We start from the raw sequence: 55337 nt of genomic DNA, 5'->3' as shown, positions 1-55337 counted from the left end.
CGGCAACCTTCTCTTCGCGAATCGGCTCGCCTTCGAACATCGGCAAACGGACGACAGCGCCTTTCAGGTCCTTCAGGGCATCGGGACGGTCGCTCTGGGTGATGAGGCCCTTGACCACACCGCTTTCCGGCCAGGCCAGCCAATGGGCCGACTTCTCGCTCAAGCGCGAGCCGACAGGCAGATTGGCGCTCGCAACGAGCACATTGATCGTCGCTTCCTTCTCCACCACCGCTGCAATCTGCTGCGGTACGATATCGCGCTTGCCGGCAAGACGCATCGCCAGCAGGCCGGCCATTCCGGCCGCGACGGCTGCCACTGCGAGTATCATTAAGCGAGCGGGTTTCATGGACATTCCTTGGGGAACAGGATTCTTCGCCCCGCAGAATGACCGGCAATTGGTGTAATTATGGTTAATGGTACGTTACATTTATTGTTACTTAACCATGATTACTTGATGAATATTAGACAATATTCACGTAGAAATACATTGCTCTGCCAGATTTCAACCTAAATCGCCCGTTGCGTGGCTGCGATAAAGAGAGACGAGCCTGGGAAGGCGAGAATTCCCCCGATGGCGATGGCAATTCCGTAGGGGATCTTCTTGGCCGTGACCAATGAATTCGGCAAAGGAAGGCCGATGGCCATGATGATGCTCGATTGCGACCGCAGCAATATGATCAGAAATGTGACCACGCCGCCGATAAACGCGACATAGATGAGGAATTCTACAAGGGACGAATCGAAACCGAACCAAAGCGCGGCCGCGGCAAGCAGTTTCGCGTCGCCGCCGCCCATGACATTCAGTGCGAATAATGCGAAGCAGACAAAGAACACGGCACTTGCACCGGCCAAGTGCATGCCGACTTCCGCAAAGGGCAGCCCGAAAATCGGCGCAAAGACAAGAAACGATACCGCGAGCGCCAGGGATACGCGATTTGGGATCGTCATCGTTAGTAGATCGGAGATCGCGGCGATCGACATGCAGAGCGGGAAGATAAATAGTACCGCGGCTTCGAGCATGACATTGATCCAGCCTGATATGTTAAAAAGGTAAAACCGCTCATTTTTACTGAGCGGTTTCTGCATCAAACATTCCGTTGCACTACCAAGACGCTATTAGTGCGCGGCGGAAGCAGTGTTCATCTTGTTCGAGATATTCTGGAAGGTGTTGCTGAGCGTATTGCCCAGGGTGGTTGCGCCGGTGATGATGGCAACCGAGATCAGAGCTGCGATCAGGCCGTATTCGATAGCGGTCGCACCCGATTCATCCTTCAGGAAACGCGAAAAAAGCTTGGACATGAATTTACTCCACTCAATTTGTTGACAGCACGTCCGCCAACTGTTGCCGTTGATCGGATGAGCTGCACGGTAGCTGTTCGCCGTTTCCATCGCTTTAAGGAAGTGGGTTAATCAGTTGTAAATACGGAAGCCAAAAAAGAATAGTTAATGTTGAATACCTGTCTTCGTTTGCATTTTTAAAGAAAATCTTCAACGAAATGGAAATTATTAGACGTATGAATATTAGTACAACATGCAATTTGTCTTAAACCAACCCATATCGAGAGCAAAAGCGTGAGGGCAGAGGCCACATATGGGACATTTGCACCATAGTCGCACCGACTGAAGCTGCCTTAATCCTTCATTCACCATTCTTTCTCATTCTATCGAACGATTATTTCGCCCTACGCATTCCAAGAGGCCAAGCCATGCCCATCGGCGGCAGAACCGCATTCCTCGCCGGCATCGTTGCCGTGGCCGGCATGATACCGCAGCTCTGCCATGCTGCCGGAGAGAATCTGCTGCGCGTTTATATGGATCACGCGCGCGTATTGAAGCTTGATCGCCCTGTCAGCAAGGTCATCGTCGGCAATGCCCAGGTTGCTGACGCGACCGTCGCCGATCCGAAGACCATCGTGCTGACCGGTCGCGCCTTCGGAACGACGAATATCATCCTGCTCGATGCCGACGGCAACGCCATCGTCGACGAACAGATTCTCGTCTCGATCGATGAAGGCAATACGGTTCGCGTCTTTCGCCAGACGGATCGCGCAGTATTGTCATGCACGCCCAATTGCGAGCAGCATGCACAGCAGAACAATACTTCGGCAGCTGCGCCAACCAGTCAGTAGCCCCATTTATTTTCGCAAATATTCTAAAGTACTACATAAGAATTACCTTCATCTTGATAATCGTATTTTCCTCTAAATATGGAGAGGGAAGAGAAACGGATTATCAAGAAAACGTCTTTAGTTTCATCCGCGTGTAAATCGCTGCGGATGTTCAATGATACCGGACAACGATCTTTTCGCGAACAAGGCCCCGACGCAACGGCGTATCCCGGGTAGCTTGCGCGAATTCGTAAGGTCGCGGGACGGAACGGCGGCCATTGAATTCGCGCTGCTTGCCATTCCCTATTTCCTGATCATCTTCGCGGTCATTGAAACCTTCGTCGCCTTTACCGCAGAACAGGTCATTTCGAACGCCGTCGACACCCTGTCACGCCAGATCAGGACCGGACAGATTACAGGCGATTCCACCAAGCCTTCCTATATGACGCAGCAGCAGTTCCGGCAGGCATTCTGCAACCAGATTGCGGTGCTGATCACCTGCTCGTCAACGGAAGTCGCAACGCCATCCAGCCTTTATCTGGACGTCGAGAGCTATACGAGCTTCGCCTCCATGCCGACGACGATCCCGCGCCAATCATCGACCGACCCTTATTCCGACCTCAGCACGACAGGCTTTGCCTTCGCACCGGGCGGCGCGAAGACCCTGAATATGGTTCGCGCCTATTACCGCTGGCAGATCATTACCGATCTGATGCGTCCCTATCTGTCCAACATCCACCCATCCGACGGATCGATGCCGACGACCTATCTTATCGTCGCGACCGCCGCCTTCCAGAATGAGAACTATCCGTGAGCGGGCGACGGGACATGATCCGGAAGTACGCCAGCTTCACCGGCACCTTGCGGCGTTTTGCTCGCGACCGGCGCGGCGTCGGGGCAATCGAATTCGCCATTCTCTTCCCCGTGTTGCTGCTGCTCTATCTTGGTGCGTTCCAGCTTACCGTCGGCCTCAATGTCTCCAAGCGCGCCAGCCGCTCCGCCGGGTCGATCGCGGATATCGTCTCGCAGCAAACAAGCGTTAGCAAGTCGATACTAGCGACCATGCCTTCGGTCGCCGGCGCGATTTTCGCACCCTATGTCACGACAAGCCTGACATTGAAGATTACCGGCATCGCCGTCGATGCCAGCGGTAAAGCCACCGTGGCGTGGTCCTGGGCCCAGGACGGGACGACCCCCTATGCATCAGGCACCGTCGTTACCGTGCCGAGCAATATGAACCAGGCTAGCACCTTTCTTGTGCGCAGCGAGCTTGCCATCCCGTATCAGCTCATGAATTTCGGGACCAACTTCCTGCCGAACGGCACCAGTCAGATTACGATCGGCCGGCAATTTTACTACCGCCAGCGCGCAGGCACCTCGATCACCTGCAGCGACTGCTGACGATCAGCACCAAGGCGAGGTCCTGCAAAACGGAAAATTGCCAAGTCGATGCCTCCGTTATATGGGTGACAGCTTGAGCATGCGGCCGAACCTGCTGCCGCGTGCGACGATCTTTATCGGGTGATCCATGGCGCGCGCCTTTCTCTTCGTTCTGGACTCTTTCGGCGTCGGCGGCGCCCCGGACGCCAAAAGCTATGGCGACGAAGGTGCCGATACGCTCGGCCATATCGCCGAATTCTGCGCCGCCGGCGCTGCCGACCGCGAAGGCTTGCGCCAAGGACCGTTGACATTGCCAAACATGTCCGGCCTCGGCCTGCTCGAAATCGCCAAGGCGGCATCGGGCGGCTATCCTGCCGGCATGCCGCAGCCGGAGAGGCTTTATGGCCTTTACGGCTGTGCCAGCGAAGTCTCCCACGGCAAGGACACGCCGTCAGGCCATTGGGAAATTGCCGGAACGCCCGTAATGTTCGATTGGGGTTACTTTCCGACCGAGGGCGATGCCTTTCCGCCGGATCTGGTGAAAGCCATTTGCGAAGCGGCAGATCTGCCCGGCATTCTCGGCAATTGCCACGCCTCGGGAACCGATATCATCGCTAGGTTCGGAGAAGAGCATATCCGCAGCGGCAAGCCGATCTGCTACACCTCATCCGATTCCGTCTTCCAGATTGCGGCGCATGAGCAGCATTTCGGGCTCGACCGGCTGATCGCCCTCTGCAAGATCGTGCGCACACTGCTTGACCCCTACAATATCGGCCGCGTCATCGCCCGCCCCTTCATTGGGGAGACCGTGGCGACATTCGAGCGCACCGGCAACCGCCGCGACTTTTCCGTGCTGCCGCCTGAGCCGACCCTACTCGACCGTCTGGTCAAGGCCGAGCGGACGGTGCATGCCGTCGGCAAGATCGGCGATATCTTCGCTCATCAGGGCGTTTCCAGGGTCATCAAGGCCAATGGCAACATGGCGCTGATGGATGCGACGCTGAAGGCGATGGACGAGGCTGCCGACGGCGATCTGGTCTTCACCAATTTCGTTGACTTCGACATGGTCTACGGTCATCGCCGCGATGTGCCCGGCTATGCGGCAGCGCTTGAGGCCTTCGACGCCAGGTTGCCGGACGTGCACAAGAAGCTGAAGGCGGGCGATCTCGTCATTCTGACGGCCGATCATGGGTGCGACCCGACCTGGCGCGGCACGGATCACACGCGCGAGCGCGTGCCGGTCATGGCTTACGGACCGGGCATCCGCTCGCGCTCCATCGGCGTCCGCCAGACCTATGCCGACATCGGCGAAACGGTCGCTCGACATCTGGGCATTGCGGCCGGGCCGCACGGGAGGAGTTTCCTTTGACATCGCATTTGAAGAAAGTGGAGCTGCATTGCCATCTGGAGGGCGCAGCCCCGCCGGCGCTGACGCTGGCACAGGCGGAGAAATATGGCGTCGACACCAGCGCCTTTCTTAAGGACGGCGTTTACCTCTGGAAGGACTTTGCCGAATTCCTCGTCTGCTACGACAAGGTTTCCGAGGTCTATCGCACCGAGGAAGATTATGCACTGCTGACGGAAACCTATCTGGAAGAGCTTGCCGGCATCGGCACGATCTACAGCGAACTCATCGTCTCGCCCGATCATGGCGACCGCATCGGCCTCGGCGCCGACGCCTATATGGCGGGTGTGTCGGCGGGCATCCGTGCTGCCAAGGTAAACACCGGCATCGAGGCGCGGCTGATCGTAACCGGCGAGCGCCACTTCGGCCCCGAGCGAGTGGTGAAGGCGGCGGAGTATGCCGCCAAAAGCGACAATCCGCTGATATCAGGCTTCAACATGGCCGGCGAAGAGCGCATGGGCCGTGTGGCCGATTACGCCCGGGCTTTCGATATCGCCCGAGAGGCCGGTCTCGGTATCACCATTCATGCCGGCGAGGTCTGCGGCGCCTTTTCCGTTGCCGATGCCGTCGAGCTGGTGCGCCCCGACCGTATCGGCCATGGCGTACGCGCCATCGAGGATATGGATCTCGTCAGGCGTCTCGCCGATCTCGGCACGGTGCTGGAGGTCTGCCCCGGTTCGAACGTCGCGCTCAGCGTCTTTCCGGATTTCCGGTCGCATCCGCTGCGCAAGCTGCGCGATGCCGGGGTGCGCGTGACGATCAATTCCGATGATCCGCCCTTCTTCCACACCTCGCTGAAGCGCGAATACGAGCTGGCTTCCACTGCCTTTGGCTTCCGCGACGACGAGATCGATGCGATGACACGCACGGCGATCGACGCGGCCTTCGTGGACGAGGCGACACGGGCGGCATTGCTCGCAAGGCTGTAAAGCCAAGGTTTAGGCCGCAGATTGGGGATGAAATCTCCAAAATCGGCCTATTTTCTTGCACCGAAGACGATTTCCGTGAAAGAACCATCTCATGTCACGGAGTTACTGGAAGGCTGAAACCATGGACGGCGTCACTGTCATCGATCACCCGCTTGTACAACACAAGCTCACAATCATGCGCAAGAAGGAGACGTCGACGGGGAGTTTCCGCCGGTTGCTGCGCGAGATTTCGACGCTGCTTTGTTACGAAGTGACGCGCGACCTGGAATTGACGATAGAGACCATCGAGACGCCGCTGCAGCCGATGGATGCGCCGATCCTCGAAGGCAAGAAGCTGGTCTTCGCCTCGATCCTGCGTGCCGGCAACGGCCTGCTCGAAGGCATGCTCGATCTCGTGCCCTCGGCCCGCGTCTCGCATATCGGCGTCTATCGCGATCACGAGACGCTGCAGCCGGTCGAATATTACTTCAAGGCGCCGGAGGACATCTCCGAGCGCCTGATCATCGTCGTCGATCCGATGCTGGCGACCGGCAATTCCTCGATTGCCGCCATCGACAAGCTGAAGGAGCGCGGCGCACACAACATCCGCTTCCTATGCCTGCTGGCGGCTCCTGAAGGCATCGCCAATTTCCGCGGCGCGCATCCGGACGTGCCTGTTTTCACCGCCGCGATCGATAGCCATCTGAACGAGAAGGGCTATATCGTGCCCGGCCTCGGCGATGCCGGCGACCGCATGTACGGCACGAAGTAAATTCCATCGCTATACTCCTGCTGAAGCCCGGCAATATTCAACTGCCGGGCTTTTTATTGATTGCCTTAGCATCATTTCAGCACACTGGGCTTATACATGGCATGGCCCGCAGGAGGGGTCTTGCCGATGCTCGTTCGCGTTCTCGTTTTTGCCGGTATCATTGCCGCTGCGGCGACCCAAGTGCCTATCCTCGTGAACGAATACGGCAAAGCCGCTCAGAAGCCGGCTCCGGTACAAGTCGTTTCGCTTGCGCCGTCAAAGGTGGAGCCCCCGGTTTCCTACGGCAGCGTCTTGTTGCGCGCCGATGCGGGTGGGCACTATCAAAGTGATTTTACGATCAATGGCCGGCCGGTGCATGGCATGATCGATACCGGCGCGACCTATGTCACGATCAATGAAAGTACCGCGCGCAGCCTCGGCTTCAGCAGCGTCGATCTGGATTATCGCTATTCATTACAAACGGCAAACGGTACGTCTAAAGTCGCCTATGTCAAACTCGACCGCCTGGAAATCGGCACGATCCGGGTCCGCGATCTCGACGCCATGGTGGCAAAGGATAGCGCGCTGAGTACGACGCTAATCGGCATGAGCTTCATGAAGAAGTTGAACTCCTACGGAGTCCAGAACGGCGCGCTGCTCCTGAAGCAGTAGAACGCCCAGGAACTCACGAGGCCACCGCGCCGCCTTATGCCGCTGTTTCACGTCAAATCCGGCTGACAATGACAGGCGGCAAAACGGGTGCCGTATCGACGATACGATAATTAGCCGACAAATCAGCCGCAACCGTCTCCGCGCTCGCCTGATCTGCCGCATGAACGGTGGCAATGCGATCGCCCTTGCCGACCCTCGTGCCGAGCGGCAGGATATCGCTGAAGCCGACGCGGTGATCGATCTTGTCCTGCGGACGGCGACGGCCGCCACCGAGATCGATGACGCTCATGCCGACCCCTCGCGCATCGCAGGCACCGAGCCAGCCATCGGCAGCCGCAAGAACCGGCTTCTGCACCGGTGCGGCCACCAGATAACGATCCGGATGTTCAAGCAGATCCACAGGCCCGCCGAGATTATGCACCATGCGGCCGAAGACTTCCGCCGCCTTGCCGGATGCCAGCGCCTCGCGCGCCCTGCCCTCGGCCTCTGCCGAGCCGGCGGCAATGCCGGCCTGAACCAGCATTTCCGATGCGAAGGCGAGGACGACCGTCTCGAGCCGCGTGCCTGCCTTGTTCCCTCGCAGGAAATCCAGGCAGTTGCGAAGCTCGACCACATTGCCCGCCGCATCGGCCAAAGGCTGGTTCATGTCGGTGATCAGGGCAGAGGTCTTGACCCCTGCGCCGTTCGCCACCTCCACCAGCGAGCGCGCCAGCGTCTCGGCTTCTTCAAGCGAGGTCATGAAGGCGCCGCTGCCGATCTTGACGTCGAGCACCAAGGTTTCCAGCCCGGCCGCCAGCTTCTTCGACAGGATAGACGCGGTGATCAACGGCACGGAATCGACCGTCGCGGTGACGTCACGCACCGCATAGAGCTTGCCGTCGGCGGGCGCCAGAGCGCCGGTCTGGCCGATGATGGCGCAGCCCACCTCGTCGACCACCTTGCGGAAGCGGGCGGCATCCGGCGTGATGCCGTAGCCGGGAATGGATTCGAGCTTGTCGAGCGTTCCGCCAGTGTGACCGAGGCCACGGCCAGAAATCATCGGCACGGCGAGACCGCAGGCGGCGGCGATGGGAGCGAGCATCAGCGAGACATTGTCGCCGACGCCGCCCGTCGAGTGCTTGTCAGCAATCGGCCTTCCGATCCCTTCCCAGGAGAGCGTATCGCCGGAGCGGGCCATGGCCAGCGTCAGGGCCACCGTTTCCTCGCGCGTCATGCCGCGAAACCAGACGGCCATGGCAAAGGCGCCGATCTGGCTTTCGGCCAGTTCGCCGCGCCCCAATCCACCGATAAACGCATCAATATCGGCGGCTGAAAGCACAGCACCGTTACGCTTCTGCCGGATGATCTCCTGCGGGATCATGGATCAATAACCCGAAGACGCCGTCTTGGACTCTCCGCCGGCCAATACGTTGATGATGTCATCGAGCAGGCTCGACGCACCGAAGCGGAAGGTCGATGGCATGGCCCAGTCGGGCGCCATGATGGTCTCGGCAAGGCTCAGATAAAGAGCCGCGTCGGCAACCGAGCCGATGCCGCCAGCCGGCTTGAAGCCGACCTTGCGGCCGCTGGCACGGATTGCCCGCAGCATGATGTCAGCAGCTTCGAGCGTCGCATTGACGGCGACCTTGCCGGTGGAGGTCTTGATGAAATCGGAGCCGGCGTCGATGGCCAATTCCGAAGCGCGCCGGATCAGCGCGGCATCCTTGAGCTCGCCGGTTTCGAGGATGGTCTTCAGGATAACTGGCCCCGTGCACTCGGCCTTGACGGCAGTGACCATATCCGTGACGGCCTTTTCGTTGCCGGCCAACAATGCACGATAGGGAACGACCAGATCGATCTCGTCGGCGCCGTCGGCGATGGCTTCACGGGCTTCGGCTGCTACGTCGGCCACTTCCATGCCGCCGCCCGGAAAATTCACCACCGTCGCGATCTTCACCGCATGATCGGTGCCGAGAATGCCGCGTGCCTGCGCGACGAAGCGCGGCCAGATGCAGATGGCGGCGGTATTGCCATAGGGCGATTGCGCGCGGGCGCACAGCGCCTCGATCTGGGCAGGCGTGCAATCGTCCTTGAGATTGGTCAGATCGAGAAGGGAAAGCGCAACGGCCGCCGTTTCTCTCACGGAATGGCTTGTCATTGTGGATCTCCTTCGTCCGCAATCATCTCTTTCAGAATGGCGGCGAGACGTGCGCCACCGACCGGAGCCATGTCTTTTGTCTCGTCATGCGAGAGCTCGCCACCGGTCATGCCAGCACCATAGTTAGTGATGACGGAGGCAGCGGCAACCCTCAGACCGAAAAGACGCGCCAGAATGACTTCCGGCACGGTCGACATGCCGACGGCATCGGCGCCCAGGATACGCGCCATGCGGATCTCCGCCGGCGTTTCGAAACTCGGTCCCGAAAACCACATATAGACGCCGTGCGACAGCTTGATCTCAGCCTTGTCCGCCGCTTTGCGCATACGCATGATCAGGTCGGTGTCATAGGCGCTGGTCATGCCGACGAAGCGCTTGTCGCTCTCCTCGCCGATCAGCGGGTTCATGCCGGAATAGTTGATGTGGTCGGTAATCTGCATCACCGATCCCGGCGGCATCTCCTCGCGCAGCGACCCAGCCGAGTTCGTCAGGATCAGCGTATCGACGCCGAGGGCCTTCAAGGTCTCGATCGGCGTGCGCATGGCATTGGCATCGCCCTTTTCGTAATAGTGCACCCGGCCCGACATCATGATGACCGGGATATCGCCGAGCTTGCCGGCAACCAGCGTACCGGCATGGCCGGAGACGGCACTGACTGGGAAGCCGGGCAGATCCGCATAGGGAATGCGCAGGGCGTCAGCGACTTGATCGACCAGCGAGCCGAGGCCGGAGCCGAGGATGACGCTGTAGCGCGGCTTCAGCTCGCCGAGCTTTTCCTTGAGGATGTCGACGGCCTCACTCATCCGAGTATCTCGGTTTCGAAGCTGAAGGGGAGCATCTCGTCCATGGTCATGGCCTTCTTCACGCCGGTTTCGTCGCAAAGATAGATCCGTGTCTCCTTGCTGGCAAATTCGGCGATCTTCTGCCTGCAGCCGCCGCAAGGCGGGCAGAGCGGCAGCTTCTCGGCGATGACGGCCATTTCGACGATCTTCTTGGCGCCGGCCATGATCATATGGCTGATCGCAGTCGGCTCGGCGCACCAGCCCTGCGGAAAGGACAGGTTCTCGATGTTGGCGCCGGTATAGATCTTGCCGTCTTCGGCGCGGATGGCCGCGCCGACGGGAAATTTCGAATAGGGGGCATGGGCGAAGGCCATCGCTCCGCGAGCGGCCTCGAACAGATCATGCGACATGGTCAGCGCTCCTTGGTATAGGGCACGCCACCGGCCTTCGGGGGCTTGGCGACGCCGATAAAGCCTGCAAGCAGGATGCAGGTGAGGATATAGGGCAGCGCCTGGAAAATCTGTACCGGAACTTCACCAATGCCCGGGACCGCCTTGCCCTGCATGAAGTTCGCAAAGGCATCGAGGAAGCCGAATAGGAGGCAGGTAAACATGACCGGCACCGGCTTCCACTTGGCGAAGATCAGCGCGGCGAGCGCGATATAGCCCTTGCCCGCCGACATGTTGTTGATGAAGGCGGCCGACTGGGCAATGGCAAGATAGGTGCCGGAGAAGCCGCAGAGAATGCCGGCGACGATCAGCGAGCGATAGCGCAGCCACTCGACCGAGATGCCGGCAGTATCGACGGCGCCTGGATTTTCACCGACGGCACGCAATCGCAGACCGAAGCGGGTGCGATAGAGGATCCACCAGGAAATCGGCACGGCAATGAAAGCAAGGTAGGTCAGGACATTGTTGCCGGAGATGACATTGGCGTAGAGCGGCCCGATGATGGGCACGCCGCGGATCGCATCGGCGCCCGGCAGGGTGATGGCGGAAAAGCGCGCGGTGCCGGGCAGCGTCGGCGTGCGGCCGCCCTGCCCGAACCAGGCCTGGCCCAAAACGATGGTCAACCCGGCGGTCAGGAAATTGATCGCGACGCCTGAGACGATCTGGTTGCCGCGATTGGTGATCGAGGCAAAACCATGCAGCAGACCGAGGATGACCGAAACGACGATCCCGGCGCCGAGACCGGCCCAGGGCGAGCCGCTGATCGAGGCGACGCAGGCCGCAGCGAAGGCCGAGGCCAGCATCTTGCCTTCAAGGCCGATGTCGAAGATGCCGGCGCGCTCGGAAAACAGGCCGGCCAGCGCGGTAAAGATCAGCGGAATCGACAGGCGGATCGTCGAGCCAAATATGCTGATGAGGAGCTCATAATATTCCATCGTTTGGTCCTCACGCCCTGGCGAATGACTGGTAGATACGCGCAAACGCGGGTCGGAACATATATTCCAGCGCCCCGGCGAACAGGATGACGAGACCCTGGATCACCACGATCATATCGCGCGTGATGTTCGGCATATCGAAGGAGAGCGCATCACCGCCCTGATAGAGGATGCCGAACAGGACCGCCGCCAGGATGATGCCGAATGGATGGTTGCGACCCATCAGCGACACGGCGATGCCGACGAAACCGGCACCGAGCACGAATTCAACCTGCAGGCGCGCGGAGGCGCCCATGACCGGATTGAGTGACATCATGCCGGCGAGACCGCCTGAGATCAGCATGGCGATGACGACCGTGCGGGCATAGGGAATGCCGGCATAGACCGCAGCCGTCGGGCTGAGGCCGAGGGTGCGCATTTCATAGCCGAGCTTGGTGCGCCAGACGAGCACCCAAACGAGGAAGCACATGACCAGCGCGATCAGGAAGGACACGTTAAGCGGCGCTGCACCGATGGTCGAGCCGAAAATGTTCATCAGCCAATCGAGCTTGGGCAGCTGGCCGCCCGCCAGGAAGGTGCGGGTTTCAGGCGCCATCTTGCCCGGCACGATCAGCACATGCACCAGCAGGAAGTTCATCATCGCCGACGCGATGAAGTTGAACATGATTGTCGTGATGACGACATGGCTGCCGCGCTTGGCCTGCAGCCAGGCCGGAATGAAGGCCCAGAGTGCGCCGAAGAACGCAGCGCCGATCACCGCGAAGGGCATCGTCACGTACCAGGGCACATACTTGTCCAGCGTCAGTGCCACCAGCGCACAGCCGAGACCGCCGACATAGGCCTGGCCTTCCGAGCCGATGTTGAACAGGCCGGCATGGATGGCGACGGCGACCGAAAGGCCGGTGAAGATGAAGCTCGTGGCATAATAGAGGGTGAAGCCGATGCCCTCGCCGCTGCCGAGAGCGCCCTGCAGCAGCAGGACAAGCGCGTCGAGCGGGCTCTCGCCGATGAACCAGACGACAAGACCCGATATCAGGAAAGCAACGATCAGGTTGAGAAAGGGGATCAGACCGTAGTTGATCCAATTGGGGAGCGGTACGGAAGCCGTGCTCATATACGCCTCACGCGGCAATGCCGGCCATCATCAGGCCGAGTGTTTGTTCACCGGCCTCAGCCGACTTTTCACCGACGATGTGGCCGGCGAACATGACGAGGATACGGTCCGAAAGCGCACGGATCTCATCCAGCTCCACTGAAACCAGCAGGATAGCCTTGCCGGCGTCGCGCATCTCGATGATGCGGCGATGGATGAACTCGATGGCGCCGATATCGACGCCGCGCGTCGGCTGACCGATCAGCAGAGCCTGCGGATCGCGCTCGATTTCGCGGGCGACGACGATCTTCTGCTGGTTGCCGCCGGAGAAATTGGCGGTCTTCAGCCGCGCATTCGGCGGGCGGATATCGTATTTCTCGATCTTCTCGATGGCATCCTTGCGCATGGCATCGAGATCGAGCATGGCGCCGCGCCCATATTTGCGGTCGCGGTGATAGCCGAGCATGGAATTCTCATATTCCTCGAACTTGAGGACGAGGCCCATATGGTGGCGATCTTCCGGAATGTGGGCAAGGCCGAGTTCGCGCAGCGCTGCGGGATCGGCATTGCCGATCGGTTTGCCATGCAGAAGGATTTCGCCGGACGCCGGCTTGCGGATGCCGGCGATGGCCTCCAGCAGCTCGGACTGGCCGTTGCCGGCAACGCCGGCAATGCCGACGATCTCGCCGGCGCGGACATCGAAGGAGACGTTGTCGACCATGGTGACGCCGCGGCCGTCCTTGACGGTAAGGTTGCGCACCGACAGGAGGATTTCGCCCGGATTGGCAGCGCCCTTTTCCACGCGCAGGAGCACGCGGCGGCCGACCATCAACTCGGCGAGCTCCTCGACGGTGGTTTCCGCCGTTTTGCGGGTCGCGACCATCTCGCCGCGGCGCATGACGGATACCGTATCGGTGATCGCCATGATTTCGCGCAGCTTGTGAGTGATGAGGATGATCGTCTTGCCCTGATCACGCAGCACGCGGAGAATGCGGAAGAGATTGTCGGCTTCGGCCGGCGTCAGAACGCCGGTGGGCTCATCGAGAATGAGGATCTCGGCGCCGCGATACATGGCCTTCAGAATTTCGACGCGCTGCTGCTGGCCGACGGGAAGCTCTTCGATCAACGCGTCCGGATCGACATCCAGGCCGTAATCCTTCTCCAGCCGGGTAAGTTCGGCGCGCGCTGCGACGACGCCCTTGGCGAGAAGCGCGCCGCCTTCGGCGCCCAGCATCACATTTTCAAGGACGGTGAAATTGTCGACCAGCATGAAGTGCTGGTGCACCATGCCGATGCCGGCTGATATCGCCGTCTGGCTGTCACGGATGGCGATCGGGTTGCCGTTGATGCGGATCTCGCCGCTGTCGGCATGATAGAAGCCGTAGATGATCGACATCAGGGTCGATTTCCCGGCACCGTTTTCGCCGATGATCCCGTGGATCGAGCCTTTGGCGACGGTCAGGTTGATATCTTTATTGGCGTGGACGGCACCGAACTTCTTGTCGATGCCCACGAGCTCGATGGCAGGGATTTGGCTCACTATGAGAGGCTCCAGAAACCGGATTCCGGATAAGAAAAGGGCGTATGACGGTTTGCTTCGTCATACGCCCTTGTTTCATTATCAGCTCTTCGGGCAGGCGTTGTCGGCCGTATAATCGTGGACCTTGACGGTGCCAGCGACGATATCAGCCTTTGCCTTGTCGACCGCAGCCTTGATTTCCGGCGTGACGAGCGGCTTGTTGTTGTCATCCATGGCAACGCCGACGCCGTCTTCCTTCAGGCCAAGCTCCTGGGTGCCGGGCGTGAACTTGCCGTTCTTGGCATCGCTGAAGGCGTTGTAGACGGCGAGGTCGACACGCTTGACGACGGAGGTGAGAACGGAACCCGGATGCAGGTAGTTCTGGTTGCTATCGACGCCGATCGACAGCTTCTTGTTGTCGGCAGCCGTCTGCAGCACGCCGAGACCGGTAGCACCGGCAGCTGCGTAAACGACGTCGGCACCCTGGTCGATCTGGTTCTTGGTGAGTTCGCCGCCGCGAACCGGGTCGTTCCAGGCGGCACCGGTCGTGCCGGTCATGTTCTGGAAGACTTCGATCTTCGGATTTGCGGCGCGTGCACCCAGCTCGTAGCCACATTCGAACTTGCGGATCAGCGGGATGTCCATGCCGCCGACGAAGCCGACCTTGCCGGTCTTCGATGCGAGGGCAGCCATGACGCCAGCGAGATAGGAGCCTTCATTTTCCTTGAACTTGACCGAGCGAACGTTCGGCAGATCGAGGCTGTCGTCGATCAGCACGAATTCAGTCTTCGGATATTCGGCAGCAACCTTCTGGAGAGCCGAGGTCCAGGCGAACGAGACGGCGATGACCGGATTGAAGCCCTTGCTGGCGAAGTTGCGCAGCGCCTGCTCGCCCTGGGTGTCGCCCGTCGGCTCGAAGTCGCGGTAAGCGATGCCGGTTTCCTTCTTGAACTTTTCAGCGCCGTTATAGGCGGCTTCGTTGAAGGACTTGTCGAACTTGCCACCGGTTCCGTAGACGATTGCCGGCTTGATGTCGGCCGCAAGCGCCGTCGCCGACATGGCAGCCAAGGCAAAAAGGGTCAGAAGGGATTTTTTCATGTGTCGCAGCCCTGTTGTTGCTATCTTGTTGGGTCCTCCCGCAAGCCCGTTGACCGGGCATGTCTGCGGAACCGCTGACCTCCCCCGAGGCCAAGCTGGCGTGCATCCTTGCATGGCTGCACGAAAAATTCACGAGAAATTTTTCAGTTGGTAAAGATTTGTGGGAACTGGTGAAAACCTGTCCAAATGACCCATTTTTTAAACAATTTCGGCCTCAAACTGCAATTTAATCAGCCAATCGGATGGGCATTTGTCGGTCTGCAACCGGTATTTAGACCCCCGGTATCGCTCCAGCAAACCTATTCGGCATGCCGCTTCGTCTGGAGCCAAATCCTCCGAATGGCACAGGATGAAAGGGTGGTCTCAGGCCACTCACGCGCCTAGCCGGCCCGCAAGCGGCGGCCGCTTGTAGGCGACCATCCACAGCAGCAGCGAGATGATCAGGAACACGGCAAAAGCCGGCTGAAACAACAGCCACTGCATCGCCATGTCATAAAAACGCGGATGAACATAATAGGAGATCGCCGAGCGAACCGTCGCCAGCGATGACGGGCTGACGTCGTTCCAGGCATCGCCCATCGGGGTCAACACCACGGCAGAGGCAGCAACAGACTGGATGGAATCGATGGTTCCGGCAATGACCGCAACCACCAGCGCGACGAGGCTGGCAAAACGTAACAGGAAACGCATGACTTCCTCCGGATACTCATTACAGCCGGCCCAAAAGAGCCGATCCGTCCAACGCCGCCGCATCTATTTTCTTAAATAAGTTGGGTGCGAAACAAGCGCAATGGGGATGAGAAACAGAGTTTTGCGCCGACAAGTCAAAAATCTGTCAGATTCGGGTTGATTGCCGGAAATTCATCGGTATATATCGCGGCCGTTCCGACGATTTGCTTCCTGACCGGGTGCGAAACGCCAAAGGACAGGTGGCCGAGTGGTTTAAGGCGCACGCCTGGAACGCGTGTGTACGTGAAAGCGTACCGAGGGTTCGAATCCCTCCCTGTCCGCCACTTCAGTCCCTGTGTGGGCACGGCGTTTACGCCGCCGCCCGCGACCAGCGTCTGGAGCAGCCGAGACTTCGATCCCATGATACGAACCTCGCCGTCTGCAACTTCGACGCGCTGGGCGAGCGCGCGCAGATGATCGCGGCGATAGCCGCCGCCTTCGAGGCGGATGCGCTGGCGTGCGGTCTTGGCCAGGGTCCGGACCATCTGAGGCGTCACGGCCTTGGCACCTGAGTTTTCGAGCATGGCCTGTGCCCGTTCCGCATCGACTTTGGCCTGATCGCGAATGGCCTTGAGGCCGTCGATGCGGTCTTTCAGCGCCGGGTCGTCCAGATCGGCCACGCCCGCCTCGATGGCGTCGTAGAGGCGTTTCAGGCGCAATTCCGATTCGGTGGAGCGCTTGGTCAGTTCGGCGATATGCTCACGGCGACGGTCGGATTGCTCCTGCCTGCGGTCGAGAACGCTGGCGAGGATCGTTTCCAGCCTCTCAGGTTGGAGCAGCTGGCTTTCCAGATGGCCGGCGACCAGATCGTCCAGCTTCTCCATCGGCACGGCCATGCCCGCGCAGGCGGTCGGCCCCTGCCGGGCTTTCATCGAACAGGCATAGTAGCGGTAGCGGCCACCCTTGCCGGTGCGGATGGTCATGGCTCCGCCGCACTTGGCGCAGTGAATCAGGCCGGTGAGCAGGGTCGGGCCGCTGATGACGGCGGAGGGCGTCACTCTGGGATGCCGCGCCTTGAGCAACGCCTGCACGGTGTCGAACGTTTCGCGGTCGATGATCGGCGGCACTGGAACCATCACGATCTCGCTGACCGGCTTCAGTTCCTTGGACTTGCTGCGCTTGTTGAACTCGTGCTCGCCCATATAGGTGCGGCGGGTCAGGATACGGTGAATCTGCCCGATGCCCCAACGCCCGCCGTCGCGGGTGAAGATGCGGTTGCGGTTCAGGTAGCTAACGATGTTCTTCACGCCCATCTGGCCGGTTTTGCCGTCACCTTCCAGGGCGAGCCGATAGATCAGCCGCACGGTGTCAGCGTGGAGCGGGTCGATCTCGAGCTTCTTCTTGGTCTTGGCTCCGCGCTGCTCGGCCGCGACCACGCGATAGCCGATCGGGGGAAGCGAGCCGTTCCAGAAGCCTTGCCGAGCGTTCTCCTTCAAGGCGCGGATGACGTGCTTGGCGTTCTCCTTGGACTGGTACTCGTCGAACAGCGCCATGATCTGGCGCATCATCAAGTGCATGGGGTCATCGCCCATTTCCTGCGTGATGGAGACGAGCTTGACCCCGTTCTTCGCCAGCTTGCGGACGTAGAACTCAAGCTCGAAATGGTCGCGGAAGAAACGCGAGAACGAGTGGACCACGACGATATCGAAGGGCGCGGGCTTGGACGTGCCCGCCTCGATCATGCGCTGGAATTCGGGGCGGCGGTCGTTGATGGCCGATGCACCCGGCTCCACGAAGGTCTCGACAAGCTGATAGCCGCGCGAGACGCAATAGGCTTCGCCCTGCCGCTTCTGGTCGGGAATGGAGACATCATGCTCAGCCTGTCTCGCAGTCGAGACACGCAGATAGAGCGCGGCGCGCAAGGGGACTGTGGAAGCGGAAGCGGTCATGCTCGGTCTCCTTTTCAAGCAAGGTCAGGAACCGAACGACTCGGCCTCGCGTGAGTGCGCCCGAGGCGCGGCGTTCTCGTTATTCAGCGGCTTCCCTGATCGCGCCCACAATCCATTCATTCAGGCTCTTACCCGCCGCCGCAGCCGCAATGACCGCCGCCGCATGGTCGTCAGGATCAAGGCGGACATTGAACTTGCCGGAGAATTTCCGGCGCGGCTCGATCCCCTTTTCCCGGCACATCTCAAGATAAACGGCCAGTGACTTTCGGCCTTCCTCGACCAGGGCGTGGACGCTTTCAGCATAGAAGTCGGCACCGCCATTCAGGCCGACAAACTCGCCGCGCAGCATCTGAATCTCGGGGTCAAAGGCGATAACTGCCTTTTCGCCGTTGATGTCGATTACGTTGTTCATGGCCTTACTCCGTGTTCGTCCAGCCATTTGCGAATGCTGGCGACCGCGCCTTTGTCCGTATCCGGCGAAGGATGCGGGCGGTGGAAGACGCGCACTTCGCCAAACAGGAAGACGCCTATTCGCGACCCCTCCCGCTCGCTGATCTCTGCTCCGAGAGCGCCAAACAGCGCCTCGATATCCGCCCAGCGGATGGACCCGCTGACTGGCCGGGCAAAGATGGATTCGAGCGTGGCCCGGTGACGCTTCTTCATGAGAATTCCAGTATCATTAATTAGTACCATTTTCAAGGTCAAAGTCTGGCTTTCCATGGGGCCGCTCAGGAATTTGATCCGAACAACTCATCGAACAGGTCGCCGAACCATTGCTCGAACACCTCGATCTCGGCCTCGGTGACCGGAACGGGATCGGGCCAGTCGTCGGTCACGGTCCAGGTGGACAGGTCGTGCTTGGGCGGCCTGCCGGGAAAGGGCCACGGATAGCCCAACAGTTGCTCAATCTGCTCCGATGCGGTCGGCGGCCGGATGCGCCGGGAACGACGCGCGGCGCGATCAGAGGTCATCGAAGTTGAACTCGTTCCTCGGACGCCACCTGACCGGATCGGCGACCCATCGGTCGATGTCGGATTCCCGCCACCCCGCGCCGTTGGTGCTGATCTTCAGCTGGGCCGGGAACGTGCCCTCGGCGATCTTGCGGTAGATGGTGGATCGGGAAAGACCCGTCCGGTCGCGGACGGTATCGAGGCGGATGATACGGTCTGGTTGGCGCATGGTCGCGCTGCCTCCTGCTGGCTGCTTCTGGATGCGGATGAGCCAGACAGGACAGGCGTTTGCGCGCGCGCAAGAGGGTTCAAAGCACCGGCGTAGCGTGGCGTTGCAAAGGTAAGAAATCGGATGGTCTACAGGCCCAGCCCTCGGCCGAGCGAGTAGTCGATGCCGTGGCTGGAGGCCAATTCCCGCCCAAGACTGCGGCCCGAGTCGAACGAGATGCCGAGTTCGCGTTTGCGGTTCGCGAGGATCGATTCAAGCTGGGGATCGCGTTCGAGGCTGCGCGCCATGTCGCCCATGGCGCGGCGGGAGGCGTGATAGCCGTTGTAGTTGCCGCCCTGATATTGCGCCAGGCTGTCGCGGTCGAGTTTCTGCCAGCGCTCCACGAAGCGGTCAGCCCGCAGATTCAACTCGCGGGCGGGATCGGTGCGCAGTTCGGTTTCGAGCTGAAGGGCGCGAACGGTGCGGTTGATCTGGCCGCGCGCCGCCTCGCTGACTAGTCCGGGGTTCTTGGCGTACGCTTCTTCGGCGTCGCGCCAGCCGTAGGGCCGAACCGCCTCGAAGGCTTTGCGGGCGTCGTTCAATTCGCGCGTCTGCGCCGGGGCAATCATGCCATCGGGGCTCGGGGTGGTGGCGATCGCGTCCACGGCGCGGGCATGACGAATGAGCGCATCGGTTCTCGCCTTGCGCGCCACGGCTTCGGGGTCCGCCGGTACGTCCCTTTGCGCCACCTTCCTTTCCGGGGTTTCCCGTTCCGGCCCCTGTCCGCCATCGACAGGCAGGCGCAAGCCGTCGAACATGCCGCGCACCTTCTCGGGCACTTGCCTGACGATCTCGACAACGAGCTCGATACGCTCGCGGAAAGTGATGCCACGCCGCTCTGCATAGGCGCGGGCGGGTTCGTAATCGGTGGTCATGTCCTTGGCGCGGTCGCGGCCAAGCGTGCGGACAAGCCGGTTCTCGTCGGCGAAGTCGTCACGGCCATAATGCAGGTCCATACCGTCGCGATGCCGTGACAGGGCGACATAGCTGCCATGGGCGTCCATGCCCGGCGTCGCCAGCACATGGGCGCGGTCCACCGTCATCCCCTGCGCCTTGTGGATGGTGGCGGCATAGCCGTGGTCGATGCGGTTATAATCCTTGAGGTCGAACGCGACGTTGCGCCCGTCGTCGGTGCGCACCGACATGCTTTGCGGGCTGACCTGCTCGATGGTGCCGAGCGTGCCGTTCTTCACGCCAAGGCCGCGCTCGTTTTGCAGGAACATCACGCGGTCGCCGCTGGCAAAGTCGCGCGCGCCGCGTTCGGCGGTGACAAGCACGTCCGCGCCAAGATCGCCGGCCTCCCGCATCCGTCCGCGCGCCGCCTCATTGAGTTCGCGCACCTCGTCATTGGTGTGGGTGAGGATGATGCGGGAGGCGTCCGGCTTCGCTTGCCGGTCGCGGTCCCAGCGGTCGATCAGTTCGCCGCGCGCCTGCTCGCGCGTCTCGGCGGCGTGCACCATGTCATGGGCGTCATAGGCATGATCGCAGCGCCGGTTCGGCCCGTCGCCAGATCGCGCGTGGCGTCACGCTGCCAGTCCTCATGCTGGCGGCGGACGGCGGCGATTTCGACGCCGCCGTGACGTTCATGGATCGAGCGGAAGGCCGCGCCGGCTTCGATGGATTGCAGCTGCTGGGGATCGCCGACCAGCACCACCTTTGCGCCGACATCCGCTGCGTGGGACAGCACGCGCTCCAACTGCCGCGTGCCAACCATGCCCGCCTCTTCGATCACCAGAACATCGCGCGTGGTGAGCAGGTCGCAGCCCTGTTGCCAGCCATGTTCCATGCTGGCGATAGTGCGTGACGCGATACCGGAACCGTTCTCCAGTCCCTCGGCGGCGATGCCCGAAAGGGCCGCGCCGCGCACGGCGTAACCGGCTTCCTCCCAAGCCTCGCGCGCGACGCCGAGCATGGCGCTTTTCCCCGTACCGGCATAGCCGATGACCACGCCCAGATCGCGTCCATCGGTGGCATGACGGAACGCATCGGCCTGCTCGCCGGAGAGGACCAGGCCGCGACCCGCCGCACGGGCTAAAGCGCGGTCCCGGTCGCTGTCCGATACCCGGTGCAAGTCGCGCTCGGCCATCATCCGCGCGGCGTGGCTCAGGCGCTGCTCGACCGCGATCATCTCGCGTCAGGTGAAGCGATCCTGGCCGCGTCCGTCCTGACCGAGTTCGACCAGATCGGGCGAGGATTTGACCGCGCTCATCACTTCATTGAACTGATCCAGCCCGTCGCTGTGGCGGTGGACGAACTTCGCCAGATCGCGCGTCGTAAACGTCGCTTGGCTGTGAGTGATCGCGTCGAGCACGACGGACGGATCGGCGATGATCCGCTGGCCATTCTCGCGGGCGATGCGGCGATGATCCTCGGCGCGGTCGGCCTCAAGCCCTGCGGCCTCCATGCGCTGCGCGGGCGCGCCGATCTTGGTCTGCGGCTCAAGATCGATGCCCTGCGCCTCAAGGCTGCGATGGTCGATCCGTGCGTCGATATCGAGTTCGGCCAACCGCTCGTTGACATGCCCGGCCCAGCGTTCGCGCCAGCGCTCCACCAGTTCCGTGCGGTTCCACTCCCGCACCTTCTGGCCAAAGCCGTTCTCGTCCACCGAGCGCATCGTCAGCATGACATGCGCGTGGGGCTTCGCGCTGCCGTCCGCGTCCACGTCCCAATGGACATTGAGGTCGGCGATCATGCCCTGATCGACAAACTCGCTGGCCATGAAGTCGCGGGCGAGTTCGATGCCCTGCGTCTGTGACATCTCGCGCGGGATGGCGAATTCCACCTCGCGGCAAAGCTGGGCGTCCTTCCGCTTTTCGAACGCCTCGACATCGTTCCACAGCCGCTCGCGGTCGGACCATTGCTCCGGCACGTTCTCCGGCAGCATGACCTCGGAATGGACGACGCCGGGCTTGTTCGTGAAGTCGTGGTCGCGCCCAAGGCGTTCGTCGGCCAGCCGCGAGCCGGAGCGATAGGCGGCGGCAGCGACAGCGGAACGGCCAGTCGAGCGCGAGATGACTTGGACGGAGAAGTGGTAGATCGCCATGGCGACCGACCAGATACTGCTCTTAAGCGCACGTCGGAACGACGTATAAGCGCGCCCTCAAAATGAAATTCTCGGGACTGCTCGCGCGGTGCCAGACCGTCCCGGTGACATTACTGCATTTGGCGCATCGCTCCACTACGCTTTCTCCATCGACACAACGATAGAGGACATGATGCGTAAACCGCGAGACTTTGACGCCGAACTGAAAGCGCTTGAGGACAAGGCCAAAGACCTGAAGACGCGCAAGGTGCAGCAACTCGGCGAACTGGTCATCGCTACGGGAGCCGACGATCTCAGCGCCGACGAACTGGCGGGCGCGCTCGTCGCCATCGCCGAGACGAAGGACGCCGGCAAGAGGGAGGCGTGGGCAAAGCGCGGCGCGGCGTTCTTTCAAGGGCGGACGCAGCGATCTGCTCGGGCAAATGATCGCGACGATAGCCGCAATCCGACGCAACGGGTCAGCGCGCAACCGGCATCAGGCGGCACGGGCGCGCAATGACATGCGGACATGGCAGGTCGAGCGCCGCAAGCGCACCCGGCACCTGATCGAACTTGGCGGCCTCGTCGCCAAAGCCAGGATCGTGGACCTGACCGGTGACGACCGGGCCGTGATCTACGGCGTGATGCTCTGGATGGCTGACAAGCTTAAAAGCGAGGATGGCGAACGGGCGCGGCAGCTATGGGCCGGAAAGGGGAAAGAGGCGTTCGCGGCGCAGCGGCCAGCAAGCGCGCATGACGGCATTTGATCGCAGCAGAACCGGGCGTGACCGGTGGCGGGCGGCGCGGAGACCGCACATATCGCAGCGCCGCCCGCCAACGCTGCGCAATCAGAACCGTGGGCTATCCTGCGTCGGACCTCTGGTCGATGCTCCGCCTGTCGAGGCCCAGATACCTCTTGAGCGCCCGCCAGCCTTTTGGCGTCACTTCAATGGCGCGCGTGGAAGGCGGGCGCTGAAACCATCCGAGCGTGCAAGCCTGCGCCATGAACTGAGTTCCGAGCGGGCCGGCAAGGTGGTGTTCGCGCGCTGTCCAGTCGAGGCACTTGCGAGCGATGCCATGGCGGCCCGGAGTGATCCGGGCAATATCCAATCCCAAGTGAGCGAACCATTCCGCACCGTCCGGCGTGACGGCGAAGGCTTTTCCGTCCCCATGTTCGAGGTAGCCGCGGCCAAGCATCGCCTTGGTCATTTCAACGCCTAGGCGCCCCGCAAGGTGGTCGTAGCAGCAGCGCGCGAAGTGAAGATGCTCGACCTCCCGATTGGGCGCTTTGCGACGCACGGGCTCGCCGGGGCCGAACAAGGCCAGATGCTTGAGTAGGGAAACGACATCCGGGCCAGCGAGCCGGTAATAGCGGTGACGGCCCTCTTTTTCGACGCACAGCAAACCGCCCTCCAGAAGCTTGGTCAGATGCGAACTCGCGGTCTGTGGCGATACCCCTGCGGTATATGCCAGTTCTCCGGCCGGGCGGGCGCGGCCGTCCACCAGCATCATCAGCATGGCCGCGCGCGCGGGATCGGAAATCAGCGCGGCGGTGCTCGTGATGGCAGGTTGTGGGTTCATGGCGTGCGCTCCTGTCGCGAACGCATCGTAGCACAGGCGTCAGACGCATGTTTCGATGAAGATCGAAGCATCTGATGCCTGCCTGAAATTATGCTCGGCTCCATTATCACCGAAGGAGCCGATCATGACAGAGGAAAGCGAAGATGCCATCCGGCACATTTACGAGCAATGGCATGAAACCGTTGTTCGCCGCGACATCGAAGGACTGATGGCGCTCTATGCCGATGACGCCATTCTGGAAAGCCCGCTGGTTTGGGCCGTTCAACCGGACCTTGGCTCCGGCATTCTCCGGGGCAAAATGGCCATCGGTGACTTTTTCGCGGCTGGCTTTCGCAGCCCGTCGAACGGCCTCGGCCGCTGGTACAGGACCGGGATCTTCTTTGCTAACGGACGCCAACTGATATGGGAGTATCCACGCGCGACCCCGGATGGCGACCAGATCGATCTGATCGAAGTCATGGACGTATCGGGCGGAGTCATCACGCATCATCGCGTCTATTGGGGCTGGGTCGGCTTTAGAACCCTGTCCAGTTTGCCGGCAGGAGCGAAGTAGCTCCGATGGATGTGGCAGAACCAGAACGCCGGCGCATCCTCGCCGCCACCAGCGTTAGCTACGTTGTCGTCATCCTCGACACGTCGATTGTGAACGTGGCGCTTGAACGCTTGTCCGCGGCATTTTCAGCGCCCATCGAGGGCCTGCAATGGGTGGTGAATGGGTACACCGTCAGCTTCGCGGCACTGCTGCTGACCGGCGGTCGGCTCGGAGATCGCTATGGTGCGCGTAACGCCTATCTGGCGGGCCTTGGCCTGTTCACGCTGGCGTCGCTGCTCTGCGCGTGTGCGACCGGCTTGTTCTCTCTCGTGGCGGCGCGGGTTCTGCAAGGGATCGGAGCCGCCTTGCTGGTGCCAGGCTCGCTTAAGCTCATCGACCATGCCAGCCCAAACGCCGAGAAACGCGCACGTGCGATCGGGCTTTGGGCCGGGTGCGGTGCTATTGCGATGGCGGCTGGACCTGTGGTCGGAGGCATCCTGATCGATAGCCTTGGTTGGCGCAGCATCTTTTTCGTCAACGTCCCGATTGGTGCAGCCGGCATGGCGATGACCTGGCGTATCGCTCACGATGGACCTCGTGTAAAAGCACAGCCTCTCGATATTCTGGGCCAGGTCGCGGCAATTATCGGTCTTGTTGGCTTGATCGGTGTGCTGATTGAGGCGCCCGCGTTCGGCTGGACCTCACCGGCCATCCTGATCGGCGCGACCGTGACGTTGTTCGCCTGCACCCTGTTTGTCGCCATTGAGCGTCGGGGAGATCATCCGATGCTGCCCGTGCGGCTGTTTCGCAGCGCAGTCTTTACCGGCTCGGTCTACGTCTCCTGCGCTTCAGCCTTCGTGTTCTATGGCCTCCTGTTTGTCCTGAGCCTCACATTCCAGCAGGTCCGGGGATGGACAGCGTTTGAGACCGGGTTGGCGCTGCTTCCCATGACAACGATGGTCGCGGCTGGCAGCATGTTGTCCGCCGCTATCGTGAAGGCGATCGGCTCCCGCCGTTCTCTCAGCGCGGCTTTCCTCGTCTATCCAGGTGGCGCATTCGGGCTGATCCTGGCTGGAACGACGACGAGCTACGCGTACGCGCTGCCCGCCCTTCTGGCGATCGGTTTCGCGTCCGGTTTCATTTCGCCGGCCGCTACCGCGCCCGCCTTGGGCACTGTTGAAAAAGAGCGGGTTGGTATCGCCGCGGGCGTCTTGAACGCCGCCCGTCAGGCGGGGGCCGCGGCTGGCGTGGCAATATTAGGGTCGCAAGTCACGGAGACGATCACTCAAACGTCGGGGACTAACCCTGCGCTCTGGCTGCTCGCGGTGGTCTCCGTGGTGACTGCGTGCATCTGGTGGCGAATGAGTGGCTAATCGCTTCAAACGGCGAGCCGGCATCCTGATCGGCAACCGCCGCATAGAACACAAGGCGCACTGGTCGCCTCGCCGGCCGTCAGAGCTATGGAGCGCGTCAGGTGGCTATAGCGCAAACGTAGTGATCATCGCAATCGGTCGTGGCCCGCCATTTCTCCAAACAAAACTGGGTATTCCCAGGGTATCCGATTTTACACGAATGCCGGAGATCGCCGTCAAGCTTCGGAGCAGGTCGCTCTTGGACTGAACCGTCCCAGGTTTGCCGGAGGCTCAAGGGTTTTTAAGTGCAGTTCGCAGCACCAGGCTCGCTTCGCGGATAGTAACCTGCAACGTCAGAAGGTCGGCCGAGTTGACCGGAAAGACATTGATGGCGACTGGGACATCATCCGGAGCCGTGGCAACCGGCTCCGGAACGTCAACGCAAGTTACGACATCAGCCGGAACGCCTGGGTGGTGGAATTGGACCTGCTTCATAGGCCGGCTTTCTCGTTTCAGTCGCTCTTGAGCTTTTGTGGATGGCGCCTAAAGCAGCCTGGTAAGCGTCGGCCACCCAATCCCGAAGCTGTTCGTTATCGTCAAAAATATCGTCAGGGGCCGCGTAGTAGCTGGTTACAGTTACTGTCTTTCCCTTGCCGGGATAGGTGAACGGAGTCATTCCCAACGCTTCGAACCTAGTCCGGCTCGCGTCATCGACCCGAAGATAGAATGCTCCCTTCATGACGAATCCAAACTGAATGCCATCCGCGACCAGGGCCGTACCGCCGAAGAAGCGCCTGACACTGATCGCGCCCAAGCCTTCAATGCGTGTGGCGAGATCCAGAGCCAAATCGGAAGTTCCCATCTTGCTCATGCTGTGGCGGTGCTACTTGCTGGATGGAAGAAACCGCTGATCGCGAGCAGCCTTCCATTGTCGCTGATCGCGCCAAAGCTGGTTCCCATCTGGAGAACGGACCCGTCAGCACCGGTCAGGAACCATTGGGCGAGAGAACGGTCGTGGTGATGAAGTACGGAACTGATATGAAACCGTCCGCCAGGCACGCTCGCCTGGAACTGCGCCATATAGCTTGATATGGCGTCGTGACCGACCAGCAAACCGTTCCGATCGCAATAGGTGGCTTCGTCAGCGAGACAAACAGAAAGCTCATTGCCTCGCCCGGCAGTGTCGGAGATCGACCAGATTGCGGAATAGCGATTCCAAAGGTCGTCAGGGGTCATGTCAGGCCTCCAGGCTGTTGAACTCGTTTTGTATGAGAGCCGCGAGTGCCTGCTTGTCGTGACCGGCTCGGATCAGGACGAGGATGCCCTGATAAAGAGCCAGCAGCCTCAGAGCCGCGGATTCGGAGCTCATATCGGCGCGAAGCCTTCCCCGCTGTTGTGCTGACGAAAGCCGCTCCGTGAACGTCTCCGTCAGCACACGAAGTCCCTCAACGGTGCAGCGATGCGGAGGCGCTTCGCCGCCGAGTTCGACGGCCGAATTGGTGATGAGGCAGCCGAGGCTTTCATCATCCGGCTCGTGAAGCAGCGAGACGAAGAGCGCCAAAAGCCCGCTCATCCCCGCCTCGGCGGGGGCAAAACGCTCAATTCGCCCGCGCAGGACGACACGATTGTAGTGAGCGAAGGCAGCGTCGAAGAGTCCTGCCTTGTCGCCGAAGCTGTGGTAGATGCTGCCAACCTTGAGTCCGGTCGCATCTTCCAGATCGCGAACGGACGCGGCCTGATAGCCCTTGCGGCGAAAGGCATGCATCGCGCCGCTCAATACAGCATCCTCATCGTAAGATCGGGTTCGGCCCATAGGCGCTCCTTTTTGAACGATCATTCTAGAGTAATCGCTCAAAAACGCATGTCAAGCTATTCTCTGCTGCCGGGTTGAGGTCGGCACCCAGTTATTTATCCAATTCCATGCATTTTGAGCGGACGCGCTTATGGCAAAGGAGAGCCGTGACGCACCTTAGGTGGCTATGACATAGGCATAGTGGCCACCTTCACTGTTCTCGGCCCGCCATTTATGCCCTGCCCCGATCACGGCTCTCTTCGAATTCCAATAGCTGGTGGCTGCCCGTCCTTCATTTGCGGGGGAATACCTGCGCTCGACCTGAAACTGTCAAAGACCCGGCCGACGAAGCCGGCCAGGCCTGGAACTAGGCGCGTCAACAAACTCCAATCCGACGGCGGATCAGATCTTCAAGGTCGGCATCACGCCCCTTAAACCCGAAGCTCTGCGAGATCGTCGAGCAGCTTCGGGCCGGTCGGTTCCCAGCCAAGCTTCTGGCGCGTCTTGGCGCTGGAGGCCGGCATGTCGCGCGTGGCGAACATGGAGAGCCAACCGAAATATTCCTGAGCCTCATCCTTGCCGACCGATTTTACCGGCAGGTTCAGGCGGCGGCCGATGACTTCGGCGATATCGCGCATCGGCACGCCTTCCTCGGCAACAGCGTGATATCTGGCATTCGGCTCGGCCCGTTCGACAACGAGGCGATAGAGGCGCGCGACATCGGAAAAATGTGCGGCCGGCCAGCGATTGAGCCCATCCTCGATATAGGCGCAGACGCCCTTTTGCCTGAATATCTCGATCAAGGGAGTGATAAGCCCCTGGCTGACCGGATCATGCACCTGCGGCAGCCGCACGACCGAGACGTTGACGCCGATCTCGCTGGCCAGGATCGCCGCCTCCTCGGAGGCCGCGCGCGGATGCGTGTCGGAGCCGGCGATCGGATTGTCTTCCCTGGCAGGCTCGCCCGGAACCGTGTTGGCGATCGGCGTTCCTGACGTGATGACCAGCGGGCGGGCCGAGCCGGCGAGAGCCGAGGCGAGCGTTGCGATGACGCGGCGGTCATCCTCGCAATTTTCAACGAATCTCGAGAAGTCGTGGTTGAAGGCAAGATGGATGACGCCGTCGGATTGAGAAGCGCCGCTTTTCAGGATTCCGATATCCTCAATCGTGCCATGCAGGACCTCAGCGCCAGCGGCGGCGAGCGCTGCCTCCTTTTCCTTCGAGCGAGAAAGGCCGAGCACCTGATGGCCGGCCGCGATCAATTCCCTCACGACGTTCGAGCCGATGTTTCCGGTCGCGCCGGTGACAAAAATACGCATAGGCATAGTCTCCTTATTTCGTCGGAGACAAATCTGTGCCCATCGGTTATTCTGGTAAAGTAGTGACCTTATCCTAGTAAAAGAACTAACAGGATGACCGATCTTATCGAAACGGAAAACCTGCTCGGGACCTATTTGCGAGACCGGCGCGCCAAGCTCGACCCATCGGCTCTGGGCTTTGGCTCTGAACGGCGCCGAACGCCGGGGCTGCGGCGCGAGGAAGTGGCGCAGCGCGCCAATATCAGCCCGACATGGTACACATGGCTGGAACAGGGGCGCGGCGGCGCGCCGTCTGCCGACGTGCTCGACCGGATCGCCCGCGCGCTGATGCTGACGGAAGTGGAGCGCGAGCATCTGTTCCTGCTCGGCCTCGGGCGCCCGCCCGAAGCTCGTTATCGCAGGAATGACGGCGTGACACCGCGGCTGCAGCGCGTGCTCGATGCCCTGGAGCCATGCCCCGCCCTCATCAGGACCGCCACCTGGGACGTCATCGCCTGGAACCGGGCGGCCCCCGTGATGCTGATAGATTACGGGTCGCTGCCGCCGGAAGAGCGCAATATCCTGCGCTACATCTTCCTCGATCCGCGCGCCCGTGCCGTGCAATATGACTGGGAAAGCGTGGCTCGTTTCGCGCTGGGTGCCTTCCGTGTCGACGCGGCCCGCGCAGGCGCGGCAACCGAGATCGAGCCTTTCGTGGCGGAACTTTGCCGCATCAGTCCGGAATTCAGGGCCATGTGGCGCGACAACGACGTTCCCGGCACGCATACCGAAGCCATCAAGCACATACGCCATCCGGTTCTCGGCCCGCTCGCCTTCGAATATTCGGCCTTTTCGGTCGACGGCCGCACGGATCTCAGCATGGTGGTCTACAATCCGGCAACGCAAGACGATGCGGAGCGGATCAAATCGCTGCTGCCTGCCTCATCCTCGGACAGCGTCGCTTCCGACGGACCTCTTCACGAGCGATCGACGCGGTGACGAAATAAAGTGTCGGCAAGCGTTAATTGGGGGAGAGCAAGCTTCATGAGCACAGCGAGCGACGCCCGCTTCCGGGACCGAGCTTCCCGCAAATATGCCCGGGGCGCGATCGGCAGGGCACCCTATGCCGGTGCCTTTCGGGTATCGGAGCTGCGCCGGCAAATATCTGCCACAGGCTTCGACATCCTTGCGACGGAAAATCACGCAACGAAGGGCAACGACAATCGCCCCTATGTCGTGGCCCGCAAGAAATAGGCGAACGGGCCGGCATCGCATCTTTCGATTGACGCCGGCGATGAGTCCGACCTACATTCCGCTCGTCGAAAATGGCTGGCTTGGTCTCGGTAGGCCCAAGCCCTTCTCCTTCAAGGAGAAGCTCTGTTCCACGCTTTGCGTGAGATTCCCCGACAGTCCCAGCGCCTTGCGCGCGTTCTGGGTCTGCCCGGCAGCCATCCGACGATGCTCCTTCGGCAGACCGTATTCGAAGGAGTCGATTCATGTTCGTCATCGATAAATCCCAGCCTATCCTTGTTTATCTCGCCAGTGGCGTACAGGGCGGCTCTGTCGTTCGCGCTGCGCTTCGACGCGGCTTCAAGGTCAAGGCACTTGTCCGCGACCGAAGACGTGTTCCGGAACTGGCGACGCTCGGCATCGAGCTTGCGGAAGGGGATCTTCGCGATCCGGCATCGCTTCGCGCCGCCAGCAGCGGCATTGCCCATGCTGTGCTGCAAATCCCGATCGGGCCGCAAGAGGATATGCGCATTCAGGCCGAGAATGCCGTATCGGCATCCCTCGCCTGCGGTCTGAAATCCCTCGTCCTGAAACTCGCCAGCGCCAGCCGCCCGGCACCCTGCGAGGAGCCAAGTTTGGTTGCCAACGCGATGATCGAAAACGTGATCCGCCGGTCAGGCCTGCCTTTCGCCATTATCCGGCCCACGATGTATCTCGACAACCTTCTGAAGCCTTCAGCGCGAATGGAGATCGTCAATCACGGGGTTTTCGCGCCACCGATTGCCGAATCCCAGCGCATCGCATGGACCTCGACCGGAGACTGCGCCCGCGCCGCCATTGCGCTGCTCGAGCGCGGCATCGACGCCGGCGATCACCGTATCGCAGGGCCGGAAAGCGTGAGCGGCGATGAGCTTGCAGCGCGGATCGGCGCGGGACTCGGGCGCCATGTCGCCTATCGCGCCCAGCCGCTCGACGAATTCGAGAGGGACGTCGATGCCGTGATGGAGCCTGGAACAGGGAAGCGGGTTGCGTCCAAATTCCGCTTCTTCACATCCAATCCGGATGAGGCTGATGCGATATTGGCGCGGCCGTTCGGGCCGCAACCGGGCCTCGAAGATTTCCAGCCGACCGGCATCGAGGAATGGGTCCGCGCGCATCGGACAGCATTTTTCGAAGGTGGCGTCTGACGAGCCGAGGCCGATAGCGATATGCAGCGAGCCATGCGGGATTGGGGTCTAGTCTTGATCCCGCATGACTCAAATCCTCGGGCTCGCAAAGGCTCTTGCCGTTGGTCCGGCAAATGCGCGCTTCAATCGTAGTAGGCTGGAGCTTGCCTGAATTGTGGCCATGCTTCGGGATCATGCCCCGTAACCACCAAGGCCCCAACCTGCTCCGCAAACACCCGCAGCTTTTGGACAGAGCGTACCGTTTCCACGGCAGAAGTGAGGAAACCGGGAGAGCCTTTTCATTCCAGTGATCCAGCGTGTAGGCGGCATCCGCCGCCAATAGAATTGCGCCCGATTTCGGCAGGCGGATCAGAAATGATTGGTGACCGACGCTGTGACCCGGCGTACCGGACGAGAAATAGAAAAGAGCGAAGGCGCCCGCTATGGTCAGCTTTCTTCAGCAATGTCTGTGTTTCTTTCCAGTTTGCCACGCAGAGCCAGCATAACCTCGCGCATGGTTTCGATATCCTGGATCCGAAGCCCTTCCGATAGTTCGTTGACCCATGGCGCCTGCAGCCGCATGGCCGCGTCGAAGGTTTGCTTTCCCTTATCCGTCAACACGATCAGCTGCGCCCGCCGGTGATGTGGATTGCTCTCGAAAGCAACAAGGCCTTCTTTTTCCAAATCGTTGACGATGCGCTGGATGTTCTGGCGGTTGGCGCCCATGTCGCGCGCCAGCCATGCGACCGGTTGCGGTCTGCCGGCCGCAATGATCGCACCCAGAATTTGCCAACGCGCACTCGTCAAACCGAGCGGGGCCACCAGCTTGTCGCCGGATGCGAGCACCCGGCTATGCAGTTTGAACAGTTCAAGAATCATGCCGGTCAAGGCGCTCCCGAGCGGGGTTTGTTCAGTGTAATTCATTTGTCACCATGCAATTTAATTGACATTATGATGTCAATTTATTAACTATACACCATTCCAACATGACATCATACCACCATATTGAATGGAGTGCACCATGTCTCATATGCGTCCGCTGGACCCAAACTTCCCGATAGAGCAGCAGATCGGCCTCGATGCTGCTCCGGTCGTTCTCGTGAATATCTTTACCCTCGACAAGGCAGACGAGGAGATCTTCCTCAACGCATGGCGCGACGACGCCGCGTTCATGAAGCAGCAGCCGGGCTTCATCTCGACGCAGCTTCACCGAGCGATTGGCGAAAGCCCGACCTATTTCAACTATGCCGTATGGGAGACAATGGCGGATTTCCGCGCCGCATTTACACATCCGGAATTCAGGGCAAAAATTTCACATTATCCGTCCTCGGCCGTTGCTTCCCCGCACCTGTTCCAGAAGGTCGCAGTTCCCGGCATCTGCGTGGCATAGCGCACATCGGCAAGATCCCAGGCCTTTGGTTCGACCTCGCTCGCCGTGGCTCGGCCGGAGCAAGAGCGGGGCAAGGACAACAAGGATCGGAGCGACAGCGTGCGTTGCGGCCATTTTGGTTCTCACCACCGCCCGGTTCTTGCCGATCAACACACCATTATCGGTAAAGCTGGTTTCTCTAAATGAGATTCCGCCCAGACCTGGTCCATGGCTGCTGACTCACGCTATGCGGATCACACTCGCCTCGATGCTTGGGATCCTCGCAATCAGCGGGTAAAAGCATCCGACCGAGTTCGGATCATCCCATGCACTTCGGCAAACCGTCAAAACACCAGCGACCGATGCAGTTGTGCGCCCGCCCAGGCACCATCGCCCACCGCCAACGACACCGAATGCGGAACACGGGCGGCATCGCCGCAGGCAAAGGCGCCGGGAACGGTGCTTTCCTTCGTGGCATCCGTCTGGATCTGCGTTCCGAAAGGCGTGGCCTCGATGCTGCAGCCGAGATGTTCGGCAATCTGGCTCGCCGGCGCAACCTGCGAGGCGGTAAAGAGCCCGGCGAACGGCAGCAGGCGATCATCGGCCAGGCGCACGTCCGCCTTGCCTTCCAACCTCGCGACCGGGGTTTCCTCGATCGTCACGCCACGAGCGGCGAGATCGGCGCGCTGCGCCTCATCCGGGACGAATGCACCGTTCAGAAACAGCGTCACCTCGCCCCATTCCGGCAGCAGTTGCGCCTGATGCAGCGACATCGGACCCGTGGCGATGCAGCCGATACGGCCCTGATCGAGCTCGTAGCCGTGGCAATAGGGGCAGTGGAACACGTTTCTGCCCCAACGTTCGCCAAGACCCTCGATGGCAGGCAGCGTATCGGATACGCCGGTCGCAAAGAGAAGCCGGCGGCCATGATGGCGAGCGCTGTCGGCAGTCGTCACGACAAAGGCATCCTTCTCGCCCTCGGCTCGCTCGGCATTGCCCTCGACCCAGGTCAATGTCGGATAGGCCAGAAGCTGCCCACGCGCCTTGCCGGCAATCTCCGCGGGATCGACGCCATCCTGGCCGAGAAAGCCGTGGGACTCTTCAGCAAAGCGATTGCGGCGCTTGCCGGCATCGATGACCAGCACCTTTCGGCGAGCACGGATTAGCTGGAGGGCGGCTGCCATTCCGGCGTAGCTGCCCCCGATGACGATGACGTCGTAGCTCATGATATGGTCCTTCTTTCGCGCCACTCCGCATGGCGCCGCGCGAAGTCGACGGCGAGATCGGCAAGCGTGACGGTTTCAAAACGCTTGAGCAGCAGCGCCTCGGCCTCGGCAAAGGCGTCGTCGAGCACGGAATTGACCGCTTGTTCGACGAGGCATTCGGGCGTTTCGTTGCGATTGCCGATGGCAAAGACCGCAGGTTCGCCGAGTGCCTCGTGCAACTGGCGCAGGGTTACCGCGCCGAGATCGGCGGCAATCGTCCAGCCGCCCGTATGTCCCTTGGCGGAGCTGACGATGCCGACCTCACGCAGAAGCCCCATGGTGCGGCGCACGACGACCGGATTGGTGTTCATGCACTGCGCCAGGGTTTCGGATGTGACGGGACCATCCTGCTCGGCCATGTGGAGAAGAGCGTGAAGAACGGAAGAAAGGCGGCTGTCTCTTTTCATGTAACTTCAATTATTACGATTCGCAACGGCAATCAAGAGGCGTCCGGAAGAGAGAAGCCGCCGAGCTAGATGCGCGCCTTGAAACGAACATCGTGCGCCGAGGCGCAGATGCGCACCTCATCGCCAAGCGACCATTCCGCGGCTCTGGCTGCCATTGCCGCCGGAACGCTCTCCGAGCCCGGCCCGGCAGGGACGTCATAGGCGGCGTGCGCATCATGCGGCAGCAGCACGCCATAGCGGCACTTCAGCGCTGCTCGCGCCGTCGCGGCGACGCACATGTCCGAAAGCACGCCGCAGATGGCGAGATCGCGCACGCCCGAGCCCTTAAGAACGTCGTCGAGGTCGGTGCCTTCGAACCCATCATCCTCTGCTTTCCTGATTACCCTCTCACCGGGGCGAGGCGGAAAGTGCAGCTCCCATCCGGTCTGAAACGGCGCATCCACGGCGCCAGGCGGGCCATCGTTCTGCAGGAATATCACCGGTGCGCCGGCGCTGCGGGCCTCAGCCAGCAGAATGGAGATCATCGATAGCGGCGTGCCATGACCGGACACGGCTTGCGGCCCTTGCACGAAGGCGCTCTGGACATCGACGACGAGCAGCGCATCCACCAGGGAGTGATGATCTTTCGTATCGTGCTGCTCTTTTTCCATCGATCAATCGCTCCGGTGTCCGAGGAAAACTCCACAGTATGTAGATGTACGTCAGACGACGTTCAAAGGTAGCCTTGGATCCATTGCGGCTTGCCGACAGCTGGGGGACGCGCAGGCTTTCGGTCTGCGCCCGTTCGCTGGAAGATCTACCGCAATCGGCCCGCGATCTTTTCGAGCAACTGGCAGCGACTAAACTGCGACCTACATTGGAAAAGCCATGGCGGATCGAATAGGTTCGCGCGCATTGCGGCCTGGAGGAGGCAGCCTGTTGGGAGGTCAATATGGAATTTCGGGACGACGATCTCGTTCGCTTCGAGGCGGAGGGGGCTGCACCCCTGCCGGATACGAAGACGCAAGGTCATGTCGATCATGACACCGCCCGCATCTGGTATGCATCCTACGGCAGCGGCACTCCGGTGATCCTCCTTCACGGCGGCCTCGGCAACAGTGGCAACTGGGGCCATCAAGTGCAGGCACTGGTCGAAGCCGGCCATCGCGTCATCGTCGTCGACAGCCGCGGTCACGGCCGCAGCACGCGCGACAGGCGGCCTTACACCTATGAGCTCATGGCCTCCGACGTTTTGGACGTCATGGACAGTCTGAAGATCGGGAAAGCAGCCATTGCCGGATGGAGCGATGGCGCCTGCGTCGGCATGATCCTCGGGCGTACCCACCCGGAGCGGATTTCCGGGGTGTTCTTCTTCGCCTGCAACATGGACCCCAGCGGCACGAAGGAATTCGTGGCGACACCGATCATCGAACGCTGCTTTTCCCGGCACGTGAAGGATTATGCGGCCCTTTCGGCCACGCCAGATGACTTCGACGCCTTCGTGGAAGCGGTTGGCCTGATGCAGCGAACGGAACCGAATTACACCATCGCCGATCTCGCCGACATCCATGTGCCGGTCGCGATCGTGCACAGCGAACATGACGAGTTCATCAAGCGCGAGCACGCCGATTATCTCGCGCAGCATATTCCCGGCGCGGAAATGATCCTTCTGCCCGGCGTCAGCCACTTCGCGCCCCTGCAACGGCCGGCACAATTCAATGCCGCTCTACTCGCGTTCCTCGCTCGGATTGCGAGCTTGACACGAGATTCAGTTGCGCACGTCCGATTGTTGGAATAAATGATGATCGTCATTTATTCCAACTCCCGAGACCGAATCGCCACTGACAGGCCCTTCCGCCCCGGGGAGCAATTTTGGCTCCAGGCAGGAGAATTTCATGACAGTCAATTTATTTTCGCCGCTTGCTATCGGCCCCTATGAGCTGGCTCATCGCGTCATCATGGCGCCGCTGACGCGCATGCGGGCAAGCCAGCCGGGCAATGTCCCCTCGGCGCTGAATGCCGAATATTACGGGCAACGCGCGACCAAAGGCGGGCTCATCATTTCCGAGGGATCGCCGGTTTCTCTCGTCGGGCAAGGCATGCCGGCAACACCAGGCATCCACACGCCCGAGCAGATTGCCGGCTGGCAGACGGTGACGGAAGCGGTTCATGGCAAGGGCGGCAAGATCTTCCTGCAACTCTGGCATGTCGGCCGCATTTCCCATTCCTCGCATCAGCCCGATGGTGCAGCCCCCATCGCTCCTTCCGCAATCGCCGCCAAGGGACAGGCTGTTACAGCTTCCTTCGAACGCGCACCTTTCGAGACGCCGCAGGCGATCGATATCGATCTGATACCGCTGCTCATCGACATCTACGCGCAGGCAGCCGCCAACGCCAAGCAAGCCGGCTTCGACGGCATCGAGATCCACGGCGCGAACGGCTACCTGATCGAGCAGTTCCTGCAAGCACGGACGAACCAGCGCACCGACCAATATGGCGGCTCGATCGAGAACCGCACACGGCTGCTGCTCGAAGTGATCGAGGCCGTTTCCAAGGTCTGGGGTTCGGATCGCGTCGGCATTCGCCTCTCGCCCTTCGGCATCGCCAATGACAGCGGCGAGGACGATCCCCTGCGCCTCTACGGCCATGTCATTCGCGAACTGAACCGGCTGCATCTCGCCTATCTGCACCTGATCGAGCCGCGCGCCAGCGGTGCGGGCCAGGCCGAGGTCGACCACAAGAATGTGCCCTCGGCTGCCGAACTGTTCAGGCCGGCATGGTCGGGCAAGCTGATCGTGGCCGGCAACTTCCGGCCCGACACCGCCGAAGCAGCGCTTGCCGCCGGCCATGCCGATGCGATCGCCTTCGGCCGGCTGTTCATCGCCAATCCCGATCTGCCGGAGCGCATCCGGCGCGGCGCTCCGCTCAACCCCTATCATCGCCCGACCTTCTACGGCGGCGGCGCCGAGGGGTACACCGATTATCCGTCACTTGATGACACCATGGAGGCAGCAGAATGAGCATACCAAGCGCCGTCATCGTCGGAGTGGGAGCGGAACAAGGGCTAGGGGCTGCGCTCTGCCGGCTTCTCGCGACCAAGGGCTATCATGTCTTCATCGCCGGACGGACGCTGGCGAAGATCGACAAGGTCGCCGCGAGCATCAAGGCATCCGGCGGCAGCGCCGAGGCGATCGAAACGGACGCAACGGACGAAGCCGCCGTCGTTCGGCTGTTCGAACATGCCTTCATCGCTCGGGATGACATCGCCGCGCCCGATTTCGTCGTCTTCAATGCCGGCATCAACCGTCCGGTCGGCTTTCGCGATCTGACTTCAGCCCAGTTCGAGGAGTTCTGGCGCATCTGCTGCTTCGGCGGTTTCCTGGTCGGCCGCGAGGCGGCGCGTCATCTGGCACCGCTCGGCCGCGGTACTGTCATCTTCACCGGCGCCTCCGCCAGCCTGCGCGGCAAGGCGGGCTATGCGCAATTCGCCGCCGCCAAGGCCGGGCTGCGTATGATCAGCCAGAGCATGGCGCGGGAATTCGGGCCGCTCGGCCTGCATGTCGCCCACACCGTCATCGACGGCGGCATCGATGGCGAGCGGTTGCGCCTGTGGCGTCCCGATATGGATACGGACGGCCTGCTCAATATCGACGCCATTGCCGAAAGCTATTGGCACATCCATCGCCAGCATCCTTCCGCCTGGACGCAGGAACTCGATCTGCGGCCCTACAAGGAAAATTTCTAAGACCGGCGCAGGGCATTGGAGCGCATCATGGGGTTGCTCTAGCAATTCCGCGACAGGACCTTGGCGATAGCAAGGAACTTAGGATCTTCAAGCCCGGCGCGGCTCCGCATGTCGGCTTCGTTCTCCGTGTCGGGCATCTTGCTCGGAATCGTGAAAGACCAGGCCGACGGGCGATTTCGACGGCGGCAGAAAAGTCCCGCCAATCGGGCGAGAATGCCTTGCCTGCCAGCGCCACCCTTGTCTTCAGGTGTTGGCGGATCGACGGCGTTCGGGTTGGCAGGATCGCCCCAGCGATCATAGTAGAGATCCTTGAAGAGATGGTTGGTCAGCATCGGCTCGCTCTCAGTTTTGAATCGATTCAATTCCAATTTGCATTGCTTTCTTGAATCGGTTCAATCCTACGCTTCAAGAACCTGCCGTCAAGTGGAATTGAACCGATACAACTTCATTGCTAGGATGCCCCGGAAACACATGGAGAATTTCAATTGGCCAAGGGCACGATCAGGCTCGCGGATGTCGCCAAGGCGGCGGGCGTATCGCAGGGAACCGCCTCCAATGTTTTCAGCCGGCCCGATGTGGTGCGCGAGGAGGTGCGCGAACACGTTCTCGAAACGGCCAAGCGGCTCGGCTATGCCGGCCCCAGCCTGACGGGGCGCTTGCTGCGGGCCGGAAAGGTCAATGCCATCGGCGTCGCGGCCGTGGAGCCGCTCGCTTATTTCTTCGATGATCCCTGGGCCCGGGCGCTTCTGGCCGCCGTTTCCCAGGTCTGCGATGCCAGCGGCACAGGCCTTGCGCTGGTCTCGGCCAAGGACCGGCAGAAGCTGGATTGGAACATCAAGAGTGCGCTGGTGGATGGCTTCATCCTGCTCTGTGTCGAAGGCGGCGAAAAGCTGGTTCAGCTGACGCGCGAGCGGCAGTTGCCCTTCGTGGCCCTGGCCTTGAACGACGACGATCCGTCGATCGCGTCTATCAGCGTCGACAATCTGGGAGGCGCTGCCATCGCAGCCCGGCATCTGGCGGAGCTGGGCCACAGGCGTTTTGGCGTGCTTGCGACCGAACTCTCGGACGACCATGTCGGGCCGGTCGGCATTGCCGAGATCGAGCGGGCGATCTATTCCACCTCGCGCGATCGTGCGCTCGGTTACTGGCAAGCGCTGGAAGCGTTCGGGATTCGGCGCGAGGACGTACCGATCTATGAGACGATCAACGACAAGCCGAGCGTCGAAGCCGGGCTCGAATTGCTATTTTCCGTACCCGAGCCACCGACGGCAATCCTCGCCATGTCCGACAACATCGCCTTGCTGGCGATCAACTGGCTAAGGGCACGCGGCCTTTCGGTTCCGCAAGACGTCTCCGTTATCGGGTTCGATGGGGTGCCGGAAGGCGGCATGGTGGAGCCAGGCCTGACGACGATGGCGCAACCTTTTGCCGAGATCGCGCGACGTGCGGTCAAAGCAGTTCTCGAGGATGCCGTGCCAACGGAGCGCGAGATGATCGAGGTCACTCTGGTGGTGCGCGGTAGCACCGCTCCACCGAGATGAAGGACGCCATCGGCTCCGCCGCTCGTCAGCAAAGATGAGCGGGTCTCGAACGAGCATCTAGCCGGCCTGCTGTTCGCCTTCCACGTCGGCCGCACGCATCTGGACAAGCTGCCGGGCCGCAGCGGCGGCGGCATCCTTATCGCTTGCCACCTGCACGGTCGGGACCGCGAACTGGATACCGTTCTCGTCGAAGGCCTGCTTGATCAGAGCCAGCGCGCTGCGGCGGATGACGGAGAGTTCGTTGGGCTTGGCGGTGATCGCCAGCCTGATCTCGATGGCGAAATCGCCGAACTGTTCGACGCCCTTCATCTTCAGCGTCTGGATGATGTTGGGCTTCAGGTCTTCATCTTCGAGCAGACGCTGGCCGATGTCCTTGATGATCTTCTTCAGCTTCACCAGATCGGTATCGTAAGTGACCTTGACGATGATCTTGTCGATGGCCCAATCGCGGTTCATGTTGTTGACCGCGCCAAGCGAGCCGAAGGGGATGGTCGCCAGCGGACCACGCTGGTGGCGCAGCTTCACCGAGCGCAGGCTGAAGGATTCCACCACGCCCTTGTAGCGGCCGCTTTCGATATATTCGCCGATGCGGAAGGCGTCGTCCCAAAGGTAGAATACGCCGCTGATCACGTCCTTGACGATCGTCTGGGCGCCGAAACCGACGGCAACGCCGACGACGCCGGCGCCGGCGATCAGTGGCCCAATCTGAACGCCGAGACCGGACAGCACCATCATGATGGCGATGATGCCGATGACGACGGCGAGAATGTTGCGGAAGATCGGCAGCAGCGTCTGCAGGCGGGCGCGGCTCGCCCTCATCTCTTCGGAATCGCCGACGGCGGGGAGCGATTGCATCACCTTGCCGTCTATGTAGGTTTTTGCCAGCTGCCAGACGAGATCGGCGACAAGCAGGATGACGATGCCGCCGAGAATGCCGCGCGCAATTTTGCCGATTACCGATTCACTGCCGCTCATCATCGCATGCGCCTCGACGCCAAGCATCTTTCCGAGCCAGAGTGCCGCGAAAGTAATGATCAGCGCCCTCAAGCCGCGGTCGAGAAGCACGGCCGCCAGCTTGCCGGCGCCGAAGATGCCATCGGCCGCGTCATGCAGCGCCTCGATCGCCTGCGTCGCGACCGAGAGAATACGCGGCAGCAATATCGCATAGATGCCAAGCCACAGAAGGCCGTCGAAACCCGCCACCCACAGGCACCAGAGCGCCACGAAGAAAATCGTCAACAGCCAGGAAACCGTCCTCGCACCGCGATTTTCCGGCGCAACAGGTCTCGACCAGACGGCAGTCGCGGCAATCAGAAAGAGGCCGATACCGAGCGTATAGCCAATGAGATCGAGCGCTCCGGCGGAAAAGCCGAGCGAGGTGACGGCCTGCATGATTGCCCAACCGCAGGCAAAATAGATGGCAAACAGAGTGCAGCGCCGATACCAGTATCTTGCCACGCGCCGCCGCTCTGCAATGCGCGCCGTGCCGCCATCTTCGTCCAGAATATCGTTCGCCCGCCGCATGGCGATCAGCTCCATCACCAGTTTGCCGATGGAGATCGCCAGCCGGATGGAGACCAGCGCAATGACACAGGCAATGGCGAAGCTTTCGATGGCCGGCGGCCAGTCGAAGGCGAGGAGCGGAATGAGGGTCACCAGGCCATGGATGATGGCAGGCACGACGCCGCCTAAAAACTGGGAGCGCGCCGCCTGCAGCTCGGTCTCGGTGTCGGCAGCCCTTTCTTCGCGCCGCATACGCTTGGAATTGATGACGCGGGCAACGACAAATTCCGCCACCTGTCCCAGGAAAAAGAGAATGATGATCTGGATGATGATCCGCAGGAGACCGACCGCCTTGCCTTCACCCTCAAGCCTTTCGGATGCTGTCATGACCTGATCGGGCAGCGTCATCGCCGCTGCGGACACGATTTCGAAGTGGCGCCGTGTATGGCCAAGCAGGCCTGACAGCACGGACATCTGGTCGCCGCCGGCCGGGGCCGGATTGGTTGATGCCGCGGGCTGATTGCCCAACTGAGATGCCAGCCATTGCCGCACATCCGGCTCGTTCATCAGCTGAATGAGTTCGCGAACCTTGTCGGGCGTCGGTGCGGCGGGTTGCGCGGCAGCGGTGCTCTGGGCGAAGGCCGAGAGGGGCGCGGTCAATGCGAAAAGACAGAAAAGCAGCGCCCCGATCGACCGCCTGGCACTCCCGACATTCTTCATGCGCCGCCCTTCCCTCAGCCGGACCGACCGGTCCGCTTTTGGGCAGACTATACGCCTTTTTCCCGCGGGCAAGCAGACACTTGCCGCTTCGCCTTTCCCTGCTTACCTCGGCATTGCCGACAGGCAGCTGCCGCGCTAGGTTCTGCAGTAGTACCGTTCGATGCTTGGGGACGCGCGTGTTCAATTTCCTGAAGAAGCTCTTCGGTAAAGGCAAGCAAGCTGAGCAGAGGCTCCCGACGCCCGAGCCACCGGTCGCTCCCCCCATCAAGACGCTTGATCTGAACATTCCGGACGAAGCCCTGCAGGATGAAGCGCGCTTTGCCACCTATCTGCAGGAACGGCTGCCGTTTTTCGGCGACCTCGTCAAAATCGATTATGATGCCAGGGCCGGCAGCCTGACGCTGCACAGCCGCAACGGCGATGCGATGACGAAGTTCCTCCGCAACGCGCTGCTGGCATTGCGCGAGAAGCATGGTCCGGCGCGTGCGCAGGCGTTGCTCAACTATCTCAACATGACGGAAGCCATGAATGGCGGCGAAGAACTCGCCAAGGTCCTGCCGGTCCTGAAAGCGCGCGATTTCGTCGACGTGGCGCGGCAACAGATGATCCACGCCGTCAAGGACGAACCCGATCCGCCGCAATTCGTCTATCTCGACGAAGCCGAGGGCCTTATCAAGCTCTTCGTGGTCAATGGCGAGACCAGCGTCAGCTATATCATGTCCACAGCACTCGAAGACTGGGGCATGGATGCAAAGGAGCTGGCGGAACTGGCGCAGGGCAACCTGCAGACGTTTCTCACCAAGACCGGTCTGCACATCGCCAAACGCAGCCGGTTCCAATATGTCGAAGTGGACGGCCAGTTCGAATCCAGCGTCGCCTTCCTGCCGAATTTCTGGGCACAGGTGCAGGAGCAATCCGGCGGTGCCGCACCCATCGCGGCGTTCCTGTCCCGCGACAAGGTCTTCTTCACCCATGAAAACGATATTGAGGGCCTGCAGCTTCTGGAGCTGATCAGCGCCGATCTGAGCGACGTGCCCTACGTTATTTCGCCGGATCAATATCGCTGGGAAAATGGCAAGTGGACGCTGTTCAAGCGGGTGGCGAGGTTGGAAACCATCAGCCGCCACTAGAGCCTTTCCGCTTTTCTTCGAATCGCGAAAACGCTCTATCTTCTTGTTTCTTTACGCATTCCGGACGGAAAACCGCTACGCACTTTTCCTGGAATTGCTCTAAGGCATCTTGCGCAGTCGCTTGAAGGCGCTACACCAGAACTTCCTGATCGACGCGATCTTCCGCACCAAAGAACTTCAGATAGCGTTCGACTTCCGCCGGTTCCCCAGTCGCCTTCTGCGGATTGTCGGAAAGCTTCACAGCCGGACGGCCGTTGGCCTCGATGACCTTGCAGACGATGGAGATGGGGTTGAGACCCTTGAGTTCGGTCGGCGCACAGCCGGCGAAATCATTGGTCAGGTTGGTGCCCCAGCCGAAGCTCATGCGCACGCGGCCGTCGAAATGCTTATAGGTGTCGATGATCGCATCGACATCGAGGCCGTCGGAGAAGATCAGCAGCTTCTGGCGCGGATCGCGGCCCATCTTCTTCCACCAGTCGATGATCTTCTCGCCGCCCTCGATGGGCGGGGCGCTGTCGGGGCGGAAGCCGGTCCAGTCGGCGACCCATTCCGGCGCATGGCGCAGAAAGGAGGCCGTGCCGAAGGCGTCGGGCAGCACCACGAGCAGATTGCCGCCATAGAGACGATTCCAATCGCGCAACACCTTGTAGGGCGCCTTGTCCAGCTCTTCGTCGTTTCGGGCTAGTGCTGCTGCGACCATCGGCAACTCATGCGCATTGGTGCCGACGGCTTCGAGATCGGAGTCCATGGCAAGCAGGACGTTGCTCGTGCCGGTGAAGGCATGGGGCACGCCTTCCTTCAGCGCCTCGACGCACCAGCGCTGCCAGAGGAAGCTGTGGCGCCGCCGCGTGCCGAAATCGGAAATGCGCAGGCCGGGCAGCTCTCTCAGCCTCTCCACCTTTTCCCACATCTTCGCCTTGGCGCGCGCATAAAGCACATCGAGCGTGAAGGGGCCGAGCGCCTTCAGCGCCGTGCGTGAGCGCAGCTCGTTGATGATGGCAAGCGCGGGAATCTCCCACATCGTCGTTTCCTTCCACGAGCCGTGGAAGTCGAGGATATACTGGCCGTCGCGCTTCGAAAGCTCGTATTCCGGCAGCTGGAAATTCGACAGCCATGCCAGGAATTCCGGTTCGAAGATCTGGGCGCGGCCGTAGAAGCTGTTACCCGCAAGCCAGATCATCTCCTTCTTGGAGAGCCGGAGCGTGCGGGCATGATCGAGCTGCTCGCGCAATTCCTTTTCGTCGATCACTTCGGCAAGGCGGACGCTCTTGGTGCGATTGATGAGCGAGAAGGTGGCGTTAACGTCGGGATAGAGCTTCCAGATCATCTGGAGCATCAGAAGCTTATAGAAATCCGTATCGATCAGACTGCGGACGATCGGATCGAGCTTCCAGGTGTGGTTATAGACGCGGGTGGCGATATCCGTCTTGGTCATGTCGTTCCTGCCCCGTCTCCTGCCCTGCCGACGTCTCATTTCTCGCCAGCGGGCATGCCGGCACACATATGTAGCGCTCTGTTATCAAAAAATGTTGAGCGAAAGTCCAGTCGCTGAAAGAAAATTGATACCAGGGTAAATCGGCCCGAGATCGCTGGCAACAGCCTAGGCAAAGAGCCCCGATCCCTGCGTCCATACAGACTTAGTAACCCCGGCTGCGATCTACCAGATGCTGTAGCGGTTCGCCGCGTTCGAAGCGGGCGATCTGTTCCTCGACATGGCGCATCAGCGCCTTTTCTTCGGATACGGCGGAATCATGCGGCGTGATGATCACATTGTCGAGGTCCCAGAGCGGATCGTCTGCCGGCAAGGGTTCGACCGCGAAGACATCCAGCGAAGCACCGCCGAGAATGCCTGTCTCGATCGCCGCGGCGATGTCGGCCTGCACCTGGCTCTTGCCGCGACCGGCATTGATGAAGACCGGTTTGCCGAGAGCTCCGTTGCCGCGGAGCCTGGAAAAGAGCGAGGTGTTGTAAATTCCCGCCGTTTCCGGCGTCAGCGGCAAGAGGCCGACGAGGATATCCGTGCGCGCCAGAAACGCGTCGAGCTCGCCGGCGTCGAAGGTTTCCAAGCCGCCGATCTCTTTCCTGCTGCGGGACCAGCCGATAACGTTGAAGCCCATGACCTTCAATTTAGCGGCGGCATCGCAGCCAAGAACGCCGAGGCCCATGACGCCGATGGTAACATCCGCCGCCTCGGGGCCATGTTGCGGCGCCCAGACGTGTTGGCGCTGATTGCGCATATGCCCCCGCACGTCGCGCAGGTGCATCAGGCATTGCATGACGATCCATTCGCTCATGCGCGTGGTCAGGCTGCGATCGACGAAACGGACCATCGGAATGTCGGGCAGGCCAGCAATCGACATCATGGAATCGACGCCGGCGCCGCCCGAAAAAATCACCTTCAAGTTCGGCGCGCGCTCGAAAAGATCGGCATCCGGCTTCCACAGCAGCGCATAGTCGACATGCCTCAGATCCAGGCCCTTGCTGGCGGGATCGGCGAGATTGATGCTGCCGCGATCGGCAAAAGCCGTCTCGAGCGCCTTGGCAACGGTCGCGGGATCGAATTTGAGGTCGACGAGAATGGGTTTTTTGGCCGGCATGGCTGAAGTCTTTACTGTTTGATGGCGGCGGTTGGCACCGCTTCGATGTTGAATGCGGCGGCAAGAAGCGCCTTGGTGTAATCTTCCTGCGGCGCACGGAAAATATCGGCCGAGGCACCCTGCTCCACCACCTTGCCGAAGCGCATGACGATCAGCTCGTTGGCAAGCGCCTTGACCACCTTCAGGTCGTGGCTGATGAAGAGATAGGCGAGATCGTGCTTCTTCTGCAGATCGCGCAGCAAATCCACAACCTGCGCCTGCACGCTCATGTCGAGCGCCGAGGTCGGCTCGTCGAGCATGACGAAACGCGGCTTCAGCACCATGGCGCGGGCAATGGCGATGCGCTGACGCTGGCCGCCGGAGAATTCGTGCGGGAAGCGCCAACGAGTGGAGGGATCGAGGCCGACCTCCTCCAGCGCCCAGCAGACGCGCTTGTCGCGCTCATCGGCCGAAAGCGAGCGCTCATGCACCTTGAGCCCCTCGGCAATGATCTCGCCGACCGACATGCGCGGGCTGAGCGACCCGTAGGGGTCCTGGAAGACCACCTGCAGCTGGTTGCGGAGCGGCCGCATCTCGCGGAACGAATAGCCGGCTATATCCTTGCCGACGAAGCTGATGCGCCCCCGGGAGGAAATGAGCCGGGCGAGCGCCAGCCCAAGCGTCGTCTTGCCCGAGCCGGATTCGCCGACAACGCCGAGCGTCTGGCCCGCTCTCAGTTTCAAATCGATGCCGTCGACGGCCTTTACGTGATCGACGACCTTGCGCATGAAGCCGGCCTTGATCGGGAACCAGACGCGAATATCGCTGCCTTCCATGACGACGGGCTTGCCGTTATCGCTGGTCGGCGGCTCGCCGCGCGGCTCGGCGGCCAGCAGATGGCGGGTATAGTCATGCTGCGGCCGGGTGAAGACGTCTTCCACCGTGCCCGTCTCGACGATGCGGCCCTTGGTCATCACGCAGACGCGGTCGGCGAATTTGCGGACAATGCCGAGGTCATGGGTGATGAACAGCATCGACATGCCGTGCGCACCCTTGAGCTCGCGCAGGAGTTCGAGGATCTGGGCCTGCACGGTCACGTCGAGCGCCGTCGTCGGCTCGTCGGCGATCAGGAGCTCGGGGCGGTTGGCAAGCGCCATGGCGATCATCACGCGCTGGCGCTGGCCGCCGGACAGTTCATGCGGATAGGCCTTGAGGCGCTTTTCCGGTTCGCGGATGCCGACCTGGTTCAGCAGCTCCAGCGTTCGGTTGCGGGCAGCCTCGCCCACCATGCCCTGATGCAGCGCGAGGATTTCGCTGATCTGCCGCTCGATCGAGTGGAGCGGATTGAGCGAGGTCATCGGCTCCTGGAAGATCATCGTAATGTCGTTGCCGCGCACGGCGCGCAGCTCGCTATCCGATGCCTTCAACATATCCTTGCCCTTGAACAGGATTTCGCCGGAAGGGTGGCTCGCGGCCGGATAGGGCAAAAGCTTCAGGATCGAATTGGCCGAGACCGACTTGCCGGAGCCGGATTCCCCGACCAGCGCCACGACCTCGCCCCTATGGATATCAAAGGAAACACCGTCGACGGCGATCGAGGTCTGCCCGCCCTGATGAAAGGCGACCGACAGATTGCGGACGGACAAAAGCGGAGTGGCGTTTTCGCTCATTGGAACGTCTTCCTCGGATCGAAGGCATCGCGCACGGCCTCACCGATGAAAATCAGCAGCGACAGCATGATCGACATGGTGAAGAAGGCCGAAAGCCCCAGCCAGGGAGCCTGCAGGTTGGATTTGCCCTGGGCGATCATTTCCCCCAGCGACGGCGAGCCGGGCGGCATGCCGAAGCCTAAGAAATCCAGCGAGGTCAGCGTAGAGATCGAGCCCGACAGAATGAAGGGAACGAAGGTCAAGGTCGCGACCATCGCATTCGGCAGCAGGTGACGGTACATGATTGTGCGGTTGTTGACGCCGAGCGCGCGGGCAGCGCGCACATATTCGAAATTGCGCGCCCGCAGGAATTCGGCGCGCACGACGCCGACAAGGCCTACCCAGGAAAACAAGAGCAATATGCCGAGCAGGATGAAGAAGCCGGGCGGCAGGACCGAGGCGATGATCAGCAGGATGTAGAGCACCGGCATGGACGACCAGATTTCGATGAAACGCTGCATCAGAAGATCCGTCCATCCGCCGAAATAGCCCTGTATCGCGCCGGCGCAGACGCCGACCACGGCCGAGCAGATGGTGAGCGCCAAGCCGAACAGCACCGAGATGCGGAAGCCGTAGATCAGGCGGGCGAGCACGTCGCGCGCCTGGTCATCGGTGCCGAGCCAGTTGAAATTGCTCCAGTTGCAATTCGGGTCGGTGGTGCCGGCCGCATAGCCTGTGCAGCGCTTTTCCTTGCTCACCGCCCAGAAGGGCGGAGTCGGTGCCGACATTCCCGTAGGCAGGTTGGAATTGGCGGTCTGATAGGAATAGTGGATCGGCGGCCAGATCATCCAGCCATTGGCATTGATCTCGTCCTGGATATCCTGGGCGCGATAATCCGTCTGCGCCAGGAAGCCGCCGAACTTCTCTTCCGGGTAGTCGACGAAGATCGGCGCCAGGATCTCGCCCTTGTAGGACATGAGGATGGGCCGGTCGTTGACGATGAACTCGGCGCCGAGGCTAAGGACGAACAGGACAAGGAAGATCCAGAGAGACCAAAATCCCCGGCGATTTGCCTTGAAATTCTCCCAGCGACGCACATTGGTCGGCGAGAACAGGCCCTTGCGCGGCGGCTTTACGACCGGCTGGGAAGCCGGATGGCTGGCTGCGTCCATCACACGTCCCTCCGCTCGAAGTCGATGCGCGGATCGATCCAGGTGTAGATCAGGTCGGAAATGAGGCTGACGACGAGGCCAAGCAGCGAGAAGATGAACAGCGTCGCAAAGACAACCGGATAGTCGCGCTGGACGACGGAGAGATAGCTCAGGCGGCCAAGGCCATCGAGCGAGAAGATGTTCTCGATCAAAAGCGAGCCGGTGAAGAAGGCGTGAATGAAAGCGCCGGGAAAGCCGGCGATGACGATGAGCATAGCGTTACGGAAGACATGGCCATAAAGCACGCGCCGTTCGGAAAGACCCTTGGCGCGGGCGGTGATGACATATTGCTTCTTGATCTCTTCGATGAAGGAATTCTTGGTGAGCAGCGTCGTGGTGGCGAAGGCTGCGAGCGACAGCGAAATCAGCGGCAGCACCAGATGCCAGAGATAATCGAGGATCTTCCGCCACCAACTGAGATCGGCGAAATTATCCGAGACGAGGCCGCGCAGCGGGAACCAGTCAAAGAAGGAGCCGCCGGCAAACAGCACGATCAGCATGATGCCGAACAGGAAGCTCGGGACGGCATAGCCGATGATGATGATGCCGGACGTCCAGACGTCGAAGGTCGATCCGTCCTGCACCGCCTTGCGGATGCCGAGCGGAATGGAGATCGTGTAGGAAAAGAGCAGGATCCAGACGCCAAGCGAAATCGACACGGGCAGCTTCTGACCGATCAGGTCGATGACCGTCGTGTTGCGGAAGAAGCTCTCGCCGAAATCGAAGCGGATATAGTTCCACATCATCCGGCCGAAGCGCTCGAGCGGCGGCTTGTCGAAGCCGAACTGCTTGTCGAGCTTAGCGATCAGCTCGGGATCGAGCCCCTGTGCGCCGCGATATTTCGAGTTGCTGTCGTTGAAAGCCTGCTGTGCCGCCATGTCGGTGCCGCCCGACAGGCGGTTGCTGGCATTGTCGCCCTGCCCGGTCAGCTGCGCGATGACCTGCTCGACCGGACCGCCCGGCGCAAACTGCACGATGGTGAAGGAAATAGCCATGATGCCGACGATGGTCGGGATCATCAGCAGGAGACGTCGCAGGATGTAGGCGCCCATCAGTCCGCCGCTCCCTCGAAGAGCGGCATATTCCGCTTCGCCTCAATCCGTCTGTCGATCAAATCACATTCCCTTCCGCCGGATGCAGACCGGCGCAGTCATATCAGCTTGAAACTATCCGAATCAGCCTTGAGCATTTGGAGGCACCAGGCCGCTTATTGCAAGAGAGGCTCACTTTCCGGCGCTTTTCGACCACCAGACCTCGGGAAAGCCGATGGAATAATAGGGCAGTTCGGACAGATGTTCGAACTTGTCCCAATAGGCAATCCTGGTCGTCGTCCCATAGAACATCGGGAGCACATAGTGGTGGGCGAGCAGCACGCGGTCGAGCGCCTTGACCGTCGCCTCCTTCTCCGCCACGTCTTTCGCGAAGATCACCTTCTCGATGAGGGAGTCGATGCCGGGATCTGCTATGCCGGCATAGTTGCGGGATCCCTGGCGATCGGCGGAAGTGGAGCCCCAATAGTCGGCCTGCTCGTTGCCGGGATTGAGCGTCTCTCCCCAGACGACCCAGATCATGTCGTAGTCAAAGCTGCGAATGCGGTTGATGTATTGCGACGTATCGACCGTTCGGATGCTGGCGTCGATACCGATGCGCTTCAGGTTCTGGATGTAGGGCAGCACCGACCTTTCCTGCGAGGCGCTGCCGAGCAGAAGCTCCACCGTAAACGGCTGGCCGGTCTGCGCATTCACCATCTTGTTGCCCTTGAGGACCCAGCCCGCGTCCTTGAACAGGGCGATCGCCTTGCGGAAATTGTCGCGCGCCTTCTGCGGGTCGCCGCCGACGGGATTGGCAAAGGGGGTGGTGAAGACCCCGGCCGGCACCTTGTCCTTGATGCTGTTCAGAACGTCGAGCTCCTGGCCCTGTGGCAGGCCGGAAGAGGCGAATTTGGTGCCGAAGAAGAAGCTGTCGACACGCGTCAACTTCCCGAAGGAAAGGGTCCGGTTCAGCTCCTCGAAATCATAGACGTAGCTCAACGCCTCGCGGACGCGCTGGTCCTTGAACCGTTCGCGTCGCATATTGGGGACGAGCGCCTGCATGATGCCGACCGAGCGCAACGAGTTGGGAAGTTCCTCGCGCTTGATGCGACCATCCTTGGCGGCCGGAAAATCATAAGCCGTTACCCAATGGCTCGTCGAATTATCCTGCCAGTAATCGATAGCGCCGCTACGAAACGCCTCAAAGGCAACGTCGTTGTCGGAAAAATAGACATAGTTCATCGCGCCGAAATTGTTCTGGCCGACATTGACAGGCAGGTTCTTGCCCCAATAATCGTCGCGCAGCTCGTAGCGGATCGAAGCACCCGGCTGGACGGAGCTGATCTTGTAAGGACCGGACCCCATGAGCGGCTCGAGCGTCGTGCGCGAGATATCGCGCGGCTTGCCGTCAGGCCCGTTCGCTTCCCACCAGTGTTTCGGCAGGACGGTAAGCTGGCCAAGGATCGAAGGCAGCTCGCGATTGCCCTTTTCATCGAAATGGAACGTGACGTCGCGATCGCCGGTCTTTTCGGCCTTCACGACATGGGCGTAGTAGCTTGTCGCCAGCGGATTGAGCTCTTTGGTTTTCTCGAAGCTGAAGATGACATCCTCGGGCGTTACGGGCGTTCCGTCTGCCCACTTCGCCTCGGCACGTAGCCGGAAGACGGCGCTCGAAACGTCATCCGGGTAGGAAACGCCCTCGGCAAGCAGACCATAGGAGGAATTGGTCTCGTCATCGGCCTTCTTCAGCAGCGTGTCAAAGATCAGCGCTGTCCCTTCGGCGGGATTGCCCTTGTAGAGCACCGGATTGAGGGTATCGAAGGTGCCGTTGCTCGACAGTTTCACTTCGCCGCCCTTCGGCGCGTCGGGATTGACGTAATCGAAATGCTTGAAGCCGGGCTGGTATTTGAGATCGCCGAGAATGGCCGTGCCGATGCGGAATTGCGGCTCCTCGGCTTTCGAGGATACCGGCATTGCCAGCAGGCAAATAAGAGAAGCGACCAAGCCTGCTTTCAACCGCGACAACGCCATTCATGATCTCCCGATGATTTCTGGAGAATCAGCATAAGGCAAATGAGGGCAAAAAGCAGGACGCAATAGCTCGCCTCTCCGGAAAGACGTCGGAGAACGATTTCGGAAATCAGCCTGCTGCCGCGGCCTCTTCCAGTCGCTTGCGCAGCATCAGCCGCAATTCGCCCACGACGCGGCGGTCCTCGGCAGCGTCCGGTTCGCTGCTGACAACGACGGTGATGCGCAGGAGCTCGAGCACGATGCCCGACATCAATCCGATATCATCCGATATCGGCGGCTGCGCCTGCCGCAGGACGTTGGCGATCAGCTCCTTCAGCTCCGCACGCGAGCGCGCCTTGCGTTCCTTGGGAATATCGCGGCGTCCGGCAAGCACCGCAAATTCCGGATATTCCTCGATGAAGATACCGAGAGCATCGAAGATCGCTTCACCGCTATCGGCAGCGGAAAGGTCGGCGCTCCGCTCCGCCATGTCCCGCAGCCCGGCCTTCAGCCGCTCCAGGCGATCGATATGCAGCGCTTCGGCGAGCAAAGGCTTGGTCGGAAAGAACTGGTAGAGCGAGCCGATGGAAGAATGAGCCTCGACCGCAATCTCGGTCATCGTTGCCGCATCGTAGCCTTTCCGCGCGAACACCCTCGCCGCCGCTTCCAAGAGGATGACGACGCGATCATGGCCGCGCTGCCGCTTCGGCGTACGCGTCTTCAATTCTTCACTTGATTTTTGTGAGGTTGTCCTCATATTTTCCATTGTGAGGATACCCTCATATTTTTGGAGCCCCAGATGCCACTCTACGATCCCAAGACCACTGCCCTCGTTTCCATCGACCTGCAAGGCCTCGTTCTCAGCCGGCCGCTCGCGCCCTACCCTGCCCAGCAGATCATCGCCAATACGGTCGCCATCGCAAATAGACTGAAGGCCGATGGCGGGACGACCGTTTTCGTAACGGTCGGATTTTCCTCAGACTATGCCGACGCTGTCAATCAGCCGACCGACGAAACCTTCACGCTTCCCCCCGGAGGTTTGCCGGCTGCCGCACTGGAGGCTCCGGCCGAGATGGCGGCGCTGACGCCGGATGTCGCTATCGTCAAACGCCAGTGGAGCGCCTTTTACGGCACCGAACTCGATCTGCAGCTGCGCCGCCGCGGCATCAAGACGCTGATCCTGACCGGCGTCGCCACCAATTTCGGCGTGGAATCGACGGTGCGCGATGCCTACGCGGCAAATTATGCCGTGATCGTCGCGGAAGATGCCGTCGCCACCTTTTCGCAGGAAATGCAGGATTTCGCCTGCACCAAGGTGCTGCCGCGCCTGTCGCGCATCCGCAAGACGGCGGAAATTCTGGCCAACTGATCCGCCCGGAGCCACGATCGATCGAGGAAAAGGAGTTCGCTTGTCGGCCTCTAGAGATTGCTGCGGATTAACTTCCATCTTTTTTCAGGATAGTCTCGCCGCAAATCACTTCGGCTGATGCCGACCGCCTTTCAAGGATATGCATGGCTTCACTTCTGGTTCGCTCCCTTCGAACAATCGGCAAATTCTCTCTCGCGACGGTGATCGGGATGGGTCTTGTCGCCGGCGATACGCTGGCACAGCAGGCCGCACCTTCACCCGGGAGCGCCAAGGCGGTCTTCGGGGCGGTAACGCTGCCGACGCAGGGATCGCCGCAATCGCTGGGCTTTTATGCCAAGGGTTGCCTTGCCGGCGCGGTTGCGCTGCCCGCCGACGGCCCGACATGGCAGGCGATGCGCCTGTCGCGCAATCGCCGCTGGGGAAGGCCCGAGATGATCGGCCTGCTGGAACGCCTGTCGCGCGATGCGGCGAAGAACGACGGCTGGCCGGGCCTGCTCGTCGGCGACATCTCGCAGCCGCGCGGCGGCCCGATGGCCAACGGCCATGCGTCGCATCAGATCGGCCTCGACGCCGACGTTTGGCTGACGCCGATGCCCCGACACAAGATGACGGCTGAAGAGCGTGAGGCCCTGCCCTTCACGACGATGCTGGCCAAGGACAAGTTCCTGACGATCAACGATAAGGTGTGGACGCCGGCGCATGCCCGCCTGCTGATGCGGGCGGCCAGCTACCCCGAGGTCGAACGTATCTTCGTCAATCCGGCGATCAAGAAGAGGATGTGCGAGGCTTGGACGGGCGACCGCACCAATCTCGGCAAGCTGCGGCCGGAATATGGGCATGACTCGCATTTCCATATCCGCATCCGCTGCCCTGCCGGTTCGGCCGGCTGCACGGGGCAGGCACCGGTCACCGCCGGCGATGGCTGCGACAAGACGCTCGCCTGGTGGTTTGGGCCTGAGCCGTGGGCCAAGCCGAAGCCCAGCACGAAACCGCCCCAAAAGCCGCGCGAGGTCATGGTCTCCGATTTGCCGAAGGCCTGCCAGGCCGTGCTGGCGGCACCGCCGGTTGCTTCCGCCCGCGCCGCCACCTTCGGCGCCAAGACTGCCGATGCGACGGCGGAAACCGACGCGATGCCCGTCTCCGGCAATACGCCGCCCGGGCAAATCCCGCAGCAGTGAGGTCAGGACTATCCCCGCCGGGGGTAGTCTTTCAAAAGACACGTCCTTGGTATAGAAGGCGAATAAATCGATTGAAAGCACTGGTTGGAGCAGGAATTTCATGGCCGGCAGCAAATGCATCGCGCTGATCGCGCATGATCAGAAAAAGGACGCGATGGCGGAATTTGCCCGGCGCAATCAGGCGGCACTTGCCGATTGGCATGTAGTCGCGACCGGCACCACCGGCGGCCGCGTGCTCGATGCCTGCCCCGATCTCAAAGTCACCCGATTGAAAAGCGGGCCGCTCGGCGGCGACCAGCAGATCGGCGCACTCATCGCCACCGGCGAAATCGACATGCTCATCTTCTTCATCGATCCGCTCACCCCCATGCCGCACGATGTCGACGTGAAGGCGTTGACGCGGCTTGCCGTTCTCTACGACATTCCGATGGCGCTCAACGAATCCACTGCCGAGCGGCTGATCAAAACACTGAACCATTAATCCGCCTTGCCGGCGGCAGATCACGGACCTGGCCATGCCCGAGCTCAATCACAGCGATGCCCCTCAGCCTTTTCCCATCCTGATCGGCGATATCGGCGGCACCAACGCCCGCTTCTCGATCCTTGCCGACGCGAATTCAGAGCAGGTGCATTTTCCCGTCGTGCAGACGGCGAATTTCGAGACGATCGACGACGCGATCAAGCTGACGCTCGAAAAGAGCAAGCTGCAGCCGCGCTCGGCGATCCTTGCCATGGCAGGCCCCGTGCAGGGCGACGAGATTCCGCTCACCAATTGCGACTGGGTGATCCGCCCGAAGACGATGATCGCCAATCTCGGTATCGAGGACGTGCTTATCATCAACGACTTCGAAGCACAGGCGCTGGCGATCGCCGAGGTTGCCGACGACCATCGCGAAAGCATCGGCGAGACCTCGGAAAACGAGACCGCTTCGCGCGCCGTGCTCGGGCCAGGCACCGGGCTTGGCGTAGCCGGCCTGATCCATACCCAGCATCAGTGGATACCTGTGCCGGGCGAAGGCGGCCATATCGATCTTGGACCGCGCAGCGAGCGCGACCTGCAGATCTGGCCGCATCTCGAAACCATCGAGGGCCGGATCTCGGCCGAACAGGTCATTTGCGGCCGTGGTCTGCAGAACCTCTATCACGCCATCTGCAAGGCCGACGGTATCGAGCCGAGCCTCAAAGAGCCGGCCGACATCACCACCCACGCGCTTGCCGGCACCGACAAGCAGGCCGAGGAGACGCTGACGCTCTTCGTCACCTATCTCGGCCGCGTCGCCGGCGACATCGCCCTGATCTTCATGGCGCGCGGCGGCGTCTATCTCTCCGGCGGCATCTCGCAGAAGATCCTGCCGGCGCTGCAGAAGCCGGAATTCCGCGACGCCTTCGAAGACAAGGCGCCGCATACCGAAATGATGAAGACCATTCCGACGCATGTGGTGACGCATCCGCTGGCCGCCCTGTCGGGCCTTGCCAGCTATGCCCGCAAGCCGGCAAGCTTTGGTCTTGCAACAGAGGGCCGCCGCTGGCGGCGCTGAGCTAACCGGAATGGCGGCCAATCCTTCGGGGAAAGGCTGCCGATCGGTTCGGCAAGTGGCGGCCTTGGAA

The 55337-nt window shown here is 61.1% G+C and carries 57 protein-coding genes, 1 tRNA gene and 4 pseudogenes (1 of these 62 cut by a window edge); 25 read left to right on the top strand and 37 right to left on the bottom strand.

Annotated features, from left to right (window positions below):
• The 3 genes from cpaB to RHSP_RS30475 form a co-directional block, all read right to left on the bottom strand.
• On the bottom strand, window positions 1-346 hold the 5' portion of the coding sequence (cpaB, locus tag RHSP_RS30485) for a Flp pilus assembly protein CpaB (RefSeq protein WP_004128212.1). It extends 470 nt beyond the left edge of the window; the window shows 346 of its 816 coding nt (coding positions 1-346); it begins with the start codon at window positions 344-346; the stop codon falls past the left edge of the window.
• Window positions 347-507: 161 nt separating this feature from the next.
• Window positions 508-1020 carry an A24 family peptidase gene (locus RHSP_RS30480; protein ID WP_004128209.1) on the bottom strand — a complete coding sequence of 171 codons (513 nt, stop codon included), beginning with the start codon at window positions 1018-1020 and terminating at the stop codon, window positions 508-510.
• 96 nt (window positions 1021-1116) lie between these two features.
• Window positions 1117-1299, bottom strand: coding sequence for a Flp family type IVb pilin (locus RHSP_RS30475; RefSeq protein ID WP_004128206.1), 183 nt, complete (start codon window positions 1297-1299; stop codon window positions 1117-1119).
• A 407-nt stretch (window positions 1300-1706) separates the two neighbouring features.
• Between RHSP_RS30475 and RHSP_RS30470 the strand changes: the two genes are divergently transcribed.
• The 7 genes from RHSP_RS30470 (at window position 1707) to RHSP_RS30440 (ending at window position 7224) form a co-directional block, all read left to right on the top strand.
• Window positions 1707-2129, top strand: coding sequence for a pilus assembly protein N-terminal domain-containing protein (locus RHSP_RS30470; protein WP_004128197.1), 423 nt, complete (start codon window positions 1707-1709; stop codon window positions 2127-2129).
• Window positions 2130-2283: 154 nt separating this feature from the next.
• Window positions 2284-2922 (top strand): TadE/TadG family type IV pilus assembly protein, encoded by a 639-nt coding sequence (locus RHSP_RS30465; RefSeq protein WP_004128194.1) that lies wholly within the window; start codon window positions 2284-2286, stop codon window positions 2920-2922.
• 14 nt (window positions 2923-2936) lie between these two features.
• Window positions 2937-3509: a TadE/TadG family type IV pilus assembly protein gene (locus tag RHSP_RS30460; protein WP_004128191.1), complete on the top strand. Its 573-nt coding sequence runs from the start codon at window positions 2937-2939 to the stop codon at window positions 3507-3509.
• Between the two features lie 127 nt (window positions 3510-3636).
• The gene (locus RHSP_RS30455; protein ID WP_004128188.1) at window positions 3637-4857 is read left to right on the top strand and encodes a phosphopentomutase; all 1221 of its coding nucleotides are present in this window, start codon (window positions 3637-3639) and stop codon (window positions 4855-4857) included.
• Window positions 4854-5822: an adenosine deaminase gene (locus RHSP_RS30450; RefSeq protein WP_037155414.1), complete on the top strand. Its 969-nt coding sequence runs from the start codon at window positions 4854-4856 to the stop codon at window positions 5820-5822. Before RHSP_RS30455 ends, RHSP_RS30450 begins: the two co-directional genes overlap by 4 nt.
• A 121-nt stretch (window positions 5823-5943) precedes the next feature.
• Window positions 5944-6573, top strand: a complete 630-nt coding sequence (gene upp, locus RHSP_RS30445; RefSeq protein ID WP_004128177.1) for a uracil phosphoribosyltransferase — start codon at window positions 5944-5946, stop codon at window positions 6571-6573.
• 126 nt (window positions 6574-6699) lie between these two features.
• Complete coding sequence (locus tag RHSP_RS30440) at window positions 6700-7224, top strand: TIGR02281 family clan AA aspartic protease (protein WP_004128174.1); 525 nt, start codon at window positions 6700-6702, stop codon at window positions 7222-7224.
• 52 nt (window positions 7225-7276) lie between these two features.
• On the opposite strand, the gene deoA is transcribed toward RHSP_RS30440, so the two are convergent.
• The 9 genes from deoA to RHSP_RS30395 form a co-directional block, all read right to left on the bottom strand.
• Window positions 7277-8584 (bottom strand): thymidine phosphorylase, encoded by a 1308-nt coding sequence (gene deoA / locus RHSP_RS30435; RefSeq protein ID WP_037155412.1) that lies wholly within the window; start codon window positions 8582-8584, stop codon window positions 7277-7279.
• Window positions 8585-8587: 3 nt separating this feature from the next.
• Window positions 8588-9361, bottom strand: a complete 774-nt coding sequence (gene deoC / locus RHSP_RS30430; protein ID WP_004128169.1) for a deoxyribose-phosphate aldolase — start codon at window positions 9359-9361, stop codon at window positions 8588-8590.
• A complete protein-coding gene (locus RHSP_RS30425) occupies window positions 9358-10164 on the bottom strand; it encodes a purine-nucleoside phosphorylase (RefSeq protein ID WP_037155409.1) in 807 nt (268 codons plus the stop codon). The genes deoC and RHSP_RS30425 overlap by 4 nt, the downstream gene beginning before the upstream one ends.
• Window positions 10161-10553 (bottom strand): cytidine deaminase, encoded by a 393-nt coding sequence (locus RHSP_RS30420; protein WP_037155406.1) that lies wholly within the window; start codon window positions 10551-10553, stop codon window positions 10161-10163. Before RHSP_RS30420 ends, RHSP_RS30425 begins: the two co-directional genes overlap by 4 nt.
• 2 nt (window positions 10554-10555) lie before the next feature.
• Window positions 10556-11527: an ABC transporter permease gene (locus RHSP_RS30415; protein ID WP_004128165.1), complete on the bottom strand. Its 972-nt coding sequence runs from the start codon at window positions 11525-11527 to the stop codon at window positions 10556-10558.
• Between the two features lie 10 nt (window positions 11528-11537).
• Window positions 11538-12641 carry an ABC transporter permease gene (locus RHSP_RS30410; RefSeq protein ID WP_004128164.1) on the bottom strand — a complete coding sequence of 368 codons (1104 nt, stop codon included), beginning with the start codon at window positions 12639-12641 and terminating at the stop codon, window positions 11538-11540.
• 7 nt (window positions 12642-12648) lie between these two features.
• Window positions 12649-14160, bottom strand: a complete 1512-nt coding sequence (locus RHSP_RS30405) for an ABC transporter ATP-binding protein (protein WP_004128162.1) — start codon at window positions 14158-14160, stop codon at window positions 12649-12651.
• Between the two features lie 81 nt (window positions 14161-14241).
• Window positions 14242-15237, bottom strand: a complete 996-nt coding sequence (locus RHSP_RS30400; protein ID WP_037155403.1) for a BMP family lipoprotein — start codon at window positions 15235-15237, stop codon at window positions 14242-14244.
• Window positions 15238-15609: 372 nt separating this feature from the next.
• A complete protein-coding gene (locus tag RHSP_RS30395) occupies window positions 15610-15927 on the bottom strand; it encodes a hypothetical protein (protein WP_004128160.1) in 318 nt (105 codons plus the stop codon).
• A 233-nt stretch (window positions 15928-16160) separates the two neighbouring features.
• Here RHSP_RS30395 and RHSP_RS30390 point away from each other — a divergent pair.
• Window positions 16161-16250 (top strand) — tRNA-Ser (locus RHSP_RS30390).
• Between the two features lie 564 nt (window positions 16251-16814).
• Here RHSP_RS30390 and RHSP_RS36125 read toward each other — a convergent pair.
• From RHSP_RS36125 to traA, 6 genes and pseudogenes are all read right to left on the bottom strand, one after another.
• Window positions 16815-17855, bottom strand: a pseudogene (locus RHSP_RS36125) (recombinase family protein); the annotation flags it as partial.
• A 79-nt stretch (window positions 17856-17934) separates the two neighbouring features.
• Entirely contained in the window at window positions 17935-18267 is a 333-nt protein-coding gene (locus tag RHSP_RS35790; RefSeq protein ID WP_004128157.1) for a type II toxin-antitoxin system HicB family antitoxin, read from the bottom strand.
• On the bottom strand, window positions 18264-18518 hold the full coding sequence (locus RHSP_RS30370; RefSeq protein WP_004128156.1) for a type II toxin-antitoxin system HicA family toxin: 255 nt from the start codon (window positions 18516-18518) through the stop codon (window positions 18264-18266). The genes RHSP_RS35790 and RHSP_RS30370 overlap by 4 nt, the downstream gene beginning before the upstream one ends.
• A gap of 65 nt (window positions 18519-18583) precedes the next feature.
• The gene (locus RHSP_RS35250) at window positions 18584-18826 is read right to left on the bottom strand and encodes a hypothetical protein (RefSeq protein WP_004128144.1); all 243 of its coding nucleotides are present in this window, start codon (window positions 18824-18826) and stop codon (window positions 18584-18586) included.
• Window positions 18816-19034, bottom strand: a complete 219-nt coding sequence (locus RHSP_RS30360; protein WP_004128141.1) for a helix-turn-helix transcriptional regulator — start codon at window positions 19032-19034, stop codon at window positions 18816-18818. The genes RHSP_RS35250 and RHSP_RS30360 overlap by 11 nt, the downstream gene beginning before the upstream one ends.
• Before the next feature lie 128 nt (window positions 19035-19162).
• Window positions 19163-22116: pseudogene (gene traA, locus RHSP_RS30355) on the bottom strand (Ti-type conjugative transfer relaxase TraA).
• A gap of 172 nt (window positions 22117-22288) precedes the next feature.
• Between traA and RHSP_RS30350 the strand changes: the two are divergent.
• Both RHSP_RS30350 and RHSP_RS30345 read left to right on the top strand, forming a co-directional pair.
• Window positions 22289-22615, top strand: a complete 327-nt coding sequence (locus RHSP_RS30350; protein WP_200863305.1) for a conjugal transfer protein TraD — start codon at window positions 22289-22291, stop codon at window positions 22613-22615.
• Window position 22616: 1 nt separating this feature from the next.
• Complete coding sequence (locus RHSP_RS30345) at window positions 22617-22862, top strand: conjugal transfer protein TraD (protein WP_004128125.1); 246 nt, start codon at window positions 22617-22619, stop codon at window positions 22860-22862.
• 94 nt (window positions 22863-22956) lie between these two features.
• Here RHSP_RS30345 and RHSP_RS30340 read toward each other — a convergent pair whose 3' ends face one another.
• Entirely contained in the window at window positions 22957-23676 is a 720-nt protein-coding gene (locus RHSP_RS30340) for an ArsR/SmtB family transcription factor (RefSeq protein WP_004128122.1), read from the bottom strand.
• Window positions 23677-23800: 124 nt separating this feature from the next.
• On the opposite strand from RHSP_RS30340, the gene RHSP_RS30335 reads away from it, so the two are divergent.
• Window positions 23801-24229, top strand: coding sequence for a nuclear transport factor 2 family protein (locus RHSP_RS30335; protein ID WP_004128111.1), 429 nt, complete (start codon window positions 23801-23803; stop codon window positions 24227-24229).
• A 5-nt stretch (window positions 24230-24234) separates the two neighbouring features.
• Window positions 24235-25581, top strand: coding sequence for an MFS transporter (locus RHSP_RS30330; protein ID WP_004128107.1), 1347 nt, complete (start codon window positions 24235-24237; stop codon window positions 25579-25581).
• A 433-nt stretch (window positions 25582-26014) separates the two neighbouring features.
• On the opposite strand, the gene RHSP_RS30325 is transcribed toward RHSP_RS30330, so the two are convergent.
• From RHSP_RS30325 to RHSP_RS30310, 4 genes are all read right to left on the bottom strand, one after another.
• On the bottom strand, window positions 26015-26431 hold the full coding sequence (locus tag RHSP_RS30325; protein ID WP_157385466.1) for a TfoX/Sxy family protein: 417 nt from the start codon (window positions 26429-26431) through the stop codon (window positions 26015-26017).
• Window positions 26428-26796 (bottom strand): nuclear transport factor 2 family protein, encoded by a 369-nt coding sequence (locus tag RHSP_RS30320; protein WP_004128099.1) that lies wholly within the window; start codon window positions 26794-26796, stop codon window positions 26428-26430. Before RHSP_RS30320 ends, RHSP_RS30325 begins: the two co-directional genes overlap by 4 nt.
• A 1-nt stretch (window position 26797) precedes the next feature.
• Window positions 26798-27373, bottom strand: a complete 576-nt coding sequence (locus RHSP_RS30315; RefSeq protein ID WP_004128097.1) for a TetR/AcrR family transcriptional regulator — start codon at window positions 27371-27373, stop codon at window positions 26798-26800.
• Window positions 27374-27783: 410 nt separating this feature from the next.
• Entirely contained in the window at window positions 27784-28671 is an 888-nt protein-coding gene (locus tag RHSP_RS30310) for an SDR family oxidoreductase (RefSeq protein WP_004128094.1), read from the bottom strand.
• 93 nt (window positions 28672-28764) lie between these two features.
• On the opposite strand from RHSP_RS30310, the gene RHSP_RS30305 reads away from it, so the two are divergent.
• The 3 genes and pseudogenes from RHSP_RS30305 to RHSP_RS30295 all read left to right on the top strand — a co-directional run bounded on the left by RHSP_RS30305 (window position 28765) and on the right by RHSP_RS30295 (window position 31067).
• Window positions 28765-29649: a helix-turn-helix transcriptional regulator gene (locus RHSP_RS30305; protein ID WP_051074170.1), complete on the top strand. Its 885-nt coding sequence runs from the start codon at window positions 28765-28767 to the stop codon at window positions 29647-29649.
• A gap of 105 nt (window positions 29650-29754) precedes the next feature.
• Window positions 29755-29904 (top strand): annotated as a pseudogene (locus RHSP_RS30300) (SAM-dependent methyltransferase); the annotation flags it as partial.
• A 242-nt stretch (window positions 29905-30146) separates the two neighbouring features.
• Entirely contained in the window at window positions 30147-31067 is a 921-nt protein-coding gene (locus RHSP_RS30295; RefSeq protein ID WP_004128089.1) for an SDR family oxidoreductase, read from the top strand.
• Window positions 31068-31189: 122 nt separating this feature from the next.
• Here the strand turns inward: RHSP_RS30295 and RHSP_RS35785 are convergent.
• Window positions 31190-31452: pseudogene (locus RHSP_RS35785) on the bottom strand (N-acyl homoserine lactonase family protein); the annotation flags it as partial.
• A 41-nt stretch (window positions 31453-31493) separates the two neighbouring features.
• Window positions 31494-31970, bottom strand: coding sequence for a MarR family winged helix-turn-helix transcriptional regulator (locus tag RHSP_RS30290; protein ID WP_004128086.1), 477 nt, complete (start codon window positions 31968-31970; stop codon window positions 31494-31496).
• A gap of 97 nt (window positions 31971-32067) precedes the next feature.
• On the opposite strand from RHSP_RS30290, the gene RHSP_RS30285 reads away from it, so the two are divergent.
• Window positions 32068-32436 (top strand): antibiotic biosynthesis monooxygenase family protein, encoded by a 369-nt coding sequence (locus RHSP_RS30285; protein WP_004128083.1) that lies wholly within the window; start codon window positions 32068-32070, stop codon window positions 32434-32436.
• Window positions 32437-32759: 323 nt separating this feature from the next.
• Here RHSP_RS30285 and RHSP_RS30280 read toward each other — a convergent pair whose 3' ends face one another.
• The 3 genes from RHSP_RS30280 to RHSP_RS30270 form a co-directional block, all read right to left on the bottom strand.
• Entirely contained in the window at window positions 32760-33641 is an 882-nt protein-coding gene (locus RHSP_RS30280) for an NAD(P)/FAD-dependent oxidoreductase (RefSeq protein ID WP_004128080.1), read from the bottom strand.
• Entirely contained in the window at window positions 33638-34087 is a 450-nt protein-coding gene (locus RHSP_RS30275; protein ID WP_037155386.1) for an RrF2 family transcriptional regulator, read from the bottom strand. Before RHSP_RS30275 ends, RHSP_RS30280 begins: the two co-directional genes overlap by 4 nt.
• 65 nt (window positions 34088-34152) lie before the next feature.
• A complete protein-coding gene (locus RHSP_RS30270) occupies window positions 34153-34737 on the bottom strand; it encodes an isochorismatase family protein (RefSeq protein WP_004128074.1) in 585 nt (194 codons plus the stop codon).
• A 281-nt stretch (window positions 34738-35018) separates the two neighbouring features.
• Here RHSP_RS30270 and RHSP_RS30265 point away from each other — a divergent pair, with 281 nt between their 5' ends.
• From RHSP_RS30265 to RHSP_RS30255, 3 genes are all read left to right on the top strand, one after another.
• Window positions 35019-35864, top strand: coding sequence for an alpha/beta fold hydrolase (locus RHSP_RS30265; RefSeq protein ID WP_004128072.1), 846 nt, complete (start codon window positions 35019-35021; stop codon window positions 35862-35864).
• Between the two features lie 97 nt (window positions 35865-35961).
• Entirely contained in the window at window positions 35962-37086 is a 1125-nt protein-coding gene (locus RHSP_RS30260) for an alkene reductase (RefSeq protein WP_004128068.1), read from the top strand.
• Window positions 37083-37811: an SDR family NAD(P)-dependent oxidoreductase gene (locus tag RHSP_RS30255; protein ID WP_004128064.1), complete on the top strand. Its 729-nt coding sequence runs from the start codon at window positions 37083-37085 to the stop codon at window positions 37809-37811. Before RHSP_RS30260 ends, RHSP_RS30255 begins: the two co-directional genes overlap by 4 nt.
• 38 nt (window positions 37812-37849) lie before the next feature.
• Here the strand turns inward: RHSP_RS30255 and RHSP_RS30250 are convergent, their stop codons facing one another.
• Entirely contained in the window at window positions 37850-38143 is a 294-nt protein-coding gene (locus RHSP_RS30250) for a hypothetical protein (RefSeq protein WP_037155383.1), read from the bottom strand.
• 153 nt (window positions 38144-38296) lie between these two features.
• On the opposite strand from RHSP_RS30250, the gene RHSP_RS30245 reads away from it, so the two are divergent.
• Window positions 38297-39352 carry a LacI family DNA-binding transcriptional regulator gene (locus tag RHSP_RS30245; protein WP_004128057.1) on the top strand — a complete coding sequence of 352 codons (1056 nt, stop codon included), beginning with the start codon at window positions 38297-38299 and terminating at the stop codon, window positions 39350-39352.
• A gap of 57 nt (window positions 39353-39409) precedes the next feature.
• On the opposite strand, the gene RHSP_RS30240 is transcribed toward RHSP_RS30245, so the two are convergent.
• On the bottom strand, window positions 39410-41575 hold the full coding sequence (locus tag RHSP_RS30240) for a mechanosensitive ion channel family protein (protein ID WP_037155380.1): 2166 nt from the start codon (window positions 41573-41575) through the stop codon (window positions 39410-39412).
• 176 nt (window positions 41576-41751) lie between these two features.
• On the opposite strand from RHSP_RS30240, the gene RHSP_RS30235 reads away from it, so the two are divergent.
• The gene (locus RHSP_RS30235) at window positions 41752-42705 is read left to right on the top strand and encodes a DUF1444 domain-containing protein (RefSeq protein WP_037155377.1); all 954 of its coding nucleotides are present in this window, start codon (window positions 41752-41754) and stop codon (window positions 42703-42705) included.
• Between the two features lie 130 nt (window positions 42706-42835).
• Here RHSP_RS30235 and pncB read toward each other — a convergent pair whose 3' ends face one another.
• The 7 genes from pncB to RHSP_RS30200 form a co-directional block, all read right to left on the bottom strand.
• Complete coding sequence (pncB, locus tag RHSP_RS30230; RefSeq protein WP_037155374.1) at window positions 42836-44140, bottom strand: nicotinate phosphoribosyltransferase; 1305 nt, start codon at window positions 44138-44140, stop codon at window positions 42836-42838.
• Window positions 44141-44342: 202 nt separating this feature from the next.
• Window positions 44343-45302 (bottom strand): 2-hydroxyacid dehydrogenase, encoded by a 960-nt coding sequence (locus tag RHSP_RS30225; protein ID WP_004128041.1) that lies wholly within the window; start codon window positions 45300-45302, stop codon window positions 44343-44345.
• An 11-nt stretch (window positions 45303-45313) separates the two neighbouring features.
• Window positions 45314-46951, bottom strand: a complete 1638-nt coding sequence (locus RHSP_RS30220; RefSeq protein WP_004128036.1) for an ABC transporter ATP-binding protein — start codon at window positions 46949-46951, stop codon at window positions 45314-45316.
• Complete coding sequence (locus tag RHSP_RS30215; protein ID WP_004128033.1) at window positions 46948-48102, bottom strand: ABC transporter permease; 1155 nt, start codon at window positions 48100-48102, stop codon at window positions 46948-46950. The genes RHSP_RS30220 and RHSP_RS30215 overlap by 4 nt, the downstream gene beginning before the upstream one ends.
• Complete coding sequence (locus RHSP_RS30210; RefSeq protein ID WP_004128030.1) at window positions 48102-49193, bottom strand: microcin C ABC transporter permease YejB; 1092 nt, start codon at window positions 49191-49193, stop codon at window positions 48102-48104. Before RHSP_RS30210 ends, RHSP_RS30215 begins: the two co-directional genes overlap by 1 nt.
• Window positions 49194-49364: 171 nt before the next feature.
• Window positions 49365-51203 (bottom strand): extracellular solute-binding protein, encoded by a 1839-nt coding sequence (locus RHSP_RS30205; RefSeq protein WP_004128027.1) that lies wholly within the window; start codon window positions 51201-51203, stop codon window positions 49365-49367.
• 109 nt (window positions 51204-51312) lie between these two features.
• On the bottom strand, window positions 51313-51948 hold the full coding sequence (locus RHSP_RS30200) for a TetR/AcrR family transcriptional regulator (protein ID WP_004128024.1): 636 nt from the start codon (window positions 51946-51948) through the stop codon (window positions 51313-51315).
• 33 nt (window positions 51949-51981) lie between these two features.
• Between RHSP_RS30200 and RHSP_RS30195 the strand changes: the two genes are divergently transcribed.
• The 4 genes from RHSP_RS30195 (at window position 51982) to RHSP_RS30180 (ending at window position 55267) form a co-directional block, all read left to right on the top strand.
• Window positions 51982-52551, top strand: coding sequence for an isochorismatase family protein (locus tag RHSP_RS30195; protein WP_004128021.1), 570 nt, complete (start codon window positions 51982-51984; stop codon window positions 52549-52551).
• A 143-nt stretch (window positions 52552-52694) separates the two neighbouring features.
• A complete protein-coding gene (gene mepA, locus RHSP_RS30190) occupies window positions 52695-53729 on the top strand; it encodes a penicillin-insensitive murein endopeptidase (RefSeq protein ID WP_004128017.1) in 1035 nt (344 codons plus the stop codon).
• Between the two features lie 100 nt (window positions 53730-53829).
• Window positions 53830-54210: a methylglyoxal synthase gene (locus RHSP_RS30185; protein ID WP_004128006.1), complete on the top strand. Its 381-nt coding sequence runs from the start codon at window positions 53830-53832 to the stop codon at window positions 54208-54210.
• 34 nt (window positions 54211-54244) lie between these two features.
• Entirely contained in the window at window positions 54245-55267 is a 1023-nt protein-coding gene (locus RHSP_RS30180; RefSeq protein ID WP_037155368.1) for a glucokinase, read from the top strand.
• Window positions 55268-55337: the final 70 nt, after the last annotated feature.

This window comes from Rhizobium freirei PRF 81 (genome assembly GCF_000359745.1).
GTDB classification, from domain to species: Bacteria; Pseudomonadota; Alphaproteobacteria; order Rhizobiales; family Rhizobiaceae; genus Rhizobium; species Rhizobium freirei.
This window is presented reverse-complemented; position numbering and strand designations above follow the sequence as displayed.

Bases quoted from the DNA above. Each gene is read 5' to 3' on its own strand.
- RHSP_RS30480 (WP_004128209.1), bottom strand. From the start codon at position 1,020: ATGCTCGAAGCCGCGGTACTATTTATCTTCCCGCTCTGCATGTCGATC.
- RHSP_RS30475 (WP_004128206.1), bottom strand. From the start codon at position 1,299: ATGTCCAAGCTTTTTTCGCGTTTCCTGAAGGATGAATCGGGTGCGACC.
- RHSP_RS30470 (WP_004128197.1), top strand. From the start codon at position 1,707: ATGCCCATCGGCGGCAGAACCGCATTCCTCGCCGGCATCGTTGCCGTG.
- RHSP_RS30465 (WP_004128194.1), top strand. From the start codon at position 2,284: ATGATACCGGACAACGATCTTTTCGCGAACAAGGCCCCGACGCAACGG.
- RHSP_RS30460 (WP_004128191.1), top strand. From the start codon at position 2,937: ATGATCCGGAAGTACGCCAGCTTCACCGGCACCTTGCGGCGTTTTGCT.
- RHSP_RS30455 (WP_004128188.1), top strand. From the start codon at position 3,637: ATGGCGCGCGCCTTTCTCTTCGTTCTGGACTCTTTCGGCGTCGGCGGC.
- upp (WP_004128177.1), top strand. From the start codon at position 5,944: ATGGACGGCGTCACTGTCATCGATCACCCGCTTGTACAACACAAGCTC.
- RHSP_RS30440 (WP_004128174.1), top strand. From the start codon at position 6,700: ATGCTCGTTCGCGTTCTCGTTTTTGCCGGTATCATTGCCGCTGCGGCG.
- deoA (WP_037155412.1), bottom strand. From the start codon at position 8,584: ATGATCCCGCAGGAGATCATCCGGCAGAAGCGTAACGGTGCTGTGCTT.
- deoC (WP_004128169.1), bottom strand. From the start codon at position 9,361: ATGACAAGCCATTCCGTGAGAGAAACGGCGGCCGTTGCGCTTTCCCTT.
- RHSP_RS30425 (WP_037155409.1), bottom strand. From the start codon at position 10,164: ATGAGTGAGGCCGTCGACATCCTCAAGGAAAAGCTCGGCGAGCTGAAG.
- RHSP_RS30420 (WP_037155406.1), bottom strand. From the start codon at position 10,553: ATGTCGCATGATCTGTTCGAGGCCGCTCGCGGAGCGATGGCCTTCGCC.
- RHSP_RS30415 (WP_004128165.1), bottom strand. From the start codon at position 11,527: ATGGAATATTATGAGCTCCTCATCAGCATATTTGGCTCGACGATCCGC.
- RHSP_RS30410 (WP_004128164.1), bottom strand. From the start codon at position 12,641: ATGAGCACGGCTTCCGTACCGCTCCCCAATTGGATCAACTACGGTCTG.
- RHSP_RS30400 (WP_037155403.1), bottom strand. From the start codon at position 15,237: ATGAAAAAATCCCTTCTGACCCTTTTTGCCTTGGCTGCCATGTCGGCG.
- RHSP_RS30395 (WP_004128160.1), bottom strand. From the start codon at position 15,927: ATGCGTTTCCTGTTACGTTTTGCCAGCCTCGTCGCGCTGGTGGTTGCG.
- RHSP_RS35790 (WP_004128157.1), bottom strand. From the start codon at position 18,267: ATGAACAACGTAATCGACATCAACGGCGAAAAGGCAGTTATCGCCTTT.
- RHSP_RS30370 (WP_004128156.1), bottom strand. From the start codon at position 18,518: ATGAAGAAGCGTCACCGGGCCACGCTCGAATCCATCTTTGCCCGGCCA.
- RHSP_RS35250 (WP_004128144.1), bottom strand. From the start codon at position 18,826: ATGACCTCTGATCGCGCCGCGCGTCGTTCCCGGCGCATCCGGCCGCCG.
- RHSP_RS30360 (WP_004128141.1), bottom strand. From the start codon at position 19,034: ATGCGCCAACCAGACCGTATCATCCGCCTCGATACCGTCCGCGACCGG.
- RHSP_RS30350 (WP_200863305.1), top strand. From the start codon at position 22,289: ATGCGTAAACCGCGAGACTTTGACGCCGAACTGAAAGCGCTTGAGGAC.
- RHSP_RS30345 (WP_004128125.1), top strand. From the start codon at position 22,617: ATGCGGACATGGCAGGTCGAGCGCCGCAAGCGCACCCGGCACCTGATC.
- RHSP_RS30340 (WP_004128122.1), bottom strand. From the start codon at position 23,676: ATGAACCCACAACCTGCCATCACGAGCACCGCCGCGCTGATTTCCGAT.
- RHSP_RS30335 (WP_004128111.1), top strand. From the start codon at position 23,801: ATGACAGAGGAAAGCGAAGATGCCATCCGGCACATTTACGAGCAATGG.
- RHSP_RS30330 (WP_004128107.1), top strand. From the start codon at position 24,235: ATGGATGTGGCAGAACCAGAACGCCGGCGCATCCTCGCCGCCACCAGC.
- RHSP_RS30325 (WP_157385466.1), bottom strand. From the start codon at position 26,431: ATGAGCAAGATGGGAACTTCCGATTTGGCTCTGGATCTCGCCACACGC.
- RHSP_RS30320 (WP_004128099.1), bottom strand. From the start codon at position 26,796: ATGACCCCTGACGACCTTTGGAATCGCTATTCCGCAATCTGGTCGATC.
- RHSP_RS30315 (WP_004128097.1), bottom strand. From the start codon at position 27,373: ATGGGCCGAACCCGATCTTACGATGAGGATGCTGTATTGAGCGGCGCG.
- RHSP_RS30310 (WP_004128094.1), bottom strand. From the start codon at position 28,671: ATGCGTATTTTTGTCACCGGCGCGACCGGAAACATCGGCTCGAACGTC.
- RHSP_RS30305 (WP_051074170.1), top strand. From the start codon at position 28,765: ATGACCGATCTTATCGAAACGGAAAACCTGCTCGGGACCTATTTGCGA.
- RHSP_RS30295 (WP_004128089.1), top strand. From the start codon at position 30,147: ATGTTCGTCATCGATAAATCCCAGCCTATCCTTGTTTATCTCGCCAGT.
- RHSP_RS30290 (WP_004128086.1), bottom strand. From the start codon at position 31,970: ATGAATTACACTGAACAAACCCCGCTCGGGAGCGCCTTGACCGGCATG.
- RHSP_RS30285 (WP_004128083.1), top strand. From the start codon at position 32,068: ATGTCTCATATGCGTCCGCTGGACCCAAACTTCCCGATAGAGCAGCAG.
- RHSP_RS30280 (WP_004128080.1), bottom strand. From the start codon at position 33,641: ATGAGCTACGACGTCATCGTCATCGGGGGCAGCTACGCCGGAATGGCA.
- RHSP_RS30275 (WP_037155386.1), bottom strand. From the start codon at position 34,087: ATGAAAAGAGACAGCCGCCTTTCTTCCGTTCTTCACGCTCTTCTCCAC.
- RHSP_RS30270 (WP_004128074.1), bottom strand. From the start codon at position 34,737: ATGGAAAAAGAGCAGCACGATACGAAAGATCATCACTCCCTGGTGGAT.
- RHSP_RS30265 (WP_004128072.1), top strand. From the start codon at position 35,019: ATGGAATTTCGGGACGACGATCTCGTTCGCTTCGAGGCGGAGGGGGCT.
- RHSP_RS30260 (WP_004128068.1), top strand. From the start codon at position 35,962: ATGACAGTCAATTTATTTTCGCCGCTTGCTATCGGCCCCTATGAGCTG.
- RHSP_RS30255 (WP_004128064.1), top strand. From the start codon at position 37,083: ATGAGCATACCAAGCGCCGTCATCGTCGGAGTGGGAGCGGAACAAGGG.
- RHSP_RS30250 (WP_037155383.1), bottom strand. From the start codon at position 38,143: ATGCTGACCAACCATCTCTTCAAGGATCTCTACTATGATCGCTGGGGC.
- RHSP_RS30240 (WP_037155380.1), bottom strand. From the start codon at position 41,575: ATGAAGAATGTCGGGAGTGCCAGGCGGTCGATCGGGGCGCTGCTTTTC.
- pncB (WP_037155374.1), bottom strand. From the start codon at position 44,140: ATGACCAAGACGGATATCGCCACCCGCGTCTATAACCACACCTGGAAG.
- RHSP_RS30225 (WP_004128041.1), bottom strand. From the start codon at position 45,302: ATGCCGGCCAAAAAACCCATTCTCGTCGACCTCAAATTCGATCCCGCG.
- RHSP_RS30220 (WP_004128036.1), bottom strand. From the start codon at position 46,951: ATGAGCGAAAACGCCACTCCGCTTTTGTCCGTCCGCAATCTGTCGGTC.
- RHSP_RS30215 (WP_004128033.1), bottom strand. From the start codon at position 48,102: ATGGACGCAGCCAGCCATCCGGCTTCCCAGCCGGTCGTAAAGCCGCCG.
- RHSP_RS30210 (WP_004128030.1), bottom strand. From the start codon at position 49,193: ATGGGCGCCTACATCCTGCGACGTCTCCTGCTGATGATCCCGACCATC.
- RHSP_RS30205 (WP_004128027.1), bottom strand. From the start codon at position 51,203: ATGGCGTTGTCGCGGTTGAAAGCAGGCTTGGTCGCTTCTCTTATTTGC.
- RHSP_RS30200 (WP_004128024.1), bottom strand. From the start codon at position 51,948: ATGGAAAATATGAGGACAACCTCACAAAAATCAAGTGAAGAATTGAAG.
- RHSP_RS30195 (WP_004128021.1), top strand. From the start codon at position 51,982: ATGCCACTCTACGATCCCAAGACCACTGCCCTCGTTTCCATCGACCTG.
- mepA (WP_004128017.1), top strand. From the start codon at position 52,695: ATGGCTTCACTTCTGGTTCGCTCCCTTCGAACAATCGGCAAATTCTCT.
- RHSP_RS30185 (WP_004128006.1), top strand. From the start codon at position 53,830: ATGGCCGGCAGCAAATGCATCGCGCTGATCGCGCATGATCAGAAAAAG.
- RHSP_RS30180 (WP_037155368.1), top strand. From the start codon at position 54,245: ATGCCCGAGCTCAATCACAGCGATGCCCCTCAGCCTTTTCCCATCCTG.